The sequence below is a fragment of the Imperialibacter sp. genome, from assembly GCF_040222815.1.
Classification (GTDB): Bacteria; Bacteroidota; Bacteroidia; order Cytophagales; family Cyclobacteriaceae; genus Imperialibacter.
Genome location: NZ_JAVKCH010000018.1, coordinates 1 through 57,068 on the forward strand (window position 1 = coordinate 1; position 57,068 = coordinate 57,068).

General features: G+C 46.4%; 59 protein-coding genes (1 of these 59 running past the window's edge). 25 read left to right on the top strand and 34 right to left on the bottom strand.

All coding sequences use genetic code 11. The features are described 5' to 3' along the window. On the bottom strand, positions 1-188 hold a 188-nt coding region (locus RIF36_RS06990), incomplete at its 3' end, for a hypothetical protein (RefSeq protein ID WP_350121715.1). 60 nt (positions 189-248) lie between these two features. On the opposite strand from RIF36_RS06990, the gene RIF36_RS06995 reads away from it, so the two are divergent. The 6 genes from RIF36_RS06995 to RIF36_RS07020 all read left to right on the top strand — a co-directional run bounded on the left by RIF36_RS06995 (position 249) and on the right by RIF36_RS07020 (position 3,166). Then, positions 249-614: a DUF2200 domain-containing protein gene (locus RIF36_RS06995; protein ID WP_350069818.1), complete on the top strand. Its 366-nt coding sequence runs from the start codon at positions 249-251 to the stop codon at positions 612-614. A gap of 114 nt (positions 615-728) precedes the next feature. Further along, positions 729-1,049: a metalloregulator ArsR/SmtB family transcription factor gene (locus RIF36_RS07000; RefSeq protein WP_151998973.1), complete on the top strand. Its 321-nt coding sequence runs from the start codon at positions 729-731 to the stop codon at positions 1,047-1,049. A gap of 10 nt (positions 1,050-1,059) precedes the next feature. Continuing rightward, positions 1,060-1,521 carry an SRPBCC domain-containing protein gene (locus RIF36_RS07005; protein WP_350121713.1) on the top strand — a complete coding sequence of 154 codons (462 nt, stop codon included), beginning with the start codon at positions 1,060-1,062 and terminating at the stop codon, positions 1,519-1,521. A 49-nt stretch (positions 1,522-1,570) separates the two neighbouring features. Continuing rightward, positions 1,571-1,951, top strand: a complete 381-nt coding sequence (locus RIF36_RS07010; protein ID WP_350121711.1) for a DoxX family protein — start codon at positions 1,571-1,573, stop codon at positions 1,949-1,951. A gap of 62 nt (positions 1,952-2,013) precedes the next feature. Then, on the top strand, positions 2,014-2,601 hold the full coding sequence (locus RIF36_RS07015; protein ID WP_502880843.1) for a YdeI/OmpD-associated family protein: 588 nt from the start codon (positions 2,014-2,016) through the stop codon (positions 2,599-2,601). Positions 2,602-2,605: 4 nt separating this feature from the next. After that, positions 2,606-3,166, top strand: a complete 561-nt coding sequence (locus RIF36_RS07020) for a DUF4256 domain-containing protein (protein ID WP_350069809.1) — start codon at positions 2,606-2,608, stop codon at positions 3,164-3,166. A 217-nt stretch (positions 3,167-3,383) separates the two neighbouring features. On the opposite strand, the gene RIF36_RS07025 is transcribed toward RIF36_RS07020, so the two are convergent. Further along, complete coding sequence (locus RIF36_RS07025; protein WP_350069807.1) at positions 3,384-3,680, bottom strand: putative quinol monooxygenase; 297 nt, start codon at positions 3,678-3,680, stop codon at positions 3,384-3,386. 61 nt (positions 3,681-3,741) lie between these two features. Beyond that, positions 3,742-4,422: a DUF3667 domain-containing protein gene (locus RIF36_RS07030; RefSeq protein ID WP_350069804.1), complete on the bottom strand. Its 681-nt coding sequence runs from the start codon at positions 4,420-4,422 to the stop codon at positions 3,742-3,744. Positions 4,423-4,726: 304 nt separating this feature from the next. Between RIF36_RS07030 and RIF36_RS07035 the strand changes: the two genes are divergently transcribed. The 4 genes from RIF36_RS07035 (at position 4,727) to RIF36_RS07050 (ending at position 10,662) form a co-directional block, all read left to right on the top strand. Then, positions 4,727-7,765, top strand: a complete 3,039-nt coding sequence (locus RIF36_RS07035) for an amidohydrolase family protein (RefSeq protein ID WP_350121709.1) — start codon at positions 4,727-4,729, stop codon at positions 7,763-7,765. Between the two features lie 25 nt (positions 7,766-7,790). Continuing rightward, positions 7,791-9,092 (top strand): amidohydrolase family protein, encoded by a 1,302-nt coding sequence (locus RIF36_RS07040; RefSeq protein WP_350121707.1) that lies wholly within the window; start codon positions 7,791-7,793, stop codon positions 9,090-9,092. A 145-nt stretch (positions 9,093-9,237) separates the two neighbouring features. Then, positions 9,238-9,867, top strand: coding sequence for an SRPBCC family protein (locus tag RIF36_RS07045; protein ID WP_350069796.1), 630 nt, complete (start codon positions 9,238-9,240; stop codon positions 9,865-9,867). A 108-nt stretch (positions 9,868-9,975) separates the two neighbouring features. Beyond that, positions 9,976-10,662 (top strand): hypothetical protein, encoded by a 687-nt coding sequence (locus RIF36_RS07050; RefSeq protein WP_350121705.1) that lies wholly within the window; start codon positions 9,976-9,978, stop codon positions 10,660-10,662. 58 nt (positions 10,663-10,720) lie between these two features. Here RIF36_RS07050 and RIF36_RS07055 read toward each other — a convergent pair whose 3' ends face one another. The 15 genes from RIF36_RS07055 to RIF36_RS07125 form a co-directional block, all read right to left on the bottom strand. After that, positions 10,721-11,155, bottom strand: a complete 435-nt coding sequence (locus RIF36_RS07055) for a nuclear transport factor 2 family protein (RefSeq protein WP_350121703.1) — start codon at positions 11,153-11,155, stop codon at positions 10,721-10,723. Between the two features lie 20 nt (positions 11,156-11,175). Next, positions 11,176-11,688: a DOMON domain-containing protein gene (locus RIF36_RS07060; RefSeq protein WP_350121701.1), complete on the bottom strand. Its 513-nt coding sequence runs from the start codon at positions 11,686-11,688 to the stop codon at positions 11,176-11,178. Positions 11,689-11,730: 42 nt separating this feature from the next. Further along, the gene (locus RIF36_RS07065; RefSeq protein WP_350121699.1) at positions 11,731-12,162 is read right to left on the bottom strand and encodes a MarR family winged helix-turn-helix transcriptional regulator; all 432 of its coding nucleotides are present in this window, start codon (positions 12,160-12,162) and stop codon (positions 11,731-11,733) included. Positions 12,163-12,230: 68 nt separating this feature from the next. Then, positions 12,231-12,854 (bottom strand): GyrI-like domain-containing protein, encoded by a 624-nt coding sequence (locus RIF36_RS07070; RefSeq protein ID WP_350149326.1) that lies wholly within the window; start codon positions 12,852-12,854, stop codon positions 12,231-12,233. 56 nt (positions 12,855-12,910) lie between these two features. Beyond that, positions 12,911-13,474 (bottom strand): NADPH-dependent FMN reductase, encoded by a 564-nt coding sequence (locus RIF36_RS07075; protein ID WP_350121695.1) that lies wholly within the window; start codon positions 13,472-13,474, stop codon positions 12,911-12,913. An 80-nt stretch (positions 13,475-13,554) separates the two neighbouring features. Next, entirely contained in the window at positions 13,555-17,052 is a 3,498-nt protein-coding gene (locus RIF36_RS07080; RefSeq protein WP_350121693.1) for an ABC transporter permease, read from the bottom strand. Between the two features lie 67 nt (positions 17,053-17,119). Beyond that, a complete protein-coding gene (locus tag RIF36_RS07085) occupies positions 17,120-17,791 on the bottom strand; it encodes a DUF2461 domain-containing protein (protein WP_350121691.1) in 672 nt (223 codons plus the stop codon). 77 nt (positions 17,792-17,868) lie between these two features. Further along, positions 17,869-18,588 (bottom strand): energy transducer TonB, encoded by a 720-nt coding sequence (locus RIF36_RS07090; protein ID WP_350121689.1) that lies wholly within the window; start codon positions 18,586-18,588, stop codon positions 17,869-17,871. Between the two features lie 185 nt (positions 18,589-18,773). Beyond that, entirely contained in the window at positions 18,774-19,205 is a 432-nt protein-coding gene (locus RIF36_RS07095; RefSeq protein WP_350097096.1) for a DUF5655 domain-containing protein, read from the bottom strand. A gap of 12 nt (positions 19,206-19,217) precedes the next feature. Then, positions 19,218-19,793, bottom strand: coding sequence for a PhnA domain-containing protein (locus tag RIF36_RS07100; RefSeq protein ID WP_350121687.1), 576 nt, complete (start codon positions 19,791-19,793; stop codon positions 19,218-19,220). Between the two features lie 211 nt (positions 19,794-20,004). After that, entirely contained in the window at positions 20,005-20,484 is a 480-nt protein-coding gene (locus tag RIF36_RS07105) for an FKBP-type peptidyl-prolyl cis-trans isomerase (protein ID WP_350121685.1), read from the bottom strand. Between the two features lie 117 nt (positions 20,485-20,601). Then, a complete protein-coding gene (locus tag RIF36_RS07110; RefSeq protein WP_350121683.1) occupies positions 20,602-21,273 on the bottom strand; it encodes a hypothetical protein in 672 nt (223 codons plus the stop codon). Positions 21,274-21,388: 115 nt separating this feature from the next. Beyond that, complete coding sequence (locus RIF36_RS07115) at positions 21,389-21,739, bottom strand: DUF5615 family PIN-like protein (RefSeq protein ID WP_350121681.1); 351 nt, start codon at positions 21,737-21,739, stop codon at positions 21,389-21,391. 7 nt (positions 21,740-21,746) lie between these two features. Beyond that, entirely contained in the window at positions 21,747-21,977 is a 231-nt protein-coding gene (locus RIF36_RS07120; RefSeq protein WP_350121679.1) for a DUF433 domain-containing protein, read from the bottom strand. Positions 21,978-22,185: 208 nt separating this feature from the next. Further along, the gene (locus RIF36_RS07125) at positions 22,186-24,867 is read right to left on the bottom strand and encodes a valine--tRNA ligase (RefSeq protein WP_350121677.1); all 2,682 of its coding nucleotides are present in this window, start codon (positions 24,865-24,867) and stop codon (positions 22,186-22,188) included. Positions 24,868-25,013: 146 nt separating this feature from the next. Here RIF36_RS07125 and RIF36_RS07130 point away from each other — a divergent pair, with 146 nt between their 5' ends. The 5 genes from RIF36_RS07130 to RIF36_RS07150 all read left to right on the top strand — a co-directional run bounded on the left by RIF36_RS07130 (position 25,014) and on the right by RIF36_RS07150 (position 30,007). After that, positions 25,014-25,772: a YybH family protein gene (locus tag RIF36_RS07130; protein WP_350121675.1), complete on the top strand. Its 759-nt coding sequence runs from the start codon at positions 25,014-25,016 to the stop codon at positions 25,770-25,772. Positions 25,773-26,012: 240 nt separating this feature from the next. Continuing rightward, on the top strand, positions 26,013-27,134 hold the full coding sequence (locus RIF36_RS07135) for an MFS transporter (protein WP_350121674.1): 1,122 nt from the start codon (positions 26,013-26,015) through the stop codon (positions 27,132-27,134). A gap of 58 nt (positions 27,135-27,192) precedes the next feature. Continuing rightward, positions 27,193-28,467, top strand: a complete 1,275-nt coding sequence (gene fahA / locus RIF36_RS07140; RefSeq protein WP_350121672.1) for a fumarylacetoacetase — start codon at positions 27,193-27,195, stop codon at positions 28,465-28,467. A gap of 12 nt (positions 28,468-28,479) precedes the next feature. Next, positions 28,480-29,106 (top strand): GDSL-type esterase/lipase family protein, encoded by a 627-nt coding sequence (locus RIF36_RS07145; RefSeq protein WP_350121670.1) that lies wholly within the window; start codon positions 28,480-28,482, stop codon positions 29,104-29,106. Between the two features lies 1 nt (position 29,107). Further along, positions 29,108-30,007: a flavin reductase family protein gene (locus tag RIF36_RS07150; RefSeq protein ID WP_350121668.1), complete on the top strand. Its 900-nt coding sequence runs from the start codon at positions 29,108-29,110 to the stop codon at positions 30,005-30,007. 89 nt (positions 30,008-30,096) lie between these two features. On the opposite strand, the gene RIF36_RS07155 is transcribed toward RIF36_RS07150, so the two are convergent. From RIF36_RS07155 to RIF36_RS07225, 15 genes are all read right to left on the bottom strand, one after another. After that, positions 30,097-31,206: a nucleotidyl transferase AbiEii/AbiGii toxin family protein gene (locus tag RIF36_RS07155; protein WP_350121666.1), complete on the bottom strand. Its 1,110-nt coding sequence runs from the start codon at positions 31,204-31,206 to the stop codon at positions 30,097-30,099. Then, positions 31,203-31,967: a DUF6577 family protein gene (locus RIF36_RS07160; protein WP_350121664.1), complete on the bottom strand. Its 765-nt coding sequence runs from the start codon at positions 31,965-31,967 to the stop codon at positions 31,203-31,205. The genes RIF36_RS07155 and RIF36_RS07160 overlap by 4 nt, the downstream gene beginning before the upstream one ends. Positions 31,968-32,294: 327 nt before the next feature. After that, positions 32,295-33,713, bottom strand: coding sequence for an HmuY family protein (locus RIF36_RS07165; RefSeq protein WP_350121662.1), 1,419 nt, complete (start codon positions 33,711-33,713; stop codon positions 32,295-32,297). A gap of 54 nt (positions 33,714-33,767) precedes the next feature. Further along, positions 33,768-35,798: a TonB-dependent receptor plug domain-containing protein gene (locus RIF36_RS07170; RefSeq protein WP_350121660.1), complete on the bottom strand. Its 2,031-nt coding sequence runs from the start codon at positions 35,796-35,798 to the stop codon at positions 33,768-33,770. 2 nt (positions 35,799-35,800) lie between these two features. After that, positions 35,801-36,880: a hemin-degrading factor gene (locus RIF36_RS07175; RefSeq protein ID WP_350121658.1), complete on the bottom strand. Its 1,080-nt coding sequence runs from the start codon at positions 36,878-36,880 to the stop codon at positions 35,801-35,803. Further along, positions 36,880-37,707: a heme ABC transporter ATP-binding protein gene (locus RIF36_RS07180; RefSeq protein ID WP_350121656.1), complete on the bottom strand. Its 828-nt coding sequence runs from the start codon at positions 37,705-37,707 to the stop codon at positions 36,880-36,882. Before RIF36_RS07180 ends, RIF36_RS07175 begins: the two co-directional genes overlap by 1 nt. Positions 37,708-37,717: 10 nt before the next feature. Next, positions 37,718-38,779 (bottom strand): FecCD family ABC transporter permease, encoded by a 1,062-nt coding sequence (locus RIF36_RS07185; RefSeq protein WP_350121654.1) that lies wholly within the window; start codon positions 38,777-38,779, stop codon positions 37,718-37,720. A gap of 27 nt (positions 38,780-38,806) precedes the next feature. Beyond that, positions 38,807-39,724, bottom strand: coding sequence for a heme/hemin ABC transporter substrate-binding protein (locus tag RIF36_RS07190; protein ID WP_350121652.1), 918 nt, complete (start codon positions 39,722-39,724; stop codon positions 38,807-38,809). Positions 39,725-39,999: 275 nt separating this feature from the next. After that, on the bottom strand, positions 40,000-41,127 hold the full coding sequence (locus RIF36_RS07195) for a Fic family protein (RefSeq protein WP_350121650.1): 1,128 nt from the start codon (positions 41,125-41,127) through the stop codon (positions 40,000-40,002). Positions 41,128-41,241: 114 nt separating this feature from the next. Further along, positions 41,242-41,880 (bottom strand): helix-turn-helix transcriptional regulator, encoded by a 639-nt coding sequence (locus RIF36_RS07200; RefSeq protein ID WP_350091669.1) that lies wholly within the window; start codon positions 41,878-41,880, stop codon positions 41,242-41,244. 127 nt (positions 41,881-42,007) lie between these two features. Next, the gene (locus tag RIF36_RS07205; RefSeq protein ID WP_350121648.1) at positions 42,008-42,229 is read right to left on the bottom strand and encodes a (4Fe-4S)-binding protein; all 222 of its coding nucleotides are present in this window, start codon (positions 42,227-42,229) and stop codon (positions 42,008-42,010) included. Positions 42,230-42,235: 6 nt separating this feature from the next. After that, the gene (locus RIF36_RS07210) at positions 42,236-42,619 is read right to left on the bottom strand and encodes an OsmC family protein (RefSeq protein ID WP_350121646.1); all 384 of its coding nucleotides are present in this window, start codon (positions 42,617-42,619) and stop codon (positions 42,236-42,238) included. Positions 42,620-42,624: 5 nt separating this feature from the next. Beyond that, complete coding sequence (locus RIF36_RS07215) at positions 42,625-42,939, bottom strand: GNAT family N-acetyltransferase (protein WP_350121644.1); 315 nt, start codon at positions 42,937-42,939, stop codon at positions 42,625-42,627. Next, positions 42,936-43,217 (bottom strand): GNAT family N-acetyltransferase, encoded by a 282-nt coding sequence (locus RIF36_RS07220; protein WP_350121642.1) that lies wholly within the window; start codon positions 43,215-43,217, stop codon positions 42,936-42,938. The genes RIF36_RS07215 and RIF36_RS07220 overlap by 4 nt, the downstream gene beginning before the upstream one ends. 53 nt (positions 43,218-43,270) lie before the next feature. Further along, positions 43,271-43,981 (bottom strand): pirin family protein, encoded by a 711-nt coding sequence (locus tag RIF36_RS07225; RefSeq protein ID WP_350121640.1) that lies wholly within the window; start codon positions 43,979-43,981, stop codon positions 43,271-43,273. 245 nt (positions 43,982-44,226) lie between these two features. Here RIF36_RS07225 and RIF36_RS07230 point away from each other — a divergent pair, with 245 nt between their 5' ends. The 7 genes from RIF36_RS07230 to RIF36_RS07260 all read left to right on the top strand — a co-directional run bounded on the left by RIF36_RS07230 (position 44,227) and on the right by RIF36_RS07260 (position 50,996). Then, a complete protein-coding gene (locus tag RIF36_RS07230) occupies positions 44,227-44,904 on the top strand; it encodes a response regulator (protein ID WP_350121638.1) in 678 nt (225 codons plus the stop codon). Beyond that, positions 44,904-46,277 (top strand): sensor histidine kinase, encoded by a 1,374-nt coding sequence (locus RIF36_RS07235; protein ID WP_350121636.1) that lies wholly within the window; start codon positions 44,904-44,906, stop codon positions 46,275-46,277. The genes RIF36_RS07230 and RIF36_RS07235 overlap by 1 nt, the downstream gene beginning before the upstream one ends. 71 nt (positions 46,278-46,348) lie before the next feature. After that, entirely contained in the window at positions 46,349-47,242 is an 894-nt protein-coding gene (locus RIF36_RS07240) for a DUF8429 coiled-coil domain-containing protein (protein ID WP_350121634.1), read from the top strand. A 194-nt stretch (positions 47,243-47,436) separates the two neighbouring features. Beyond that, on the top strand, positions 47,437-48,117 hold the full coding sequence (locus tag RIF36_RS07245; protein ID WP_151999024.1) for a response regulator transcription factor: 681 nt from the start codon (positions 47,437-47,439) through the stop codon (positions 48,115-48,117). Next, positions 48,114-49,499, top strand: a complete 1,386-nt coding sequence (locus RIF36_RS07250) for a HAMP domain-containing sensor histidine kinase (protein ID WP_350121632.1) — start codon at positions 48,114-48,116, stop codon at positions 49,497-49,499. Before RIF36_RS07245 ends, RIF36_RS07250 begins: the two co-directional genes overlap by 4 nt. A 91-nt stretch (positions 49,500-49,590) precedes the next feature. Further along, on the top strand, positions 49,591-50,055 hold the full coding sequence (locus RIF36_RS07255; RefSeq protein ID WP_350121630.1) for a hypothetical protein: 465 nt from the start codon (positions 49,591-49,593) through the stop codon (positions 50,053-50,055). Between the two features lie 32 nt (positions 50,056-50,087). Further along, on the top strand, positions 50,088-50,996 hold the full coding sequence (locus RIF36_RS07260) for a bestrophin family protein (RefSeq protein ID WP_350117866.1): 909 nt from the start codon (positions 50,088-50,090) through the stop codon (positions 50,994-50,996). Positions 50,997-51,120: 124 nt separating this feature from the next. Here RIF36_RS07260 and RIF36_RS07265 read toward each other — a convergent pair whose 3' ends face one another. Further along, positions 51,121-52,083, bottom strand: coding sequence for a hypothetical protein (locus RIF36_RS07265; protein ID WP_350121628.1), 963 nt, complete (start codon positions 52,081-52,083; stop codon positions 51,121-51,123). Positions 52,084-52,334: 251 nt separating this feature from the next. Between RIF36_RS07265 and RIF36_RS07270 the strand changes: the two genes are divergently transcribed. From RIF36_RS07270 to RIF36_RS07280, 3 genes are all read left to right on the top strand, one after another. Beyond that, positions 52,335-53,564 (top strand): MFS transporter, encoded by a 1,230-nt coding sequence (locus RIF36_RS07270; RefSeq protein ID WP_350069666.1) that lies wholly within the window; start codon positions 52,335-52,337, stop codon positions 53,562-53,564. A gap of 146 nt (positions 53,565-53,710) precedes the next feature. Next, the gene (locus tag RIF36_RS07275; RefSeq protein WP_350069663.1) at positions 53,711-56,110 is read left to right on the top strand and encodes an ABC transporter permease; all 2,400 of its coding nucleotides are present in this window, start codon (positions 53,711-53,713) and stop codon (positions 56,108-56,110) included. 96 nt (positions 56,111-56,206) lie between these two features. Then, on the top strand, positions 56,207-57,068 hold the 5' portion of the coding sequence (locus tag RIF36_RS07280) for a DUF4097 family beta strand repeat-containing protein (protein WP_350121625.1). The gene runs 38 nt beyond the window's last position; 862 of the gene's 900 nt are visible here — the first part of the coding sequence; its start codon is at positions 56,207-56,209; its stop codon lies off the right edge, out of view.

The following is a 57,068-nucleotide window of genomic DNA, read 5'->3' on the forward strand; positions in this document are numbered from 1 at the left end:
ATTATTATCAAAGCTGTTTTTCTACCCCTGCCCTTAAGGGTGAAACAGCTTTGAAATTCTCCTTTCCCTTTAGGGTCAGGGTAAAAAGGAAGAATTTCAAAGCTAAATAGTTTTAAATGCATTTGCCCTGGGCTTCTAAATGCTTTCGAACGTAGTTCTCGCCACTTTGTGTATTTTTGTTTACCCAAACTAGTTAACAGGATCGTGCCAGCTGGCAGCATCGAAATTAGCTAGAACACAGATCGAATATGAAGGACACAAGTCACCATGATGAGCGTATTGCGAAAATGACATTCGCTTCGGTGTATCCGCATTATGTAACGAAAGTTGAAAAGAAGGGTAGAACCAAAGCTGAATTGCATCAGGTTATTGAGTGGTTAACTGGTTATGATGAAAAAAAGCTACACGAGCTCATTGAAAACAAGGCCACATTCGAACAATTTTTTGAGGGTGCCTCGCTCCATCCCAATGCTCACCTGATCACCGGCGTCATCTGCGGCTATCGGGTGGAAGAGATCGAAAATCGATTGACACAACAAACCCGATACCTGGATAAGCTGGTCGACGAGCTGGCAAAAGGCCGCAAGATGGAGAAGATTTTGCGGGTAGTGTAAGTTTGCCTGCGAGCCCCCGAAATGCCCTGACCCTGTCGGAAAGTGCTGATTATTCCATAAAATTATTGCGTAGCTAAATAACTACATATATATTTGTAGTCAAATAGCTACATAATGAATTTAAGACGTGACGTTTTCCAGGCCATAGCCGACCCCACAAGGAGGGCCATTCTTCTCCTGGTGGCTTCCCAGTCGATGACAGCAGGAGCCATCGCCTCCAACTTCGACACTGCCAGGCCGACGGTGTCAAAGCATCTGCAGATTCTCACTGAATGCGAATTGCTTGAGCAAGAGCAGAACGGAAGGGAGATTTCCTATCACCTCAATGCGAAAAAGATGAAAGAAGTAGCCGATTTCATTGAACCATTTCGCAAAATGTGGGACGACAGGTTCAATAAGTTGGAAGCTGTGATGAAACAGCACAAAACCCGGTAAAAAGGATTTTATGGAACGAAAAACAAAGATTCACGCCGAAGATGGCAAGCAGGAATTGCTGATCACGAGAGAATTTGATTTGCCATTGGAACTGCTGTTTAAGGCCTATGTAGAGCCAGGGATTGTGGAACAATGGATGGGCACGAAAGTGCTGAAGCTTGAAAGTAAAAAGCATGGCAGTTGGCAATTTGAAACCACCGATCCAAAAGGGAACAAGCATGGCTTCAATGGGACAATACATGAATTCGTTCCCAATGAAAAGATAACGAGGACTTTTGAAATGGACAATGCACCATTTGGCGTGCAGCTGGAGTTCCTTGAATTTGAAAAGCTGAGTGCCGATACCAGCAAACTCACCATGCACGTCGTTTACAGGTCGGTGGCCATCCGTGACCAAATATTACAGTTGCCTTTTGCGCAAGGCATCAATATGGCCCACAACCGCATCCAGGAAATATTAGGCCGTAGCTAATTCCTGAAAGATATTAAAACTTACACCCGAACACACAAAGCGACTAACCATGACAAAAACACAGAAAATCATTTACTGGATTGCCACCATTTGGCTGGCTCTGGGCATGACTTCAACTGGCATCGTGCAGCTGATAAAAATGCAGGAAGAGGTAGAGAAAATGACTCAATTGGGCTACCCCAGCTACATACTCACCATACTTGGCCCGCTGAAGCTTTTGGGAGTGGTGGCCGTGCTTGTCCCCAAATTCCCTCTGCTGAAGGAGTGGGCTTATGCTGGCTTTTTCTTCAATATGGTGGGCGCCATCTTTTCTCATGTAGCTGCCGACAGCGATCCCATGGAGCTCTTTGGGCCAACGTTGTTGCTGGTGCTGACTGTAGTGTCGTGGTATTTCAGGCCGTCGTCCCGCAAACTTGCTTCAGTTGCCTGAGCCGGTAGCGATATGTATGCCTCGGATTGTGTTTTTACTGCCTCTCACCTAAATTTAGCCACATGAGCCATATGAGCCCCAGTATCGATGCTTTTTTCAGTAAAACTTCCCGCTGGCAGGAGGCTTTCCATCAATTGAGGAGGATTATTCTCGACACCGAGCTGGAGGAGGAGTTGAAGTGGGGAAAGCCTTGCTACACGTTGCAGGGAAACAATGTGGCGTTGATCCATGGTTTTAAGGAATACTGCGCCGTGCTTTTTCATAAGGGTGTGCTGCTGGAGGACGAGCATGGCTTGCTCATTCAGCAAACTGAGAATGTTCAGGTGGCACGCCAACTCCGGTTTACCAGTGCTGAGCAGGTAGCAGAGATGGAGCCAGTTATCAAAGACTATCTCCTTGAGGCTATACAGGTAGAAAAATCTGGCGCTCAGGTAGTGCTCAAAAAAACATCAGAATTCAATATGCCGGATGAGTTTCGCCAGACGCTGGACGAAAACCCTGGTTTCAAAGCTGCTTTTGAGGCATTGACGCCAGGGAGGCAAAGGGGGTATCTGCTGCATTTTTCTCAACCCAAGCAATCCAAAACCCGGGAGGCAAGGATCGAAAAGTATATGCAGCATATTTTGGATGGAAAAGGACTAAACGATTAGCCAGATGTCAAAAAAAGAACTGTCACCAGCACAAAGCGAAGAGCTGCTCAATACCCTGAAGACCCGCTTTGAGAAGCACATGAATCGCCACAAAGGACTGGAGTGGGCCAAAGTGAAGGCAAGGTTGGAAGGTAACCCGGGCAAACTTTGGGCGCTTGATGACATGGAAACAACAGGCGGTGAGCCTGATGTCGTCGGCTTTGATGACAACACCAGGGAGTACATTTTTTATGACTGCTCGGCTGAAAGCCCGAAAGGCCGTAGAAGCCTTTGTTTCGACCATGAGGCGTTGGAGTCGAGGAAAGAACATAAGCCAGCCGACAGCGCTGCCAACATGGCCGCTAGCATGGGGATTGAGTTGCTGACCGAAGAAGAGTATCGCATTCTGCAAACCCTCGGAGAGTTCGACTTGAAAACCTCAAGCTGGGTGCAAACGCCTCCTGCCATACGAAAACTTGGCGGGGCACTCTTCTGCGACCGCCGCTTCAATCATGTTTTTCTGTACCACAACGGTGCTGAGTCTTACTATGGTGCCAGGGGATTCCGTGGCTCGTTGAGGGCATGAGATCATGCTCAAAATAGTCCCTATGTGGACGTGTCGCTGCTGGTGACTTATAGAGCAGATAATCCTCGCCTTTACCAGCTAGCTATTAAACTGAGGGTTGACGAATGCATGAGGCAAACTCTGGATCGGAAAGAATTTCACCGAAACGAAACTCGCAGAAATCAATATGAAAAGAAACCAGCTTGAGTTGGCAGTTCTTTCGTTTAGAGGCTCCATTTCATTTCTCCGCCACCAACCCCAGGTGATGAAACCTGGGTTCGCTCTCGCAGATAGGGTAGAGGGTGTCCACAAACTGCTTGATATAGGGGGAATCTTTGTGCTTTTCGTCAGCATCCTCACCCGTAAAGCACATTAGGTGCACAAACTCCTGGATGTCGTGATTGAATTGAAATGACTGATAGGCCAGCGTGCCAGGCTCGTTATTTCTGATGTTGTCGATAAAGTCACGTATCAGCTTTTCGGCTTCCTGCACATGGCCTTCTTTTACACGAAATTGAACCATTACGTAGAGCATCGCTGGTGGGTGTTTTAAGTTGAACTTGTATTCTAAAGATACAATTTTTTCCGCTGCCTTTTTACAACTCAAACTCCAGATAAGGCAGCAAGTTCAACATATCCAGTGCCAGGAAAGTCAAATGTGTCATAATGATGGTGCAGAGCTGGGCATAGGCTGTGGCCATGATCGACAGCGTAACACCCATCCAGTTTTTCATTCGAAAGAAAGTGGTGTAAACCCAAATATTATACAGAAGCACCATTGCTGTGTAAACGGTTATGATAGCCGCCTTGGCATCCGGGAATAGCTGAAGAAATGGGAACATGATGACGATGAGTGCCAGCTGCTGGGCGGTTACATAAATGTTCATCACCAGGTGCTCCGAAAAATTGTCGCCAATGGGTTTGAAAAAAAGCCAGGTGGAAAAAGTATAGATAGGAATGGCAATAATGTTGATGAGGGTAGAATACTCGTTGGCAAAGTCCCAGAAACCAACGAAATGCATTTTGTACCAATGCCAGTCTTCAAAAAAGTTGTTTTCCTGAGCCACTTTGAAGATGCCGTAGCGGATAGAAAGAATGGTGGTAACAGCGCCAACCAACAACAAGAATTTGGCTGGCACATAAAGACTGAGCCGCTTGCCATCGATATATCCCCTAATGGCTTGTCCCGGGCGTATCGCTAGTTCTCTGAGGGTGCCAAACAGGCCCGTTTCGATATCGAGCGACGATTCGAAAGACTCCCCCAACAATGTTTTCATATCAAAGCGATCCACTTTGGCGCTTTGTGCACAATTCGGGCAAAAATTCCCCTGAAACACCGTTCCGCAGTTTTTACATACCATCAGCCGTGAAATTAGCAAAACGGCCACTTTACTTCATATCAACGACATTTTATGTGAGGTAAATATCGGCGGCATGACTTTTCTCCGGAAGGGCTCTATTTCATAAATAGACTAATAATTCCGACATTTTATCAACATAGCCACCTGTATAAATCCAGCCGCTATTTGATCCTCTTCCTTGTATCTTCGCTCTCTTAGAAAACCAAAAAACATTGAGGACATGAAGAGATTAATACTCCTGTTTATGGGCGTAAGTATGGTCTTGACTCCGGCACTGGCTCAGGAAAACTTTCCTGTGAATGGTGCCCAGGATAAACGGCTAAATATTTATGCTTTTACGAACGCCACCGTGGTGGTGGATTATCAAACAACGTTAACGAATGCAACATTACTTGTGAAAGACGGCTTCGTGGAAGCGGTCGGAGCAGGTGTTGCCATCCCCAAAGGCGCCATCGTTACTGACCTTGGCGGAAAATTCATTTATCCTTCTATCGTAGACCCTTATACCAGTTATGGTATGCCTGAGGTGAAGCGGGGAAGGAGAAGCTTTATGGATCCTCCACAGCTTGATTCGGATCGCAAGGAAGCTTATGGTTGGAACGACGCCATCAAAGCCGACTTCGACGGAGCCAGCGAGTTTACCATCGATGCCAAAACAGCCGAGAAGTGGAGAAAGCAAGGCTTTGGCACTGTGCTGGCCTTCAGGCCCGACGGCATTGTGAGAGGAAGCGCCACCCTGGTGACGCTCAGCGATGGCCCGGTGAACGAAGTGATTGTGAAAGAAAGAGTAGCTGCCAACTATGCATTCGACAAAGGTAGCTCCACTCAAAACTACCCTAACTCGATCATGGGCTATGTGGCGTTGCTTCGCCAAACCTATTACGATGCTCAGTGGTACACATCACCACTCAACAAGGGGCAAACCAATGTGAGCCTTGAGGCATTCAATGCGCTTCAAAGCCTTCCACAAATTTTCGAAACTGATAACAAGCTGAGACTTCTGCTGGCCGACAAAGTGGGCGATGAGTTCGGCGTTCAGTACATCATCAAAGGCTCGGGCGATGAGTACCAGCGCATCAACGAGGTGAAGGCCACGAAGGCTTCTTTGATCATTCCGGTGAACTACCCCGCTGCCTACGATGTAGACGACCCTTACGACGCACTGAATGTGTCGCTTTCTCAGCTAAAGCACTGGGAGCTTGCACCTGCCAACGCAGCAGCAGTAGCCAAAAACGGCATCACCTTTGCCTTCACCGCCAGCGATCTGAAAGACCCGGCTGACTTTTTGCCAAACGTGAGAAAAGCCATTAAGTATGGCTTGAGCGAGCAGGAAGCCCTGAAGGCCATTACTTACACGCCAGCATCCCTTGTGAAGGCCGCTGACAAAGTAGGCAGTCTGAAGAAAGGCATGCTGGCCAACTTCCTGATTACTTCAGGCAACCTGTTTGACGAGAAAACAGCTATCTACGAAAACTGGGTTCAGGGCAACAAATATGAGGTGACCGACATGAGCGCTCCTGATTATGCCGGCAACTATCAGTTGAGCTACTCAGGCAGCAGCTATACACTGGAGATTTCAGGTAAAGCAGGCTCACAGAAGGCTAAAGTGAAAGTGAACGACTCAACTTCTGTAGATGCCAAAACGACTATTGATGGGCAGAACATCAGCCTGAGCTTTCAGCCTGAAAAGAAAAAAGATGGTAACATCCGACTGAGTGGCTGGTTAAATGGTAAGAACTTCAAAGGTGATGGTCAGCTGGAAAACGGCGACTGGATCAAGTGGACAGCTACTTACCAGAGCGCCATTGAAGAGAAAGAGAAGAAAGAGGACGGAGACAGCGACAAAGCGCTTGATCTTGGTAAGATCATGTATCCTTTTGTCGCTTTCGGTAACGAAGAGCTTCCAACAGCCAAAACATACCTGATCAAAGGTGCCACGGTTTGGACGAGCGAAGATGCCGGCAAGCTGGAAAGCACTGACGTGTTGGTACAAAACGGCAAGATTGCGCAGGTAGGCAAGGGGCTATCCGCTCCGTCTGGCGCTGTAACTATCGACGGTACTGGCAAACACCTGACCCCGGGCATCATCGACGAGCATACGCATATTGCACTTAGCGGCGTGAACGAAGGTTCTGAAGCTGTTACTTCTGAAGTACGCCAGGAAGATGCGATTGACTCTGAGGACTCCGATATCTACCGTCAGCTGGCTGGTGGTGTGGTAGCCGCTCAGCTACTGCATGGCTCGGCCAACCCTATTGGCGGCCAGTCGGCATTGATCAAGTTCCGCTGGGGAGCAGCGCCTCAGGACCTGCTGATCAAAGGTGCTGATAAGTACATCAAGTTTGCTTTGGGTGAAAACGTAAAGCAGTCCAACCGACCTCCCACCAGCAACATCCGTTTCCCTCAAACCCGGATGGGCGTGGAGCAGGTAATGGCTGATGCCTTCACCAGGGCCGGGGAATACGACAAGGAGTGGAAAGCCTACAATGGCCTTTCTGCCAAGGCGAAAGCAACAGCAGTGAAGCCAAGGAAGGATCTGGAGCTGGATGCACTGGCTGAGATATTGAACAAACAGCGTTTTGTGACCTGCCACTCTTATGTGCAACCTGAAATCAATATGATGATGAAGGTGGCTGAACGGTTCAACTTCCGTGTCAACACTTTTACTCACATTTTGGAAGGCTACAAAGTAGCGGATAAAATGGCCGAGCATGGCGTGGGTGGTGGTACCTTTGCGGACTGGTGGCAGTACAAATACGAAGTCCGTGAGGCGATTCCTTACAATGCTGCGCTGATGACCATGGCCGGTGTAACGGTGGCTATCAACTCCGACGATGCTGAAATGGCCCGCCGCCTGAACCAGGAAGCTGCCAAATCGATCAAGTATGCCGACATGGGTGAGTTGGAAGCCATAAAAATGGTGACCATCAACCCAGCCAAACTACTTCACCTCGACAGCAGAATGGGCAGCATTAAAGTAGGCAAAGATGCAGACCTTGTGTTATGGAACGATCATCCGCTATCTATTTATGCCAAACCAGAGAAGACTATGGTAGATGGCATTGTGTACTTCGATATTGAGAAAGATGCACAAATGAGAGACGCCATTCAGGATGAAAGAGCCAGGATTATTGCCAAAATGAAGTCAGCGAAGGCTTCTGGTGCTCCAACGCAAAGACCAAGCCGTCAGTACAAGCATAGATGGGATTGCGAAGACGAATACCTTGGCGACATGATCAAAGCTTCGCAGGAAGACTAATCGTCCACTTTAAAAGCTAAACGAGATGAAAAAATTGAAATATATAATTGCAACCTGCTTGTTGATAGCAGGACAAGCCAAAGCTCAGGTGCCTGAGCCGGTAGGGCCACAGGAGAAACCTATCCTGCTAATGAATGGCACGGCGCATATTGGCAATGGCCAGGTGATTGAAAATTCATTTGTGACTTTTGAGAACGGCAAAATCACCAACGTGGGTGATGCCACTGTTGTGCGGTTAGACATGACGAAATTCGACGTCATCAATATCGCAGGCAAGCATGTGTATCCGGGCCTGATCCTGCCTAATACTACCTTGGGCCTTGAGGATATCTCTGCAGTGCGAGCGTCTATTGACAGCGAGGAAGTGGGAGACCTGAATCCACACGTGAGAAGCCTCGTGGCCTATAATACAGATTCTGAAGTGATTGCTACGTTGCGCTACAACGGTATTCTGCTTGCTCAGAGCACCCCGCAGGGCGACCTGGTTACTGGCACGTCTTCTATCATGATGCTGGAAGGCTGGAACTGGGAAGATGCTCAGTACAAAGCTGATGATGCCATTCATCTGAACTGGCCTACCAAGACCTTTGGGCCACGTTGGTGGATGGGCGAGACAGAACCTCGCAAGAACCCCAATTACCAATCGTCGATTGATAAGCTGGAGAAGTTTTTTGCAGACGCAAAAGCCTATAGTGAAGGACAGCCTACGGTGACCAACCTAAGACTGGAAGCGATGAAAGGTTTGTTTACCGGCGCACAAAAGCTGTTTGTTCATGCCGATAGGAGAGTGGAGATCATGGAAGGCATTCAGTTTGCCAAGGCGAGCGGTGCTACCAGCATCGTTCTTGTTGGCGGAACTGACGCAGGCAACTGCATCGATTTTCTGAAAGACAACGACATTCCGGTGTTGCTGACAGACGTGCACAGAATCCCGGGCAGAGAGGATGAAGACTATGACCTGGCCTACAAACTGCCAGCCATTCTATCTAATGCAGGTATCAAAGTAGGTTTGACTTATGAAACCCTTCATGGCTCAAGGAACCTGCCTTTCACAGCAGGAACAGTAGCAGCCTATGGCGGTATCAGCAAAGAGGAGGCATTGAAGATGATTACTTCTAACACTGCGCAGATACTGGGCATCGATGGCACGACCGGCACACTGGAAAACGGCAAAGATGCCAATATCGTGGTGTCTGAAGGAGATATTCTCGATATGCGCACCAGCAAGGTGACCAGTGCCTTTATTATGGGCAAAGGCATCATACTGGATGGCAAGCAGCAAATGCTGTACGACCGCTTCAAGCGGAAGTATGAGTCTCAGAAATAGATCACATTGGTGATATAAGTGAAAGGCCTCAAGAATGCTTGAGGCCTTTTTTTGCGCCTTATTAAAAGAAATAAATTTTTTATTCACGAACAGCAACTATTTTTGCGCCCGCTCGTCATTGTGGTATTATTATCATTTTGTTAAGATGTTGAAGTTCGTTTCCGCTGTTATCCTTTTCACATCGTCCTGGTCTATTTCGCCGGACAAAACTGATGTTGCCAAAGAAGCCGGCTTCAGGCAGGTGTACGCCAGGGAAAACATTACCCTTCATGAGCGGCCCATTGTTAACAGATATGGTGTTGATGTTCGGGAGGTGAAAGCTGTCTTTACTGCCAGGAGTAGTTCTGCGGTGGTGGTAGAAATGCTGAGAAATGCTGATAAGGGAATGCAGTGGAATATCGGCGCCGGTGCCTACGATGTGCTCAACAACGAGAAACACACCTGGGTCACATATATTGAATACGACCTGCCCTGGCCACTGAACGACCACGATGCTGTGCTTCGCCACTCTCTGGTAGAGAAGGGTAATATTATTGAGGTGGCTATTGAAAGTGTAGAAGATGTCCTTCCTTTGAAGAAGGGCGCCGAAAGGATGGAACAGGTGCAGGGAAAATGGACGATCCGATCTTTGGGATTTGACGTAGTCGAAATCAGCTATCAGGTCAGCACCAAGCCAAGCGCCGTACCACGGCTTATCACAGACCCCATAGTTCACTATCAAATGACCAAGTCGATGAGCGCTCTCAGGGAGTTGCTTGAACAAACAACCATTTAATAGCTACATCCAGTATCCCGCACAACTCGTCATTGTAAATCGACGGTTCAGCATTTCTTTGTGGTATAGTCACTTTTTGCGGCGTTTCTTTGATCAAAAGGAAACGATATGGAAAAAGCGATACTTATTTCTCACGCCTCCGCAGGTGCATTGGTGCTACTCACTGGCCTGCTCAACTTCATTAGCAAGAAGGGCGGCAATCTCCACAAAAAGCTGGGGATAGCGTATGTGCTGGGAATGGCCTGGATATTTGTTTCTGCCATACTTATCATCGCTTTCTACCGGTTCAGTGCCTTCCTCATGGTCGTAGGGGTAGTGAGCTTCTACGCCACTTTCACTGGCTATAGGGTGACCAAACGCAAGAAGCTGGGGGAGCACACCTGGGCTGACCTGGGTGCTTCGGGACTTACTATGGCTTTTGGTGTCGGATTGGTGGGCTACGGATTCTATGTGGGAAGTGTCGATGGTTTTGGAGCGTCTTTGGCTATCCTCAGTTACATTTTCGGTTTTTTCACTGCTTTTGCTTCCTACAGAGATTTGGCTTTTTTACTAAAGCCGAAGGAAGAGACCTATAAACTGTGGTGGTTGCGTCAGCATATCAGTGCCATTGGTGGCAGCTATATTGCAGCCATTACAGCTTTCGCAGTGCAAAACGGTGACCGTATCATGGGAGGTTCGCAGTATCAATGGCTGCTTTGGCTTATCCCGACCGTAATTTTTACACCTGCGATCATTTTCTTTCAGCGCAAGTTTAAAACAAGGGAGGAACACATTACCGTATCTGCCGGGACGTAAATTGGAGGCCGCCTCAAGGCATTGGCTATAAGCCAACGGTAGAGACAGCCTCACATTGTTAAATCACGTTTGGCAGGTCAGCTACCAGCTTCCATTTACCTTCCCTGGTCAAAACCAGGAGCAGGGTAGAAACAAAAGTCATTTTATTGCTCTTAAAGCTTACCAGAGCGTTGGCAGTATTTCCATTGATAGTCACATTGGAAATAGTTACCTCCCTTTTGTCTCCACCAAATTCTTTGTTTTTGATTTTGGCCAGGTAAACTTCCCGGGGCATGATCGTCACACCATCTGAGCCAAAGAGGCGGTTCATCACCACCCTGAAGTTGGTGTCCAGTACTTCTTCAAGGATAATCGGATCCTGATAGTCGGCTGCTGTTGCGAATTGCATGACCGTCTTTTTTACCTCTTCCACGCCAGTTTCCTGCCCCTGAGCAATACTAAATACCATAGTGCCAAATACGGTCATCATAATGTTTGAAATGTTTGTGTTCATGTTTAGCAATTGTTTGAGTTTTATAATTGAATTGTTGTTTGTGTTCGCATGACCGAATGATGCTGGAAGTCATCTTCCAGGCTAAAGGCCATTAATAGGGAGTAGTGTGTGCCTGGCTCTAAACTCTTGCGGTAGGCGTCAATTGCCTCTATAGGCAATGAGAACCTGATTACTGTCCCCTCTTCATTTTCCAGGCCTTCTATAGCGTCGACCAATACGGGAGCTCCGAAAGTTTCAATGGACCGATAGTCTCCCGGCTCGACAATAAAGTGTTCTTTCACTTTCACCAAGTTGTTGACCACGCTACCCATGATGAGGTAGGTGTTCTTCAACTGATCCGCCTCGTTGAAGCCTATGGCCATCCAGCCCGTTGTCGGGGCTTTCATTTCGAATTGCACCCGGTTGTTCTCGTAGGCCCAGGTGACTTCCATTCCGTTTTTGCGAATGCTGTTGGTTTGATTAGAAGGGGTGGGGTTAAACAACATTGCCACAGCGCCGCAAAGGATTCCGATGGTTGTAATTATTATTTTCATTACTATCAATTATTGATATATCAATTGTATATAGAAATTTTTTTACATCATGTTTCCCTGGATTCTCAGCAACATGTCTTTCAGCTTGTTTACCTCTTTCTTAGAAAACCCTTCCAGGCTTTTGGCCCGGTGACTTTGTACCATGTCCATATGCTTATTGATGAATTTTTGTCCTTCTTTGGAAACTGTAATCATGTATTGCCTCCTGTTACCTTCTATAGCCTCCCTTTGAATAAGGCCTTTCTTTTCCAGTAAATCGAGCATTCTGGTGATGGAAGCCGGATCTTTAATTGACTTTTCAGCCAGGTCACGCTGAGAGAGACCAGGGTCGGATTCAATCACTTTTAGCAATACCCATTGGTCGACAGTGATGCCTGCACCTCTCTTATCCAGCTCCTTTTGGGAGTATTGCTTGGCCAGCTTGTTGGTTTGGTCGAGCATGAAGAGCACAACTTGCGACAAATCATCTTTCATTATTGATACATCAATTATTGATATTCAAATTTAGAGATGATCTGCTTAACGAGAAAGTTTTGAAAAGGTTATTTTACCGGCTCCCGCAAAATTGTCTTTAATTTTTCCGGGGCTGTTTTCCTGAAGTCCGACAGATAAATCTCATGGTGCAGGCCGTTCCGTTTCAAGCCATTGGCTTCAATAAACCCCTGTAGTTTACCCAGGCTTTCGGGCTCTTGATCAAACGGGCCAACATGGAGGATTTGCACAACATTACCTTCGTTCATTTCAAAGTGCTCTACCTGCCTGGCGAGTGCCAGTCCTTTTTTGCTAGCAACGTTGAATACGGCAGTGGCAATATTCTCCTTTTTTACAAATTCTGGCATCCTTATGAGCAAACGAAACATCCACTCTGACCTGGGGATTTTGGTGGGAGCGTCTGTCATGGATACCCCGCCATACTTGTCTTCATCAAACCACCATTGCCCTTCCAGCTTTGGCACCACGAAGTCCTTTTCCGCAGCTTTCCACTCAAATTTAATGGTGTAGGCGACCGAGTAGAGAGCTTCTATGCACTCAGCAAAACCTTTTGATGACGGATCGCCCTGGCCTGCAATAGCCAGGTATTGCATAGGTGCCAGTTTCAATAGCTCAGGCTTTTGTTTGGCTGTGTAATATGTTTTGTCGGTTTTGGAGAGGTCAATCTTCGTCATTACTGCGCTTCGTTGTTATTGGGTGCAAAAGAACGCAGGTCACTGACAACCTTGTGTCAGTGGGAATCAGTTTTTTTCTCACATTTGTTAGCGAGCGACTCAAGAACTTTGGTAAGGAGAGTAGAAAGGGTGGGGTCCGTAATTTCTCCTTCAAGTGAAAATCGTTGCCTGATGGCCGGAATGGTTGAGGTGGTGCTTTCATCAAAGTCTGCGTTTTGGGCTTTCAGTGTGAGGAGCAGCGTGGAGAGCGCATTTTCGCCTCCCATCATAGATGGAGAGTAGCTCAAAGCTGCCAATGGCTTGTGGTATACTTCGCCACTGCCTACCAGCCAGTCGAGGGCGTCTTTTAATACACCAGGCATTCCAAAAGCATACTCTGGTGTGCAGATGATGACGGCGCCGCCTTGCTTCCAGAGATTTCTCCAGGCCAGTACATGTTCGTTTGTCGTACTGTCGGATAGTTGAGGATTGAAGTGGGGGATGTTGCCCAGCCCTTCAAAAATAGTGAATTGAAAGCCAGGGCCGGCGAGCCTTTCAATAGCTTGTAGAAGCCTCCCTGCGGTTGCGCCAGGGTTGATACTACCTGAAATCGCCAATACTTTCACCGTCTTACTTTTCATAAACGCAAAAATGAATGTAGCCGACAAATTGATTTGTCGGCTAAAAATCATGTCAACGAAAACTCTTCTGCATAAGTTGACTATTCGTATCGCAAGGCATGACTTGGATTCACCGTTACCGTTTTTAGTACGGCGAGCGTCACACTCAAGCTGGCGATAGCAAGGATAATGGCGATGGTGATGGCATAGGGAAGTAGGCCGATGGGCACTCTGTAGGCTAAACCCGCCAGCCATTCGTTCATGGTGAAATAGGCAACTGGCAAACCGAGTACGAAGGCTATGGCAATCAGCTTCAGGAAGCTGAAATTTTCCTGCCAAAGTAGATTGCCAACAGAAGCTCCGAGGATCTTTCTTACGCCCATTTCCTTGGTGCGCTGCACCATCATCAAATAGGCCAGACCAACAAGTCCCATGGCGGCAAGTAACAAGGCAATGCCTGCAAAGAGATTAAATACCCTGAGTGCCTGTTTTTCTGCCGTGTAGAGTTGCTGGTTCTTCTGATCCATAAAATACGCTTCATAGCCAAATTTTTGGTCAAAGCCTGTGTAAATCTTGCCAATCTCGGCAACAGCCTGCTGGATATTTCCGCCATTTAGTTTTACAAGCAGAAAGTTGAGTTCGTCGTAATCGACAGTGATCAACAGGGGCTGAATGGGCACATGCAACGACTGAAAATGAAAGTCTTTTACGATGCCAACCACGATACCGTCAAGCACAGCATCCTCGTCATCCCAAAGGAGTCGGCTACCCAGAGGGTCGGCCAGACCAAGGCCTTTTGCTGCAGTTTCATTCAATATGTAAGACCTGCCAAGGGAGTCCATGCCGTTCGACTTATCAAACCACCTTCCTGATACCAGTTCCAGGCCAAGTGGAGCTTTAGCATCGAAATCCATCCCCATTTCTGACACATCCACATTGATGTCGGGTGCGCCAATTTGAAAGATGCCATTTTGATTGAATTGGGTGCCCGGAAGGTTGGATACCGCTCCCATGTCTATGACGCCGGGCACCTTGCTGATTTCATTTTTCATGGCCTCCAGGCTTTCCACCACATTTCTGCTCTTGAGTTCTACCACGAGCACCTGCTGATCGTCATATCCCAGGGGCACCTCCTCCATGTATTTTACCTGCGACACCAGAATGGTGCTGCCAAAAATGAGAATGGCCGAGACAGAAAATTGGATCACTACCAGCGTCTTCCTTACCAAACTGCTTTTGGTACCGGTCACAAATTTACCTTTTAATATTTCGCCGGCTTTGATTCGGGATACCGTGAGGGCCGGATACAGGCCGGCGATAGTTCCCACAATAACCACTACTAAAAGGCCAAGAAGTGTATTGAGCGTGGTGAACAGATCACTGTAAACGAATGGCTTTCCAGTTAAATTTTTGAAGCCGTCGAAAGCCAGAAGGGCCAGCAAATAGGCCAAGGTTAAGGCTAGCAAACAAGTGAAAATGCCTTCGGACAGAAACTGCCAGGAAATGCCCGTTCTGTTGGCTCCGAGTGTTCTTCGCACGCCTACCTCTTTGGCCCTTTCGAAAGCCCGGGCGGTAGACAAGTTGATGAAATTGATAGAAGCGATAGCCAGGATAAAGGCAATGGCTGCAAAAAGGATGTAAACGTAAACAACATTGCCATTGGCTTCAAGCTCCCAGCGGATATGCGACTTGAGATGGATGTCAGTGATGGGCTGCAGGTCGAACCTAACTTCACCACTTTCAAAGCCAGCGTACCACTGGTCGCTGATGTGACCATTGCGATGCATCCACTCTGGGATTTTCTGTTGCAGTGCCAGGGCATCAGCTCCAGGCTGCAGCTTTAAATAGTTGAAATGGCCGTAATCGTCCCACTGAAACCAGGAGTCTGTTGGGTCCATGTATTTCAAAGTGACATAGGAGATGATGAAATTAGGGTGAAAGTGTGAAGTAACCGGCGCATCTTCCATGATACCTGTGATCATAACTGGGTGGCCTTCGGCATCTACTTCAAGCACTTTTCCGAGGGGATTTTCGTCGCCAAAGTACTTTTTGGCCATCGAAGACGAGATGATCATGCCGCCTATTTCTTTCAGTGCAGCATCAGGGTTGCCCACCAGCAGCTTAAAGTCAAAAACCCTGAAGAAAGTGCTGTCGGCAGCATAGCCGTCAGGCTCCCGGAACATGACATCTTTCTCGGGGTTTCGGATATACATGGACTGCTTGGTGAGTCCAGGCCCATAAAGAGGGGTTAGGGAAACTGCCGCTTCCACTTCAGGAAACTCTTTCACCATCTCCAGTGCCATGGGGTGAGGCGTGCGGGTTTGCGGATTGCTCGACATGAAAGCGATCCGGTATATGTCCTCGGCCCTTTGATGAAATCTGTCGTACGACAGTTCATGCTGGATGTAAATGAAAATGAGCATGGCGCTGGCCATTCCTATGACCAGTCCTGACATGTTGATGAAGGTAAAGGCCTTCTTTCTTGTCAGGTTTCTAAAGTAAACTTTGATGAAGTTGTTGAGCATGATACCTGTGATTTGTAGTGAACCAAAAGTACCGTGCATAACGAGGTTTTGAGGTATGTTGGCCTCATGTCGGCGTTCGAGATCATCATGTCGAACGTCCCGATCCCTGTATTGTGATGGTGTAAGCCTGGTGAATTTCTTGAAAACAGTATTGAAGGAGGACTTGGACATGTAGCCCACCATTTCACCTATCTCCTCAATCTTCAGTGTCTTATTCTCTTCTTTGCGAAGCAACTTTTTAGCTTCCAGCACTCTGTGGTAGGCCATTAGGTCAAAGAAACTCATCCCCTTGGATTCGTTGATCACCTGAGAAAGCTGATGTGGTGATGCGAACACCTTTTTGGCCAGTCCGGCCAGGGAGGCATCGGGCTCCAGTGCATATTTTTTTTCTGTCAGCTGGTGATCCAGCGCATTCATGATCCTGTATTTTTCAGGCTGATCGAGAGATGAGCTGCCGTATTTCTGCTCGCTTTTCAGTGGTTCATGTGCACCTGGCCCCGAAAAGTACCAGGCCGATTGAGTGGAGAGCGCAAAAGCGCAGGTGATGAACAGTATCTGTGGCGATGCTAAGGGCCAGACTTCCCGCAGAACGACCGATACCATCATGGTGGTCACCATCAGGAAGAAGAACTTCAGCCAGATTACTTTTTTGCTGCCGGAGCCAGGGGTGTCGATGCCTTTAAGCCTGGAATAAAGTAGGTAGGTTTTGATAAGAGCGTAAGCTTCCCACATCAAATAGATAGCAGCTAGGGGCCCGGTGACTAATGGAACAAAGAAGATGATAATGCCTATGATCAAAGGAGGCAATAGCTGTAGGGTGTATGACTTGGGAATTGGCTTTTCGAAAAAGCTAAGCAGCAAGCCCCTTAAAAGAACTGGTGCTGGCAAAACCAGGTAAACACTGAGCGCTGGCCCAAAGTAGAAAATCAGGCTGAGGATCGTTAGCCAAGCCCAGGAGTAAGTGAGCCACTGTGCGTAGGGAATGGCTCCTTTTCGCAGGGCACCAAAAGCAAGCATCGTCATTTGCCCAATGGCGATTAGCAGAATAATTTCGGAGTATCCTAAGTTTGACATTTTCTGGTAATGAACAGCAGGCTTTCGTGCGAAGGAAAGTAAATTTAACCTCCATCCGCCATATTATCTATTCCTTACTTTTGTTAAGGAACTCATCAAAGGGCTGCAATACTCTGAAGACTTTCGCAGCATGATCTAAAAAGTCGCCCGCAATAACCTGGCTATCGCTAGGTTTATGGCTGGCCAGAAAGCTCTTTTGTTTCAGAAGTGCTATTTCAGGGTGATCCGCATCATAGCCTTTGGGGGTTGTTTTCAGGCTTTCGCCTTCTATCTGACCAAAAGTAGCTTTGAAGTCTTTGCTGTCGAGTATTTTATGCAGCTCAGCTCCGTTATAATCTATTTCCTGCCTGATGCTTTTTAGCCAGTCCTTCTCAGGGAGATAGGCACCGCCAGCAAGCATTGAGCCACCCGGCTCCAGATGGATGTAGTAACCAGCCCTGGTATGGATTTCAGACCTTTTAGCCGCAGCGGTCACATGTGCACCAAAATGGGTTTTGTACGGTGATTTGTCCTTCGAAAAGCGCACATCCCGATAAATGCGGAAGACACAGTCTTTGGCTTTGTGGTGGCCGATGGCGGGGTCAAACTCAACGATTTTTGCAATAAGGGCATCGATGAAAGCTTCGAATTCGGCTTTTGCGGCTTCATACCTTTTCTTATTTTCTGTGAACCACTCCCGGTTATTGTTCTCTTTGAGTTCTTTAAGGAATTGAAAAGTGGATTTGGATATCCCTGGCATAGCGATCAGCTTAGTTAGATTGAATAGATAAATCTACTTAATGCTTCTGAAAGAGAGAACTCACAGGCGGCTTAATTCTAATTGGTGTTCTTTACCTTTAGTGCCCGGTAGTAGTCTCTGATGTTGAAGGAAACTGGCAACACCATTCTCACAAACACTGGTTGTCCGTTTTGCTTGCCAGGAGTCCATTTAGGGCCCTCTTTGATAAGCCTGATTGCCTCCTCGTTGCAGGTCTTGCACAATCCACGTTGCACCTTGATCCCATCAACGCTCCCGTCTTTGTTGACCACAAACTGCAGGAATACTTTCCCCTCTTTCTTCTGTTGAAGTGCATCGGGCGGGTAGTTCATGTTTTGCTCCAGGTAGGTAGTGTAGTTTTTCATGCCACCTACTGGCTCCGGATTTTTGTCAGCGATTGAATAGACCTTCAAGTCCACGCCGCCCTCCATGACCTGCTCGCCCCATTCGTCCAAACTAGCCTCATACACCTTTTTTGAGGCTTGCATCAGCGAATCCTTTTTTGTGGGTTCTGGCGTTTCCCGGGAAAGACTTTCCAGGCTTTTGCTCACTGCATAGTAGAGCTGGTTGTTAGTAAAGTAGTTGTTGGAGACAATGGAATCGAACATGGCGACTACCTGCTGCCACTTGCCTTGCTTGAAGGACGTTACAGCAGAATCGATATGTCCGCCGGTCAGGCTTGGGTTCTTGGCGTCATCGGGGTAGGGATTCCCCGGTTTTTGTGCCGAAGCGAACAATGGGATGGCAGTAACAGCCAGGAAATATAAAACTTTCAACATGAGTTTTCGAAGGTAAAAAAAGAGAATGACTCTACCATCTTCGGAAGAGACGGCTGGTGATGTTCACCTGTCAGGAGGTGATATTTGAATTTGCCCGATCATGATAAAAAATTGAGATGAAAGCTTTTACGTAGTGATTCTGAGAAGGTTTGAAAATGGCTGCGATAAATCAGGGTGTTGATTGGTTACCAATCGTTAAACTCCTTATTACCATAGTCCAGCGCTAGTTTCATATACTTTTTTACTTCATCATTGATGTCATCTTTGTGCATCAGCCGCAAGTAGTGCTGATAAATCTCGATTCCCGGCACCTCGCCAATGCGATGGAAGCACAGGTTGTCTGCATATTTTCTGGGCAGGGTGAGGGCCACATCAATGAACTCTTTACCTACCCTTGGTATGTAGCCAAACCTGATTTTGGCTCCCAAACCAATCTGGGTTTTGGCGGGATGCACCTCGAAGTCGCCAATTTGCTTATACTGATCAATGAAGTAGTAAAACAGCTCCACTATGTCTGGCTTTCGCCTTTCCAGAAAACTCTCCAGCGTACGGTCGTTGCAGGAGTGATATTGATTTTCCCGGGAGAAGCTATGGTTACATAGGGGGCAGATCCACATGGCTAGCAACAGCTAAGACTTCTTCAAGAACTTTGTAAGCAGCACCAACTGCTGGCCATTCACTTTGCCTTCAATTTGCTCTGCATTGTCGGCAACCAGCGAAATGTTGCGCACTGCTGTGCCACGCTTGGCTGTAAAGCCGCCTCCTTTTACATCCAGGTCTTTTACAAGCACCACTGTATCGCCATTGGCCAGGGTCACTCCGTTGCTGTCTTTATGGACGACGGCCACTTCTCCGTCTTGCATCAGAGTAGCCTGGGCCCATTTCAGCTCCGATTCTGCCATGTACATCATATCGAGCAGGTTCTGGGGCCAACCTTCGGCTCTTAAACCATGAAGGATTCGATAGGCTTGTACCTTTACGGCTGATACTTCGCTCCAGACGGTGTCGTTAAGGCAGCGCCAGTGGTTGGGGTCGGCTGGCTCAGTTTCGCTGAGTTGGGCCTGACATTTACCACAAACCAGGATGCTGTTGTCGATCGTTTCGTTCTCGCCAGGTGATAAGAGAAAGACGGAGAGGCTTTCTGTGGCTTGGCAAAGCTCACACTTTGATTCACTTCTTGCTTCGAGTTCAGAGGCTACGCTCATGGTATTGGGTTAAGAGAGCGCAAAAATAAGGATTTTAAATGGAGGAAGGTTGCCATCGAGACAAATGCAATTTCGATAACGTCACCTCGATCCGACGCAGGAGGGAGAGGTCTCCTCAACCTGACTCTGCGCTCCTACAGGAAGACCTCATCCACTTCGGCTCCCTTCGGTATTACCGAGGTGACGTTGCTTAATATTAGATTATTGTTCGTTAATGATGATGTCCACCGGGGCCATGCACATGGCCGTGGGCAAGTTCGTCTTTGCTCGCATCACGCACGTCGAGCACCTCTACCGAAAAGTTGAGATCAACACCTGCCAGGGCGTGGTTACCGTCAATGGTAATGCCGTCCATTTCTACTTTGGTAACGGTCACCACCTGCTGCCCGTTTTTTGTGCCTGCATTGAACTGCATGCCCACTTCCACTTTTTGGTCGCCGAAAGCTGAGCGTGGCATCTTCTGAATCATTCGCTCGTCACGAACGCCATAGCCTTTCTCAGGGCTCACTTTAATTTCTACTTTGTCGCCCTTCGTTTTTCCGTCCAGGCCTTCTTCCATACCTGGTATAAGGTTGCCAATGCCATGAATGTATAGTAAGGGCTGGTCGCCAACGCTTGAGTCAAGCGTGGTTCCTTCGTTGTCTTTCAGGGTATAGTGGATGGAAACCACTTTTTCTTTGCCGATTTTCATTCGTTAACTTCAATTTGTGAATTAATAAAAGGTGAAAGGTAGGAAAAAAGTTTACATAGGGGCTTTTTTGATGAGATACTAGTTGGTTACAACTGACGCTTGGTAAGCAAGAGCTGTCTAGTATTTATTCAGCGAATCGTAATAGCTAACGAGGGAGACCAGCCCCTCCCGGTTCTTTTTGAGCTTATATTTTTTTGAGTAGCGAAGAAGCTCCTCATGATGACCCGGGAGCAGATTGATAAACTTCTTAAGTTTTCTGATTTCACTCATGCCAGCATTTTCAGTTGTAAAGTAAAAGCGCTGTTCAAAATCCTCTGCAAGAAATTTGAACCCCGCCGGAGTGTTTTCAGCTGCACTCAGATAGCTGCGTCCAACAGGGACATAAATTGGTGTCTTCTGATTTGAGCTTGCTGCATCCTGCATGATGCCAGGGTCTGATTTGTAGATTTCTTTTGAGAGGAGTTCGCTCCGACCCGATGTAAGCAATTCAAAAAAACCAAATCGAGTCACTCCCTGGAACTCAAATGCTTCCGAAACGAATACCAACTTTCCAATATGCACTTCACTCGCTCCACTGGTGGGACGGATATCAAACACTTCATCCTTATTCTTTATTTCAATAGCATCATTGAGCTTATGGTACCTCATCATCAATGTGTCAGAGACAAGGTCGTCACCAATGAGGATCACACCCTTTTTAAACTCATCATCAGGGTAGTACAAACCAGGCACGTGTTGGTCAATTTTCCCTATTTCTTTGTAGTAGGTCAGGTAACTTCTGTAGTCCACCGTTTCCCGTTTTGGCACATCTGAGGATTGTGCAAGAACGGTGTAACTAACGCAGAAAAAAATTCCAATCAAATGGGCCTTCATGACAAGATTATTGCAGTTTTCTTGGTGACTATTAATATATTCTCTCTCGTATTAAACTAGCATCTATCACAGTGAGACGGTTTTCAAAATCGTGATTCGCCTCAATTAACTTAAGCAATGTTTTGGCGGGGTCCTCTGGCATGAATTCACCTAGCCTAAAATAGACTACGCCGTCTTTTGGCTTATAACCATGCTTAAAAATTAGCTCGCCGTAGTCGCTATCGTGAGTAAGAATAGTTCTTTGCTCTACTATCGCCAATGTCATTACGCTATGGTCGTCGATTCCTGGAGAGGACTTGGCGATCCATTCGATGTCAATGCCCTTCGAGCGAAGGAGTTTTACGCTTGGGCCCGGGAAATTTTCATTGGCTAAGAATTTCACTATAGGCCTAGGATCTGATTTCTACCAGTAATCCATCTTTCACGCAATCATTCAAGTAGCCGAACACAGCCTGTAAATCTTCTTTAGTTAAGTGCGGATAGTTTTCCAATAGCATGTGCTCAGTCCACCCGTTTGCCAGCCGATCAAGAACGAACTCCACAGAAATGCGGGTACCTTTGATGGTGGGTTTACCAAGTAAGATATTCTTATCAGAAACTATTCGATCTTGCCAGTTCATAGTTAAAGATACAGAAAAGTTGGAGTATTGGTTTCAAGAGTGGAAACAAGATTCTTTGTTGAAAGTAGATTGCAATAATTCGTTCGAGCAAAAGAGAGACTTTTGCAGCACTTCTGGCCCCCTCATCAGAAAAAAAACCGGGCGTCTCCACCCGGTTTCCATTATCATCTAAAGCCTCGAAGCCTCATCTCAATTAGCCATCTCAAATTTACAATCCCTTCAACGCCTCCTCCAAACTCTTGATCTTCCCTTCGGCATCTGCCATCTTCTGCTTTTCCATGGCCACTACCTGCTCAGGTGCACCGGCCACAAAGCGTTCGTTGCTTAGCTTCTTCATTACAGAAGCCAGGAAGCCTTTGGTGTACGCCAACTCTTCTTCCATTTTCTTGCGTTCGGCCTCCACGTCAATCTTCTCGCTCATAGGGATATAGAACTCATCACCTTTGATCACAAACTGAGTGGCGTTGTCAACTTTGTCGGAGGTGAAGGTTACCGAGCTTAGGTTGCCCAGCTTCTGCATGATGGGCATAAAGGATTCATACAATCCTTTCTTTTCTGTATTAATCAGCAGATCAAGCGCTTCTTTTGGAGAAAGGCCTTTAGCGTTTCTCGTGTTACGGCACTGGCCAACTGCCTCAAAAGCCCAGCTAGCCTGTTCCAAAAGCTCCGCATCGAATGGCTTCTTCTCGGGCCATTCAGCAACGATGATGCAGTCTTTGTCGCTTCTTTCTTTCATCGCATGCCATAGCTCTTCGGTAAGGAAAGGCATGAACGGATGCAACACTTTCATCAGGTCTTCAAACAGCCTGATGGTGGCATCATAAGTGGCTCTGTCAATCGGTGCCTGATAGGCCGGCTTGATCATTTCCAGGTACCAGCTACAGTAGTCATCCCAAATGAGCTTGTATACCGTCATCAGTGCATCGCTCATGCGGAACTTCTCGAAATGGTCTTCCAGTTCGGCAAGGGCCTGGTTGAAACGACTCTCGAACCAGCGAATGGCCATTTCGTTGTCTTTGCCCGAAAGGTTGTCATCTATTTCCCACCCGCTTACCAGTCGGTAAGCATTCCAAATCTTATTGGAGAAGTTACGGCCCTGCTCTACCAGCTTCTCGTCAAACAGCAGGTCGTTACCAGCCGGCGAACTGAAAAGCATGCCAGTACGCACTCCATCGGCACCAAAGTCACGAATGAGGTCGAGTGGGTCGGGCGAGTTGCCCAGCGACTTCGACATCTTGCGGCGCAATTTATCCCGCACAATGCCGGTGAGGTACACGTCTTTGAACGGCCGCTGCCCTGTGTACTCATAGCCAGCAATGATCATTCTGGCTACCCAGAAGAAAAGTATTTCCGGAGCAGTTACCAGCGTGTCGGTGGGGTAGAAGTAGCCAAGGTCTTTCGCTTTAGTCAGGTCGATTTTGCCGGTTGCTTTGTCGAAGCTTTCGTCGGCAAAGCCGCCAAAGGTCTCCGTTGGCCACAGCCAGCTCGATGCCCAGGTGTCCAGCACATCGGAGTCTTGGCTCAGATCTTCAGCCTTCAGTTCAGCATTGCCACTGGCCTTTCTGGCCATTTCCAAAGCTTCTTTTTCCGTTTCAGCCACCACAAAGTCGTTTTCGCCTTCTCCATAGTAGTAAGCAGGAATCCTGTGCCCCCACCATAGCTGCCGACTGATACACCAGTCACGCACGTTTTCCATCCAGTAGGCGTAGGTGTTCTTGAACTTGTTTGGGTGCAATTTCACCTCATCGTCCATCACGGCCTTGTAGGCACGGGCGGAAATGTCTTTCATTTTGATGAACCACTGTAGCGAAAGCTTGGGCTCTACTACAGTGTTTGTTCTTTCGGAACGACCAATGCGTGTAACAAACTCTTCTGAGCCAACAAGTATCCCGGCAGCATCAAGGTCTTTCACCACCATTTTTCTAACGATAAATCGATCTCTGCCCACATAAGCAGGCACTTCACACTTTTCGTTCAATGTGCCGTCCAGATCAATAGTATCAATTACCTGCAGGTTGTGACGCTGACCAATTTCGTAGTCATTTGGGTCGTGGGCTGGTGTTACTTTCAGGCAGCCTGTACCGAATTCCTTGTCAACGTAGTCGTCGGCAATGATCGGAATTTCACGGTTGATGAATGGCACCAAAGCAAACTTGCCAATTAGGTGTTTGTAACGTTCATCTGTTGGGTTAACAGCAATAGCCGTGTCACCCATGATGGTTTCTGGTCGCTGCGTAGCAATGACCACAAACTCATTTGGGCTGCCTTTGATGGCATATTTTACAGAGTAAAGCAGCGACTTCTCGCCGTCCTCCTTGTAGATCACTTCTTCGTTGGAAAGGGCTGTTTTGGCCTCACAGTCCCAGTTGATCATGCGCAGGCCACGGTAGATATAGCCTTTGTTGTAAAGGTCAACGAATACCCGGATTACCGCTTTATAGTAGTCGGGATCCATGGTAAACGACGTACGATCCCAGTCGCAGCTGGCACCCAGCTTTTTAAGCTGCTCCAGGATGATGCCGCCATATTTTTCTTTCCACTCCCAGGCATACTTCATAAACTCATCCCGGCCGATCTCCGATTTCTTGATGCCCTTCTCACGCAGCATGGCCACTACCTTGGCTTCCGTAGCAATAGACGCATGGTCGGTGCCAGGCACCCAGCAAGCTTCAAAGCCCTGCATTCTTGCCTTGCGGATGAGGATGTCCTGAATCGTATTGTTGAGCATATGGCCCATGTGCAATACGCCTGTGACATTCGGCGGAGGAATGACGATGGTGTAAGGTTTTTTGTCTGGATTGGGTGTGGCTTTAAAAAAGCCTTGCTCCATCCAGTGCTTGTACCATTTGTCCTCTACCTGAGTTGGGTCGTATTTGGTAGCCAGTGCCATAAAGTGTCTGTATCTTCTTGAGTTGAAATTCGAGGGGCAAAAGTAATGAAAATCTGCTTGAATGAGGGCGAGACTGCCCTTGCTTTGTTAAACTTTAGAAGTTTATGGAAATTAGGAAGATCGATACACCTTATTTTTAGCTTACGATGGCAAAATTAAAGAGGAACATCCTGGCAATCGCCTTTGTGGTTGGGCACATTTCCGCAGATGCACAAATGACAAGTCATGACGCTGAACAAGCGGCCTGGATACAGGCTGTGACTTCGTCGATGGTTTATACCGAGAAACTATACACGACTAAGGCCGTCGTTATAGACGCTGATAAAAATGGACTAAGGGCCATAGATGTAAATGGGCTTTCTGATTTTTATAGAAACAAAGGATGGAAGAAGGTGGAGTCGCTGCAATCAATCGGGGCTACTGATGCCAATGTACATATTGGTTATGAGATTGTCACTTTTAAGGCAGGTGATGAAAGCTATACGCAGTTGATTATCTGGAATCAGAAAAACGGTGGGCCATTGCGAGAGCTTGAGGTAATTGGACGGTCTGTAAACCAAGGCAACGTAACTGCTGAAGTGCTTGATGCGCCCAGAGCCAAATGGATACGGCTATGTAATGAACATGATCCACTGAAGCTGGTTGCTGAGTTGTACACCGCAGATGCGATGTACTACAACCATAAACCGATGATAGTCGGTACGGAAGCTATAGCAAAAGAGTACTGGTACATGGGTAACTCCAGCTATCAATTGAGTTTGACTCCTATCGTGATTGAAATGGTCAACCCGGACTTGGCTTTTGAGATTGGCCAGTGTTCGGGCAGCTACAACGGGAAATATGTGTTGGTGTGGAAAAAAAGCGCTGACAAAGGCTGGCAAGTGGCGCTAGACTCTAATATTTGAGACCTGGCAATTAATAGGTTAACTTAGGTTGATATTTTTTTAATAGAAGCGAGCCGACTCATGAACGAATAAAATTTCCAGGGGTAAGAAGTAACAGAATAACGAGTTAACGGTGTGCTTTGACTATTCTGTAAAAAATCTTTTGAACAAGAAATCCAATTGGAGGTTTCGTCACGTAAGTAGCTTCGAAATGTTCCAGAAACATGAGTAACCTTAGAAAAAGTAATCTTTAAAAACAAAATGGAATTAACAGCAACTGCACCGTCAAACTCGGGAGAAATTCAATGGAAGCAATTATGGAGCCTTGTGGCGCTTTATGCTTCGGTTATCATAGGATGGATTGCCTATTACAACTACCAGCCCATACTCCTTCATAAGTATAACTTCACAGACCTAACGCTCTTTCTTTTTATAGCCCAGGGTATCATCATGGTGGTGACACCGCCTATTGCCGGACTTTTGGGCGACAGGTTCAGAAAATCAAAAGGCAACAGACTCCCGATCATCAGTGCGGGCATCAGCGCCGCTGCCATGGTGTTTATGTCTGTAGCGTTTACGCTTATCATGGATCCGGGAGAAACTTTCAAGTGGATACTACCTATTCTTATAGTGTTTTGGCTGGCTTCCATGAGTATTTTCACAAGTCCCGCCATTTCAACCATTGACCTGTTTGCTCCTGCAAATAAATTGCCACGGGCGATGGCCATTATCACTATTGTGTATGGCGCACTGTATGCCCTTGAACCAGTAATCGTTGATCTGGTTGATTTTCTGGGTGCTCCCCTAACCTTCGTTGTTGGTGGTGTTATCACCGCAGGTTCAGGTTTGCTAATGAAAAAGAACATGGGAAAAACGCTTGATGGCATTGTAACAGATGTGAAGAAAGAGGATAAAAAGAAATCAGATTACACATACGCATTCATTGTGGGCCTTGCTTTTGGTATTTCTACCACCATTCTGTTCAATTTGTTTCCTGGTTGGTTGGAGCCAAAAATTGGTCACGTCTTCGATATAAACAGCAGTGTGATCATCTCGGTCGTCCTCTTTCTGTCTGCTGTTTTCTCGCTGCCGATCAGCCGAATTGTTGAAAAAAGGCCACTTTACATATCATTGCTTGTAAGCGTAGTGGCGATTTTCGCTATCATTTTCGCTATCTACTTTGTGGAAAACTCCTACCTGACACTTATTCTTCTGCTGCTCTTCTCGTTTTTCTACAGCATGGTGTCGGTTTGCGGACTTCCTTTGGCTCTGAGTGTTATCAATGATAAGAACAAAGTGTTTGGTGTTGGTATTTTCTTCGCTGGGTTCGAATTGCCCAACGGAATTCTCGAAGCGATATTGGTTGCTCAAGGGCTTTACTGATTAAGATTCCTTGATCATTCTTTTAACTTTGCTGTAGTTGAAAGAACAAGACCCAAAGATGATTATAACAGCAAACGATCCATCATTAAAATCATGGGTAGAAGTCAGGCCGGGGTCTGACTTCCCCATTCAAAACCTTCCCTTCGGCATTTTTCAAACGGCAAACACCCAGCCCAGAGTGGGCGTGGCCATCGGCGACTACGTGCTTGACCTCAAAATGCTGGCCCATGAAGGCTTTTTGGATGCACTTCATATTCCAGAATCGGTGTTTGCACAGCCTTACCTGAACGACCTAATGGCCTACGGAAAGGAGAAGACACGTGCCCTGCGAAACAGAATAGCTGAGCTGCTCAATGATGAAAATGAAGACCTCAGATATGAGGAAGATCTGCTTCCCGACTTGCTGGTACCTATGAAAGAGGCAAAACTGCTCATGCCCGTGCTGGTGCGGGACTACACTGATTTCTATTCCAGCAAAGAGCACGCTACCAATGTGGGCACCATGTTTCGGGATCCTGAAAATGCTTTGCTGCCCAATTGGAAACACTTGCCAGTGGGCTATCATGGACGGGCTTCCTCAATTATTGTGAGCGGTGAGCCCATTCGTCGGCCGAAAGGGCAACGAAAGGATGGCGATAAAGACCAGCCGGTGTTTGGCCCCAGCGGCCGCCTCGACTTCGAGCTGGAAATGGCGTTTGTCACCTGCAAGGAAAATAAGCTGGGCGACAGCATTCGTGCGTCAGAAGCTGACGACTATATTTTCGGTTTTGTGCTTTTCAACGACTGGTCGGCCAGGGACATGCAAGCCTGGGAGTATGTGCCGCTGGGGCCGTTTCTTGCCAAAAATTTTGCGTCGTCTGTGTCGCCCTGGGTGGTGACCCTCGATGCACTAGAGCCATTCAGAGTGGCGGGCCCAAAGCAGGAGCCGGAAGTTTTGCCTTACCTGAAAGCCGAAGGTCTCAACAACTTTGATATTAACCTCGAAGTGGGGATTCAGCCAAAAGGGGGTGCCGAGAAAGTGGTGTGCCAATCCAACTTTAAATACATGTATTGGAACATCCGTCAGCAGTTGGCCCACCACACCGTCAACGGGTGCAATATCAATGTGGGGGACATGTACGCCTCCGGCACCATCAGCGGCCCTACGCCAGATAGTTATGGCTCGATGCTGGAGCTGGCCTGGAAAGGCACCAAACCAATACCTATGCCCGATGGCACCACCCGGAGTTTTTTGCAGGATGGCGATACGGTGACGATGAGGGGATATGCAGAAAAAGATGGGATAAGAATTGGTTTTGGTGAAGTAAAGGCTGAAATTTTACCAGCTTCTTAAACGCTCCATCCTATGAAATCCATTCTCCTTACATTTATGCTTGCAGGTTTTTTTATGGTTAAGGCCCAACCAATCAAAGTGGCTTGTGTTGGTGACAGTATCACCGAAGGTCATGGCATTGACGAGGAAGACAAACGATACCCGCAGGTACTGGGGCAGCTGCTGGGCAATGGCTATGAGGTCAGGAATTACGGCATCAGCGGCCGGACGCTTTTAAAACAGGGCGACTTTCCTTATTGGAACGAACCGAAGTACAAAGAGGTGTTGGCCTGGCAGCCCGACATCGTAGTGATCAAGCTAGGGACCAACGACAGCAAGCCGCAAAACTGGAAATACAAAGGCGATTTTATCGACGAATACCTCGAGTTTATTCAGTCATTTGCCTCTTTGCCCAGCAAGCCAAAAATCTACATTTGCCTGCCGGTGCCAGTTTACAAAGACGCTTTTAACATTACCGAGGAAGTGGTAAAAGGAGGGGTGATTCCCAGAGTGGAGCAAACAGCGAAAGAGGCGAAGCTGAAGACCATCGACCTTTACAAGGCATTGTCAGGCCATCCTGAAATGTTCCCTGATGGTGTGCACCCAGATGCGGCCGGGGCAAACCTGATAGCCGAAGCTGTTTATAAAAAAATCAAATAGCATGGATCAGCTGATGACCATTGACCCGAAGGATATAAGCGTGCCAGCTTTGCATGGGCTCATGCAGGGTGTGGTGGCTCCGAGGCCTATCGCTTTTGCCAGCACAGTTGATAAAGATGGAAAGGTCAATCTCAGCCCTTTCAGCTTTTTCAACATGTTCAGCTCCAATCCCCCCATTCTTATTTTTTCTCCTTCCAGAAGGGTACGTGACAATTCTACCAAGCACACACTAGACAATGTGCACGAACATGGGGAGGTGGTGATCAATATAGTCAACTACGCCATGGTGCAGCAAATGTCGCTATCCAGTACGGAATATGAGAAAGGCGTCAATGAGTTTATCAAGGCTGGGTTTACGGAAGTTCCTTCAGGAAAAGTGAAACCGCCCAGGGTAGGGGAGTCACCGGCTGCGTTTGAATGCAAGGTCAAGCAGATCATCCCCCTGGGCGATCAGGGTGGTGCCGGCAACCTGGTGATTTGCAAGGTATTGCTCATGCATTTCAAAAAAGAGATATTGGACGAGCAGGGGAGGGTGGATACAGAAAAGGCGGATATAGTCGCCCGCATGGGAGGCAACTGGTATTGCAGAGCCCACGGCGAGGCTTTGTTTGAAGTACCGAAGCCTTTAGAGAAAAAGGGAATGGGCGTGGATAAGCTGCCAGAGCGTATCAGACTCAGCAGTGTGCTAACAGGCAACGACCTTGGTATGCTGGGTAACGTGGAGCACCTACCCAGCGATGCAGAGGTAAGGGAGTACCATAAGCACGAGAAAGTACAACTGCTAGTTGAGGAATACGAAAATGACCCTACTGGTTTCGAGGAGGCCCTGCATCAGCTCGCCCAGCAATACCTGCATGAGGGATATGTGGAGATAGCGTGGAAGATTTTATTGCAGATATAGGGAGCCTTTTGGTGACCCATCAGAACTTCTCAGACTTTTAGTGGAAACGCTTGGTTGATAGTTTTTCCCCTGCTGGTTCGATTGACTGATTATAGTGCTTTTTCGGCTGTTAAAAGTTGTACCGCCTGGTACCAATAATAGAATGCCGATTTATCTGGTTGTTTTTTCAGTCGCATCAAGAAGTTCCAATCTTGATCCTCTATGATTAAGTCTTTAATGTCTTGACCTTTATAATAGGTGATCGGTGAAAGATCATTCACAATGATTTTTGCTGTCAAGTAAGCAATTCGAGCAGATGCAGGTACCGCATCATCGATTCTAAAGGTACCAGCCATTAAAAAGCCGGTACCAAAAGCGATGATCCCTTTTTGCAATTCTTTGAATTTTGCTTTTTCATCATCATTGCCACGATCTCTCTTTGCGAGGATCATGCAGGTATCAATTGTGTCTCGCAAAACAATTTCCGGGGTGAGTTTAGTTTCAGGATTTCCTTTTTCCCGATAAGCGATTTCATGCTCGGCAAATTTCTGAAAACTGGCAGCCACTATTTCCATACTTTGTATATTCTCGAAGAGTTTACTCAAATCGAACAACTGCTTACATATTTCCATGGAGAACGGCTGTTTGTCTGTACCCTTGAAATAAGGGATTCCGATCGTATTTGGGGCAAATGCTGTCAATTTATCTCCTGTGATTGAATCAATGGTTGGCATGGTGACCATGGCCTCCATATCAGTTTCAATCCAGTTGGTAATTACAGGTTTTTCGATCACTTCCGGATAGATTGAATCCTCGATGAGAACATCTAACAGAATAGTACCGGAACCTTGCCTGCCAGAATCAAATTTAAACTTGTAATGTGCTTTGGGTACTCCGGGCTTGTAGCTGCGATGTTCGTCCAGTTCAACATTAGTGAAATTGGAAGAATCAACAACCTTTTGCAAAATGCGCTCCAGTTCCTTTCGGTCAGTTTTGCTGATAATGTCGATATCAATGGAGAATCGGTTACCCTCTTCCAATAAAAGCACCAAACTGGTACCACCCTTGAAAACGAAATTAAGTCCATTACTTTTCAAACGTTCTAGCAAATGCAAAGCATAAATCATCTTTTCCAAAATGATTTTGTCAATTCGTCTGTGGTCTTTTTGTTTCTTAAAGCCCTCTAGCCACTCATCTGTAAAGCAATGTTCCTTAATCATTCGATAATGCCTTTTACTAAGTTGTACATGTGGTTCGTCATGAACTGTTTTATTTCCTGTTCCCTTTCTCTTCGTTTTGCATAACTAAAGAGCTTAGTGAAATTGATTGCGTATTTGCTTATTGCGTTTTCATAAATGCGCATCAACTCTGAACCTTGCAAATAGTAAAATAGCTTTTCCTCTGCGAACAAGTCCACCAATATTTTCTCAAGTAATGGTGTATAAAATTTAACTTTATTTTCCGTTCTTTTAGCAATAGGGGAGCGTGTTATCAACTTCTTTATGACTACTGGATAATTACTTTCTGCGATGTAAAAATCAATAGCTTTATCATCTGGATTTAGATAAAGCTCATTTCTTGATGAGTCTTTCAGCTCATAGTATAATGATTCAATGAAATCCTTTTCGATCTCAATGAGTATGATTCGTTTACTTGCCTGGTGTTGTGAAAATTCATTGAGCCATTCCGTTTCCCAAATGCAGTGCTTGGCTTCCTCAAATTTGTCTGTGGTCTGTTTTGCGAACTTAATAAGCTCAGGAGATAATTCCGGCTGGTACTTGGGTTTGTATGAAATAACATAGAGACCTCTCTTTAGTGGTCTAATGATGTTTTTGTCTTTAAGGTCATAGATTCTCCATCCGAACGTTCCTTCTTTAAGATCTGGTTCAAAGTATCGATAGAATTCAAAGAGATCCTCTCGGGTGAAATACTCCCGTTCCTTAAATTCTTCAATCAATCTGTTCTCTATGATCTTTGGCATTTAAAATCCAATTTTTACCAAAAATACAAAATTCTGGCGAATATTGGAAATCAAAAAAACGCCAGTAAATTAGATTACTGGCAAATATTGGAATTACGAAAGAGGTGTTTACCTCCGGTGCAAAGATGTTGCCTTAGGGAAGCTAACGCATCTTCTCGCCCAGCAATACCTGCATGAGGGATATGTGGAGATAGCCTGGAAGATATTGCTACAGATGTAGAAAGAGTAGAAAAAGGAAAGCCATCCCTTTCAGGGACGGCCTTGCCTATCTACTACATCCTATTTAAACTACTTGTTATTCAGTAAACTCTTAGCAGCCCGGATGCCTCAGTCAAGCAATTCGTAGGCAATCTGTGGTTTCCCACGCTCGCCTCCCTGCATCAGTGCAGTAAATTTCAGTTTGTAGTAGTTGCCACTTGCGTCTTTAATGATGTAAAACCTGTCTTCATGTACAGCCGGTTGACTTCCACCCGGCCCGCCGGTCACTCTCCAGGTTGAACCAATCGCCGCCTGACTTTCGCTGAATTCCAGGCTGGCGATGTCGCTACTGCCAAAGCTCTCGTAGCTTTTAGTTGCTGTCAGCACCATGGCTGTTTCCACTCCGGCTGTATTCTGCAATACTATGTCCTGGAAATAGTAAGGGATAAGGCCACTTCCAAAATTGGTGGAATTCATGAAGCCGGTCCAGGCAATGTCCCACTTGTCTTTGGCTGGTTCTACATCCACAACGCCATCCTCAAAGTGTGCGTAAACGAATTGCTGGGCTTCCACTTTATCAATTTCCAATTCGGAAAAAGTAGTAGCATCTATGTCGGCATACTGAAGTTGGTAGCCGTCTGCTGTTTGGTTTATTTTGATTTTCTTCCATCCTCTTGATTCGCCTGCAGCACCCGCAGCAGCTGCCGGTGCTTCACCCCGGTTGATGATGTACACAACGTTTTCGTCAGCCGTTGCTGAAATTTCTGCTATGGCCGTTTTGCTCAGGTCACCGCTGGGGTCATCGATCCAGCCAAAAGCATCGGTAGAAAAGGCATTGATGCTCATGGCTGCTGCGAACCCAACTGTGTCCGCAGCAGTTACTTCAGCCAGATCAGTCTTTTCCAGTGCCTGGGCAAACATGGTAACCGACGAGTTAAGAATTACTTTGAAATCGGATCCTGAGTAAAACCCAAGATCCCATCCGTTGCGGTTCACTGCTGTTTGGCGGTTGGCACTCAAGTCAATGAACACCTTGTTGGGATAGGTAGCACCTCCACCGTCAATCACCAGTTGGCCCTGCTCAGCTAGTATTTCGGCAAAGCGAAGTTCCAGGGTGGTCGTGTTTCCAGGGATGAGCCCATCACCGGATGAAGTCAGAGTGAAGGTGATCACCTCGTCGCCGTCAAATAGTACTCCGTCTGCTTTTGACACAGTGAAGGAGGTTTGCTCGTCTCCCTCAGCGGCTGTCAGCGTAATTACATTGCTGGTCGCCGCAGGACTTGTGGTGTATTCTGATCCATAATCTATGTTTTCGCCTGTTAATTCAACGCTGACTATAGCTGACGCCACATCCAATGCCCTGGAAAATGCGATCACAACTTCCAGATCAGCTTCTTGTTCGGCGATACTTTGCTGAGGCGATTGAAAGTTGATGGTATTGTCGGGAAGCGCCGGTTCATCGTCGCCACAAGCTGTTAAAATGGCTACTGAGCATATTGACAAGGCAAAATATTTGGCCCTTATCCATTGAGTAATTGTTCGTTTCATTATTAATTTTAATTAGACTTATTATAAATAGATTTCTAAATTTTTTACTCTTGTTTACTTGTTCAGGTTAAAATTCAGCCCCAAAAAGTAAGATCTTCCGTAGCCAATTGGCCTCGCTCCGCCCGTGCTGTGGGTTCCGCTTGTGTCGGTGGATGTGTTGTTTACATTCGTCACGTTGAGGAGGTTTCTCACTCCAAGTGTGGCATTCAGGTAGCCGAACAATTCCTTTCTGGCGGTGATGTCCATCATGTGGTATCCATCAATTTTGGCTAACTGAATAGTTTCGTTACCAGCGTCGTTAGTGCCAACTTCATAGTTAGGCAACGAGCCAGTATACTTATAGAACAGATTGAAGGTCAGCCCGGCAGGCTCCAGTTGATAGGTGGTTACCAGGTTTGCTTCAGGCGTCCATGTGAATTCGGGAAGCTCGCTGTCGTCTTCTATTAGTTGGTTGTATCGCCCGGTATAGGAAACCCCCACTTTTACTTCAAGAGACTTGTCCGTATAGGCGGTGTTCCACATAAGTCCCTTCGTTTTAAATCTATCAATATTGATGTAGGTAGTTATCAGACTGTTGCTGGGTTTCTGTCCGTAGCTAATCATGTTATCGACTGCGTTATAGAAGCTATTCAGTGTCATGTCGATCCTCGATTTGGCTGTGCTTATCACCTTCCAGCTAAGTCCACCATTCACACTGTTAGATAGTTCGGCCTCCAGGTCGGGGTTTCCTTCGATGGAATGGCTGGCGTCGTAGAAGTTGAAGTACAGTTCTCTCAATGATGGTGCCCTGAAGCCTCTAGCGTAGGCAGCCCTTAGTACCAGGTTGTCGGTTAACTGAAACTTAGTGTTGATGGAAGGAACTGCGGGTGGCGCCTGATACACTGAGTTTTTGATCACCCTAAATCCAGGTCTGATGCTTATTCTGTCAGTTGGGGTGTATTCAGTGGAAAAGAAGAAGGCGTAGTCGTTCAACCAGGGAGCGTCGGCACTGATGCGGCCACCTTCTCCCTGTTCCAGGTTAATATCGTAGCCTGGCTGAAACGACCATTGAGGTGAAAGCTGGTACTGAAACGTTCCTCTCAGGCTAACACCGTCGTACGAAGATAAGTCTTGCAAACCTGTTCCAATAGCCAGTCTTACATCGCCAGTCTCCTGGTTCACTGTGGTTGTGAGCGTGCGCCTGCTAAAATTGATAAGAGAAACAGCACCATTATAGCTCAATTTGTCAAATAACCTGGTTTGCCCTTGCAACTGGTGGTTGAACCTTTTGGTGATATACTCCTGATCAAGCGCCTCGCCACCGTTGAAAACGCCCGGATTTTGAATAGACTCGTCCAAATAGTCGAGCTTGTAGAAAATGTTTGATTTATCATTTCTGAAGCCGACTAGACCGCTGGTTAGCCATTGGTTTTTTGGGTGCCACTGTTTGTCCCGACCCGTCGCATTTCCCTGCCAGCCATAAAACTGGTTGTGGCTCAGCCTTGCCTGGGTATACACTTTCCCCAAGGTGTAACCCGCACCAACGCTTTGGTTGTGAACACCCTTGTCAAGCCCGTATTCCGACCCGGCAGACTCTTCCTGTATCCGGGCGTCCAGTGAGAGCTTGCCGTTCTCTGGCTTTTTGGTAATAATATTGATCACTCCTGCCAGCGCATCAGCACCATACACTACCGACATAGGCCCTTCCACGATCTCTATCTTCTCAATGTTGTTGACATCTACCTGATTAAGGGCACCCGAATTGGAGGTGCCCTCCCTTGTAATCAAAGGCATGCCGTCTATCAAGACTTTGATATTCTGGCCGCCAAGTCCTTGTAGCGTCATACTCGACTCACCAAGAGCCATGTCCTGAGAAAACCTCACATTTAGTTCCGTCTGCAGCACGTCCTGCAAACGATTAGCTCCTTGTGACTGGATTCTTTCCATAGCAATAGTTCTTACCTGATACACCGATCTACTGGCCGATTGAGGTTCAAACTGGCCTGTGATAACGATGTCGTCCATTACATAGCTTTTCAGGCTATCCTGCGCTACGAGGCCAGAATGAAGAACCAAAAGACAGGTGAAGAGAAAAACTATTCGCATCTCTATAGCTTTGGTAGTGAGTCGACCAATTGTTTCCATGCCTCCAATTCAGGAATGCCTGGTTTTCTAAGGCCAAAAAACTGGGCAATCATATTTTTCCCGGCGTCAAACACTTCTATGCTGGTGACATTGCCTTCTGGCGTGGGTTTGCGCACTACCCAGGCAGTTTGGCTGGCCTCCAGCTTCAGGTGCATGTTGAATTCCGGGTCAAGGACATTGAGCCATTTTTCCTGAGCTTCGAGAAGGCGGATCGTTTTTACTTTTCCTTGCTGTATTTGCAGGTTGCCCCGGTTGCCAGCAAAAATCATGATGGGAAGTTTGGTGCTTGCGGCAGTTTCGAGCACCTGCTGCAGGTTGTCGGTGCTTATGGGGTAACTGAAAGTGCCATTGGCAATCTCAAGCGCCTTGTAGCGATGCACGTTGTGCCTTTTCAGCATGCCAAAGAAGTCGTGGGTATCTTTTAATTCACTCCATTCTTGAAGAAAGGCGGGTTTGTCGATGGAGTCTCCAAAGGTGAGTTGGCTGTATGGCTCCACGGTTTGTCCTGGCTCCTGGTTGTCGGACCGGTAGTCTTCAACAATTTTCAGAAAGGCGTCGTTGTTGCTTTTTTCTTGTAGGTAAATTTTTGTGATCGCCTCTCCGGCCTTATCGAAAATCTGCAAGCTGGTGAGGGTTCTGTCGCCTTTGGTCATTTGGTGGGCAAACCCAACATGCCAGGCGCTAAAGAAAACACGGGTTTCGATAGGGCCAATCACCGTTCCCATAGCTCTTTCACCCTGGCCAAAAGTTTCCACTTTCTGGAATTTACCCTTGTGCTCCAGCACACATGCATCGTTTCTGGTTAAGGACATCACGTAGCCAAGCTCTGGTAGCCGCTTCAAAAAATCGGGCCAGCTTCGTTCCGGGGTGGCGTCCAGTCTTACGCAGGTCGGGCCTACTTCCGTTGCCAAAAGTTCTGCTTCACTTACTCCCAGCTCCTGGGCAGCATTTCTGATTCTTACATTTGGTTGTGCGGCTTGAATCTCCTCCCAGGCTTTTTTTAGAGCCTGAACATCAGTTTTATCAATCGTTAAGTTTTCCATTATCTGCTATTTATAGTTTCGTTCAAAAGGGATGTAGTTTCAAAAGGGACGGAACCCTTTGTGTATATCATAGGTATGTCGCTATTCTCACCGTAAATCAGCTCAACAGGGTAGGAAAATGTATGCTCGATCATTTCCTTTCTGAGCATAAGTTGACTAGGGCCCTGCCCCACTTCTTTCCCGTTTTTCATAAACAGAAAATAGTCGGCATACTGAGCGGCAAGGTTGAGGTCATGTATCACAGCGGCCACTCCATATCCACGTTCCACACACCTTTGCCGAACTATGTCGAGCAAGCCATGCTGTTGCGCTATGTCGAGGCTTGAGGTCGGTTCATCTAACAGCAGGTAAGTCGGATGCTCCTGCTGGTCGTGCAATTGAGCAAGTACCCTGGCCAGGTTCACTCTTTGCTGCTCGCCACCCGATAGTGTTTGGTAGACTCTGTGCTTGAGGTGATAAACATCTGCCTCCCTCATCACTTCCTTTGCAATCTCTTTGTTTTGGCTGTTGGTAGTGTTATGAGGAGTTCTTCCGAGCATCACCACCTCTTCAGCGGTAAAGGCCAGGCTCAGGTGTGTTTTTTGCGGCAGCACTGCCCTTGTCAATGCCAGCTCCTTTGAAGTGTAGGCAGGCATTGCCTGACCGTTGATGCTGATTTCTCCGTCGTCAGGGAGTATGTCCCGGCATAGCGCTTTCAAAAGTGTTGACTTGCCGGCACCATTGGGGCCTACAATGGCCGTAAACTTGCCCGGGAAAACGGCAACCGACACCTGGTCGAGTATTTTCTTAGGGCCTACCGAATAACTTATATTTTTTCCCTGATACATGAGTGACCGATTAAATCTGAATTCTTTTTTTTCTGGCTGAGGCGAGCATCCAGATGAAAAATGGCGTTCCCATTAGTGCTGTGATAATCCCGATAGGGAGCTCTGTAGGAGCAACAATTGTTCTGGCAATCATATCAGCTACTGTGAGCAAAATGGCACCGCCTATAGCTGAAGCTGGAAGTATCAGCTTATGATCCGGGCCAAACGCCATGCGCAGAATGTGTGGAACAACCAACCCAATGAACCCGATGGCTCCGGCCATGGCCACCGATGCACCCACTGCCAGAGCGCTGAGTAAAATGATCCTGTGTTTGATTTTCTCTACTTCCACTCCCAAATGCCGGGCTTCCGATTCCCCCAGCGCCATAGCGTTGAGTGCCTGGCTTTGCCCGATAAGGGCCACAGCAGGCAGCACGATAAGCCAGATGGCGAAGCCAATCTTATCCCATGAGGCACCACTTAAATCGCCCATGCTCCAGAAAGTGAAGGAGCGCAACGCCGTTTCGTTAGAATGGAAGATGACAATGCCCATGAGGGCTGCGCAAAGCGCCGTAATGGCTACACCTGCAAGGATGAGGATGGTGACGTCGGTTTGATATGCACCTTTGCTGAACTGGTAGGCGATGTAGGTGGCAGCAAGGCTACCTGAAAAGGCTGCTATTGGCAGTAGCCATGTTGTAAGGTTCGGACTTAAAAACAAAGCGATGCCAGGGCCGAAAACCAAGACAACGACAGCCATCAAAGCGGCGCCATTGGAAATGCCGATGATGCCGGGCTCCACAAGCGGATTTCTGAATAACCCTTGCAATGCAGCACCTGAAATACCCAGTGCACCACCAACTGCCACGCCAAGCACCAGTCTTGGAAGACGGATCGACAGCAATACTGCTGAGTCTCTTGAACTGACTTCTGCCACGTCAATCCCCAGGTTGTGAAGGAGAATATTAACGATTTGGCCAACACTGATGCCCAGGGCACCTACACGAAGCGAAATGAACATAGTGCACACAAGCAAGGCCACCAGACTGCCTAATATCGCAGTATTGGTAGTGAGGTTGCTTTTAGCTTTCATTGCCGGTAGGGTAGCCACTTGCATAGGTTAATTGCTTTGGGCCACGTTGTGTGCTGCCAGCTCTGGATGAATGCTAGTCGCCAGCTGAATAGCTGCTTTGCCCACCCCCGACCCAAAGCCTGAAAGCCAAAGCCCGTCCATGGCAAGGATCTGTTTTTTTTCTCCTGCCGTGGTTTGCATCATGCCTTGTATTTGAAGTGCTCCTTCCACGCCGCCCAGGCTTTCAAGCCCACTGTCAAAAAACAAGATGTAGTCAGGGTTGGCTACTACCAGGGCCTCTGGCGTTAGTGGTTTGTAGTCGAATATTTCGTCAACAGCAAACTGCGCACCGGCCATTTTGATGAGCTCCTCGGCAAATGTGTTTTTGCCGCAGATACTCAATGAGCCAAGCCCACGTGCATACACGAATAGCACCCTCGGTTTCGTGCTGGTTTTGCCAATCATCGAATCCAATAGATTGAGGTCTTGCTCCAGCGTGACAACCAGTTGCTCTGCCTCCTGCTCTTTGTTAATGATTTTGCCTATGTCAGTAATGACCTTTTTAGTGGAGGCGACGTTAAGCTCATGTTTGAACGTATGAACTGGCAAGGCTGTCGCTTGCAACTGGGTAACAACCTCGGCATTGATATGGTCTTCCTCAGCTAATACAATGTCAGCATCCAGCGACAGCACGCCTTCGGCTTTGATGCCAGTGCGATAGCCTACCGAAGGAAGGTCTTGCAGGCTTTTAGGCCGGGTGCTTGTTTTGTCAACTGCAATAATCTGATCATAACTTCCCAGCGCACAAACGACCTCTGACAAAGTGCCTCCAATACTCACTATTTTTAGTGATGCTTTTTCGGGAGTTGAGTTTGTTGTACTCTTCGATGTTGTATTTGAGGGGCCGCATTGGCTGAATACGAGCAGGCACACAGCAGAAATGCCAAATAGATTGATATGCTTCATTTATTTAGAATCATTTTAAATAATAGCAAATGTAGGCCGGGGAGATTGGGCTGTCAATCGCTTGATTGAGCTTAAATAACTGCTTCTTTAAGCACAGGAAGTGCTTGTAGCGGGGATTTGTAATAGCTAGTTTAAGCTATTGGTGCTTTCGCAGCAGAAAGAAATCACATATCACTGCGAACGAGCCAGTTGTGTGTGGTGCTTTTCGAAAATGTGTCGTGAAGGCACCAGCCGGTTGAAGGATCTAAAATTGCTAAAAGCAGGACGTCGACAAGCTAATAGACTGCCGTGCTTTCGTGGTCGATGTTTAGATAATACCTTGTTCCTTTTCTTACGCCCGTTCTTTTGAGTGCCCCTTGCTCAGCGAGGTTTTGCAAGTCTCTGGTGGCGGTAGAGGCGGTGGTTTGAGTAATACGAATATAATTTTCAGCACTAAGGCCGCCTTTAAAGCCGTTTATACCTTCTTTAAATATTCGCTCTATTACTTTGGCCTGACGTGGGTTTAATGCGTTTGAAAACCGATTGAAAAATTTGCCCTTTTCAATCAGGAAATCAATTGTGCTTTGTGTGTGACTCTGCGCTTGTATAACCAGATGGCAAAAATATTCCAGCCATTGATCGATAGCTAAACTAGTGCTATTATTTTGGAGAGCCTCATAGTATTCCTTTTTGTTGCTTTCGATAACATGAGAAATGGCAATGAGTGTAGGTTTTCCAAGCGCCTGAGAAAGTGCTTTTTCGGATATAGCCCTTCCTATTCTCCCGTTTCCATCCTCAAAGGGGTGAATGCTTTCGAAGTACAGGTGGGCTATCCCAGCCCTTACAAGTGGTGAGAGCGGGTTTGAAGAGGGCTGGTTTGTCGCATTGAACCATGCGATGAAGGTGTCCATTTCTTTTTTCACTCTTGAAGAGGGAGGGGCTTCATAGTGCACCTTGGGATTGCTGAGCGCACCTGACACCACTTGCATGGGGTCTTCATGTGTTCTGTAGGTGCCTATATCCAAAAGATCTCTTCTCCCGGAAGTCAGCATTTCATGCCAGGAAAAGAGTTGACTTTCATCTAAGGGAGCATTATATGTTCTATACAAGTCGATCATTAACTCAGCTATTCCCTCTTCAGCGGGAGTAATTCTCCGTTGACTATCAGTTTTGAGGCCAAATTGTCGTCGAATAGAAGACTGTAGAGATTCTCTATTCAAAAACTCACCCTCAATTTCTGATGTTTTAAAAGCTTCATTGCTCATTAAATCAACCTTCAAAACATCCTGGTCGGCTACACCGATATGCTTCATGCTTCCAAACATAATCCCCGCTCTGTGGAGGAAGTCTCGTTCGTAGCCTTCGTAAATGTCAATCCGGTATTTGAATTGGGGCCACTCTTTGTGCTGCCAGTTCCAAGTCATGAGCTATATTTTTCTATTTATAGCTCAATATATACCTATTTTATGAGCTATAAAAATTCTCTTATTGCTCATACAGATATAACGAGTAAGTCTAGGTTTGACTGATTGAGGAAACTAAACAGTAATAAGCTTCTCCCGGATAGCCTTTACGACGAGTTCCACTGGTGTCTTCACGTTCATCTTCTTCAGGATATTTTTTCGATGGGCGTGAATGGTATGAGGGCTTAGGTGCAGTTCCTCTCCAATTTCCTCTGTCGACATGCCTTTTGCTATAAATCGGATAACCCCGATTTCTCTTTCAGAAAGCTGGTTTCCGGAAAGCTGGTCGTCGGGCGCATTTACTGGCAGGAAAGCTTCCATCACTTTGTTACAAACGAATTTCTCCTGATGAACTGCAGCTTCAAGGGCCGCCAAAACCTCCCGCAGGCTACAGTTTTTGGTGATGATGCCAATGGAGCCCAATTTGATCAGTGGCTTTAAGTCTCCCTGATCGATGCGAGGAACAAGTAGGAGAGGGTATACTTGAGGGTTGTCGGTAAGCACTTTTAAGAGACTCGCTGGATCCAGGTCTTTCACCCCATATGGGTTGACTATAAGGATGCCGGATCGAAAATTTTTCAGGACGTTGCTCAATGCAACACGGCTCTTGGCCGTTTCTACCTGTACGGTTTCAAAAGCTTGATGCACCAGGTATAACAAGCCGGCGACGGACAACTCATGTGTATCAGCTACGATTATGTTAGGTGCAGACATCAGGCATTTTATCCTCAGTCTGCAAATAACAGCAAGTCCCTTGAGAAATTAAAGTTTATTTAGACTAAATATAAATAATTGATTTAACAGGCCGATTTTCAGGATGAAGTTACAGCACCAATCCAGTCTATTTGCTCGTCATTCTGTAGGTAAGGGCGCCCGAAGGACATTTTTTCACCTGCTCAATAATTTCTTCAGTTGTTCCGCCATCAGGCTTTATCCAGGGACGCTCCTTGTAATTAAACACTCCAGGCAAACCTCTCCAGCATTTTTCCGAGTGCTGGCACTTTTCAGCCTGCCAAATGATGGCTACCTCTCCGTTATTGTACTCTTTTATGTTGTCGGCCATATCAGTTTAGTTAATTTCTGTGTCTATTGGGTTAGCTTTTGAGAGCATTTTGTGAATGGGGCAGCTATTGGCCACGGCAGTAAGCCGGGGTAGCTGCTCCTGGGTGTAGCCAGCCAGCACTACCTTTCTCCTGAAGGTGCCCACGCCATCAACCGTTTCATACACTACGTTCACTGATTCAACAGACGCCTCCCACCCTTTGTGCTGAATATACATCTGCAACGTGATAGTGGTGCAGGCAGCAAGGCTTGCACAAACAAACTCTGAGGGCGTAGGGGCGGTATCTCCTCCTCCTTTGTCTTCGGGTTCATCGAGCAATACTTCGTGCTGGCGGATTTTTGCGCTCACCTGAAAATTTGCGCCGTTTGGGGTTGCTGTTGCTTCTGCCATGGGTGTTATTTGAATCTTGCTTTGTTTGTTTCATTCATCAGATCATGATACTCGTGGTGCTTTTTCAAAAACGCCACCACGAACGGACAAAGTGGCACCAGCTCCTGGCCCTCCGTTCTGATCATGTCCAGTGCTTCTTTTACAATCTTGCTGGCCACTCCTTTTCCTCTCAATGACGGATCTACCTCCGTATGAATAAGGAACATTTGATTGGTTGATTTCTTGAATGTGTATTCTATCACAGACAGAACACCATCAATCTCTAACTCAAACCTCTTTTTGTCGGGGTTATTGATAGTCCTACAAGCGTCCATGTTCATAACACGTCTCTTAATTCGGGGTTCTTATCAAATACGGACCTGGCAAAAGGGCAAAGAGGGATGATGCTTATCTTCTTTGCTCTGGCATAAGCTACGGCGCTCTCTACCATTAGCCTACCTGCACCCTCGCCACGCAATTCGCCACCCACTTCGGTGTGGTCAATAATGATACGATCTGTGCCAGCTTTGCTGTAGGTCATCTCGGCCACCTTGCGACCTTCCGATTCTATGTAGAATGATCCTTTTGAGTCTTCTTTCCGTTGTTTTACCTCTAGCATGGTTGTAAGATATTAAAAAGGCTGACAGATCAATCTGCCAGCCATCACTTCGTTTAATTCATAGGTACTTCCATTAACAGCACTTCAGCATTGGTGGAGGCGGTTAGCTTGCTGTGGTCAGCTTCCCATACGCCGAAGCCATCTCTTCTGCCCAGTTTCTGTCCGTCCACTTCTACGTCGCCTTCCAGAATAAAGTAGTAAAGGCCATTGCCTTTTCCTTTCACCTCATAGTCGAGCGACTTGCCGGCGTCAAGCTTGGTCATGCTAAACCAGGCATTTTGGTGTACCCACACACCCTCATCATCCGCATTGGGCGACAACACCTGCTGCCATGCATTGTGTTTTTTGTCAGCGTCCAGGGTGATCTGGTCATAGCGGGGTGTCACATCCTTTTTGTTGGGGAACATCCATATTTGAAGGAATTTCACCTCTTTGTCTTTGTGGAAGTTCTTCTCACTATGATAGATGCCTGTGCCGGCACTCAGTACCTGCACATCTCCCTGCCTGATCACCTGTTTGTTGCCCATGCTGTCCTGATGCTCAAGGTCTCCTGACAATGGAATGGAGATGATTTCCATATTGTCGTGAGGGTGAGTGCCAAAGCCCATGCTGCCGCTTACTGTATCATCATTCAATACCCTCAGCACGCCAAAATGTACCCTTTCAGGGTTGTAGTATTGGGCAAAACTGAACGTATGATAAGAGTTTAACCAACCGTGGTTGGCGTGGCCTCTGGTGTTTGCCTGATGCAAAACGGTTTTCATTTTCTGTTCTCCTTTCTGAGCTGAAGTTAGAGAAAAATCCTCTGTTACATCAACTCAAGATTAGTTTATATGTATGTACATGTAAATACGAGCTTCACCAAAAAATGTTGTTTTTAATATCGTTTTAATTTGAGGCTTAATCCTTTTTCATATCTCTGTATTATCATGAGTTTTTGTGGAATAATGGCGTTAGTACGTGTACTTTAGATTCACTAAGGTGTAATACCGAACAAAAGACGAATAGTGTGAACATACTACTGGTAGAAGACGAAGCAAAGGTGGCATCATTTATCAAGCAGGGGCTTGAAGAGCAGGGCTATGTGGTTGACCTGGCTACTGACGGGCAAATGGGGCTAACCTTATTTCTAAAGGGGTCTTACGACGTCGCAGTTCTGGATGTGATAGTCCCCTTTATCAGTGGGGTAGAACTTTGTCGGGCGATAAAGAACAATAAACCTTCACTGCCGGTAATCATGCTCACTGCGCTGGGTACCACCGAAGACAAAGTCAATGGTTTTGAGGCTGGTGCCGACGACTACCTGGTCAAGCCCTTTGAATTCAAGGAATTGCTGCTGCGGCTCAAAGCACTTACCCGCAGAAGTCAGAGAGAGGAAGTAGTCTCACATGTGTTGACAGTGGCCGACTTGACCCTTGATCTTGATAAAAAAGTGGCTCATCGGGGAAATAGACAAATAGACCTGACGGCGAAGGAATTTGGATTACTCGAATACCTGATGAGGAATAAAGGCAGAGTAGTGTCGAAGATCGATATTTCGGAGAAAGTGTGGGACATTGATTTTGACACCGGCACCAACGTAGTGGAAGTATATATCAATATCCTGAGGAAAAAGATAGACAGGGACTTTGAGGACAAGCTCATCCATACCCGGATAGGGATGGGGTATATTTTTGAAAAAGCCTAATGCAAATCAGGGACAAGCTCACCTTCCTTTTTTTGTTGATAGTGGCGCTGATCATGGGCGCTTCTTCCCTGGCGATCTATTACTTATCGGCTCAGTATCGCAAGCAAGAGTTTTATGAAAGGATAGAGAACAAAGCCAGAAATGTGGCCAAACTGCTTATTGAAGTAGAGGAGGTGGACGCAGAGCTGCTGCGGAAGATTGAGGAAAACAACCCGGTGAGTCTGCCAAATGAAGAAATAACTATTTTCGACTACCAAAACCAGGTGCTTTATAGCTCTGAGGGAGAGCAAACGGTAGCCGTAAATGAGCCACTGCTTAACCGGATAAGGCTGGAAGGAGAGGTAAGGTTTGTGTTCGGAAACCAGGAGGTGCTCGGCGTACTTTTTACTGATCAGTACGATAGAGTGGTAGTGGTTGCTTCGGCCACCGATATTTTTGGTTACCGAAAATTGGACAACCTGCGGAATGTGCTTTTCATTGTTTTTGGAGCAGGCTTACTCTTTACTTTCATATCAGGACGGATTTTTGCCCAACGTACGCTAAGTCCCATTTCCCGGGTAATTGCTCAGGTCGATGCCATTGGTATAAGTAATCTGAGCAGCCGGGTGGACGAGGGAAACCAAACGGATGAACTGGCTCACCTGGCTGGCACATTCAATGAAATGCTCGACAGGCTGGAAGAGGCCTTCAAACTTCAGAAGAACTTCATTGCGAATGCCTCGCATGAGTTGCGAACGCCGCTTACGGCCATCACAGGCCAGCTTGAAGTGACCTTACTAAGCGATAGAACTGCCGAAGATTATAAACGCACTGTAAATTCTGTTCTTGATGACATTAAGAGCCTGAATTATCTGTCTAACAGGCTGCTGCTGCTGGCACAGGCGAGCTCTGAGAGTGTTGAAAGCTCCTTTGGTTCTATAAGGGTGGATGAGCTTCTCTGGCAAAGCGCTGGTGAGCTGCAGAAAAGAAACCCTTCGTACAAGGTGGCAATATCGTTTAACGAAGATTTGGAAGATGATCAGCTGACCATCGTAGGCAATGAACAATTGATAAAGACTGCCTTGCTCAACCTGATGGACAATGGGTGCAAATACTCTGACCCTCATGAAGTGCAAGTTAGTGTTGAACCAGACAAGGGACAGCTAGTGCTGACTTTCCGGGATTTTGGCATCGGAATAGACGAAGAAGAACAGGAGCTGATTTTCGAGCCTTTCCACCGGGGAAGCAATGCCCAAAACATCAAAGGCCACGGCATAGGACTGTCGCTGGTGCAAAGAATAGTGAAACTGCACGAGGGTACCCTGACACTTATGTCAAAAAAGGGCAAGGGCAGCACTTTTACCCTAACGCTTCCGGTTAAGAAAAAAATTTAATGCCATTTTAATCTCGCACTAATAGGGCCTTTAGGTGACCGTCGTACAATTGTATCATAAACATCAAAAGTATGAGCGAGTCATCATCAACATCGAGAATTAAAGTCACAGCTTATGTAATAGCCGGGCTTTTGTTTGTAAGCCTTTTTATTGGCGCCCACTATATCACCCTGAATAAGGAGGCGGTCGCCAGTCTTAACGAGGAGAAGCTTAAATCTGAAGCATTGCTTTCAGAGAAACTTCAACTTCAGAAAGAGATTGATAAGTTTAAAAAAGAGATAGCCTCTCTGACAGGCAAAAACACCAATCTTGATCATCTCCTGGCTCAGGCGAACGATAACCTGGCTGAGAAGGAAGCCCAACTAAGCCAGATTAAACGGAGCAATGGTTCTATAGCAGAGCTGAACAGGCAAATAGCTGAGTTGAAAGCTTTGAAATCAGGTCTCGATTCGCAAATTGCCAGCCTTAACGGAGAAATTAACAAGCTTCGGGATGAAAACGGCAACCTGAGAAAAGAGAACGCCAATGCCAATGCCATGATTGCTCAGTTGGAAATGGACAACAAAGTCCTTACTGAAAACATGGGTCTCCTTACCGCTTTGACCGAGGATAACCTTGTGCTTGTTACCAAAAAGAATGAAAAATTAACGGTAAGAGCTAAGAAAGCCAAGAAAATTAACTTTGTGTTCGACGTGCCACAGAGTGCGCTTGGTGGCCTTGAGTTCAAAGTAGTGTCTCCTGGTTCAAAAGTTTATTCCAAAGCTGATGGCACTGTTTCACATCACCTCTTGCAGGGAGATGGAAATCCTGTCGCAAGCCTTGGAGTTTATCCGGGCCAGTTTGAGATGGTTCAAAGGGTAGAGATGGTTTTTACTCCTAAGGAAAAATTGACAACCGGAATTTACAAGATCGAGGTGTATAACAAAGGTACTAAGCTGGGTCGTATGCAGGTGAAGCTGGATTGACCCGAGAAAGATAATATAGGTTGATTAGGTTAGGTTCCTGATTGAAAAGCGCCGGGTTTCCCAGCGCTTTCTTTTTTTTAACAGTGTCTTGAGTTGCCAGTGAAATTGTTGAGGGCGAAGGTTGTTCAAACTTTTTTGGCTATTTGACAGTTTTTATATCTTGTTTGAAGTTCCTGTATTGATTATACCATCAAATGAATATTCTATTAATAGAAGACGAGCCAAGTGTGATTTCGCTTATTCAGAGAAGCTTTTCTTCCTCCGGCTATAACACGAGCGTAGCTATGGATGGAAAAACCGGTCTCCAAATGGCGTTGAATAATGATTTTGACTTGATTATATTGGATTTGATGATACCTGTTTTGAGTGGCATGGAAGTTTGTAAAAATTTCAGAAAAAAGAATTCGCATACGCCACTGTTGATGCTTACGGCACTCAGTACCACCGAAAATATTGTGGCTGGACTTGATGGAGGAGCCGACGACTACATGACTAAACCCTTTAAACTTGCCGAACTGAATGCCCGTGTGCGGACGCTAACACGTCGACCTGGTGCTCGGCCTGACGAAGGAGACAAGTTGATATTTTCTGACATTGAGCTGGACAGGGCTACAAAAATAGTGACCCGGGCAGGAAAAAAAATATCCCTGACGGCCACCGAATTTCGGCTACTCGAATTCCTTCTCGCTAATAGGAATAGGGTACTGTCCCGAATGGAAATTCTTGAAAACGTGTGGGATATTAATTTCAATTTGGGCACCAATGTAGTCGACGTATATATCAACTATTTACGAAAAAAAATTGATGCAAATAGTGACAATAAGATCATCCATACGGTGTTCGGAATGGGTTATGTCATGAGGAGCGAAGAATGAGCATTCATAATAAGATATCACTGATAGTTACGGGTATTACCGGAGCGATAATTCTTTTACTGAGCATCTTCATTTATATTTTTTCGGAGAGGAGCACCTTCGAGATGTTTTTTCACCGACTGGAAGTAAGGGCGGCCATCATTGGACACGCCTACCTGGAAGATGATGAGAGCAATGCCGCAATCTATCATACAGTCAAGGAAAGGCATCTTAAAAACCTGCCCGACGAAGATCACTACATTATTGAGTTTGCAGACGATGGTTCGGGGATGAAACTGGCACAAAAGCCAAACCTGCCGTTGGACGACCTTTTTTACCAGGAGCTTTTACGAGAAGGCAGAGTGCGTCATTTTTCTAATAACGTCTTTTACGTTGGAGAGCTCATCAATGAGGGGGGGAAAGACATTGTGGTGGTTTCCGAAGCGGTGGACACGCTTGGAATGGAAGAACTTGCTTACCTGAAAAAGCTATTACTGTTCGGCTTCTTCGGAAGTATCATCGTTGCCTATTCTTTGGGTAGAGTTTTCTCAAATCAAATATTTAAGCCAGTAAGGGAGATTATTGATAAGGTGAAGGGGATCAGTGTTTACAATTTAAATGAACGCCTTGAGGACACCAAAAGTGATGATGTTGTAGCAGACCTTACGCATACATTTAACGACATGCTTATTCGTCTGCAAATGACATTCGAGATGCAAAACAATTTTATCAGTAACGCTTCGCACGAATTCAAAACACCGCTGACCATCATTGCTGGAGAAGCGGAACTTGGTCAGGATGAGGGCGAGCTTTCTGATAGCATGAGGCAGTCTCTTGAGGTCATTACCTATGAAGCAGAAAAACTTAAGGAGTTGATAGATGGGATGCTGGCCATTGCTCAAACGGGCTTTGACGGCGTAAAACAACATTGGGGTGAAGTTCGGCTTGACGAAATCATCCTTTCGGTGAAGAATACGATTAACAAAATTCATTTTAATAATAAAGTAGAGGTAGACTTTGGAGGTCTGCCTGCCGACAATAGCAAATTGTGTTTGGAAGGTAATGGTACCTTGCTGAGGGTTGCGTTGAGCAATATCGTTATGAACGCATGTAAGTATTCTGATAATAACAAGGTGAGAATTAGGGTGACTACGGACGACAGGCGGATATATGTTCAGGTGAGTGATCAGGGTATTGGGATTCCCGAGCATGACTTACCACAGGTATTTGTGCCGTTTTTCAGGGCATCAAATACACATAAATATCAGGGACATGGTGTTGGTCTTCCGCTCGCCAACAACATTATAAGGATGCACAAAGGCCATGTAAATGTAAAAAGCAAAGAAGGGCAGGGCACCACTGTCATAGCCTATTTCCCCCATTTAATGGAAGCAGCACTCTAATCACATTCTAATAGTGTTCTTAGCAGATTGTAATCTGAATCTTAGCACATCTTAATTCTTCAATCGCAGTTTTAGAAAAACAAAATGCGATATGAAAACTATATTTGTTCCTGCAGATTTTACTTCCAATACGATTAAAGTGGCTCAAGAGGCCGTTCAAGCTTTCGAATGCGATATCCGCTTACTGTTTGTTCACGCTTTTAATATGCCAGATAGCGAACAGGATTTGCTTTTTGGGAGTTATAGAAATGAAAGCAGAAAATACGTTTCCCCTGAATTTTTGAAGGAGCTTGAAGACTTGAAAGATGTATTTTCCTACAAGGTAAAGAACGTAATAGTTGATTTTTTTTACGGTACCACCCCAATGCTTTTTTCAAGTTATCTAGACTATTACGACGTGTCTTTGATTGTTTATTCTTCTGAGCAAAGTTTTGGAGACTTGTCCGCCAATAGCGTCGACATGAGGACTTTGATCAGGCAATCGGAGTGTAAGTCGGTGGATATCGATTCTTCGGCTATTTTCCAATCCCTTTCAACTCCATTTGCCCGGATTTAGTTGGCTTAGATCTCAACCGTTAAACGAAGCATATGTTACTAAAGGGAAGTATTCCTGTTAAATACATCGTTGGGAAAATCAAGTATGAGATTTTGGTTGTTATGGGCTATGGCATCGCCATCGAAATAGTTTACCAGAATTATCATATTTCAGAAATTTCCATACCGATGACGGTTCCAACGGTGTTGGGAACTATCATTTCATTACTACTTGCTTTTCGGTCCAACCAAGCCTACGACAGGTGGTGGGAGGCCAGGATAATCTGGGGAGCTATTGTAAACGACAGCCGGACACTTGCCAGGCAGGTGTTGTCGTTGGTAAATGAAGACATTGATCCGGACTCATCCCGGAGATTTCAGGAGAGGTTTATTCATAGGCAAGTGGCTTGGTGCTACGCATTGGGTAAGGGGTTGAGGAAAGACAATCCCTTCCCATTTGTGGAAGGCCATGTAAATGATGATGAGCTTGAGTCTCTGGCGAGCTACGACAATGTGCATGTAGGGCTTACCCTTCTCCAGTCTATTGATTTGCGAAACGCCTATCAAAAAGGATGGTTGAACGATTTTCAGCAGGTTGAAATCGATAAAACTCTTACCAGGCTGTGCGACTCTATGGGAAAATGTGAACGCATAAAGAACACTGTTTTTCCTTCTACTTACAGCTTGTACATACATCTTGCTCTGCACTTCTTCATATTACTATTGCCCTTTGCTATGCTCGACCTGTTTGGTTTTTTCATGGTTCCAATTCTTGTAGTGATTGCTGCATGTTTTTTTCTCATAGAAAAAATGGCTATCCATCTTCAGGATCCTTTTGAGAATAAGCCGACTGATACCCCAGTGCTGGCAATTTCGAGAAATATTGAGCGTGACTTGAAACAAATGTTACGTGAAAAGCATATTCCAGAGTCGATGCAGCCCAGGGCGTTCTACATCTTATAGCACAATCATCAGAAGTATTTAATAGAAGCTTGCAGGAAAATCAAGCGATTCGGTTGGTAGAGTACAACGGCGGAATTTTTTTTGCCGTTGTTTTTTTTCGCCAATCGGTAGCAATCTTCGAACGCTACTTTTCGACTACCGGCATCCTTATCCAATAAATGTCTCCTCTTCCATTGCCCGGAGAGTTGAGTTGCCTGACAAATCCTTCGTAACTTAGAGAGCCTTCGATCTGATCGGAAGACTTGACAATCTCGCTAGTAAAAAAAAGCCACTGTCCGTCTGGCGAAACGAAAGGACAATAGTCGAGTCGTGGGCTGTTGATGGTCGCTCCCATATTAACGGCTGGCAGCCACTTGCCCGTGGCATCTTTTCTGCTGATGTATAAGTCGCCACCTCCCTGGCTGCCTTCCCTTTGCCAGGAGCCGAAAATGATAAATCGTTCGTCCGGGTCAACGAAGGCATTGTATTCGTCGGTGGATGAATTGACCGCAGAGTCCAATGGTTCAGGTGCCATGAACCTGCCGTTTTCAAATTTGGAAAAAACGATGTCTTCTCCGCCCATGCCACCTTCTTCCAGCCTGAGTGTGAAATAAAGGTTGCCACTTTTGACTACAGATGGGTAATACTCATGGCCATCGGAATTCACAGGCGCACCCATATTTTTGGCTTCCGTCCAGCTTCCGTCCTGTTGCTTTTCGACATACCAAATATCAAAGTCTTTCTCTGGGCCACCATTTGTTAGCGACCGCCTTGAAGCAAAATAAAGCTTCGATCCATCGGGTGAAAAGGCAGGTTCAATATCATAGCTATCGCCAGAAAATGAAGCAATCACAGGGGCTTCCCATTGCTCTCCACTATACTTGCGCATCACTATCACGCTCTTTTGGACGCCCACCAGAGAATAGTAGATTTCAGTTCCATCGGGGGAAATCGCAAAATCTCTTTCATTGTTGCCAGTTGAGACATTCGCAGGGGCAAACATTTCAGGAGTGGTGCCTGGCTTTGCCTGGCCAAGGTATTCCCACGGCTTTTCGGGCTGTGATTTACAACCGACAATCAGTGCAAACAGAAGCAAATAGCGATTCATAGTAATAGATTTAGTGACGTTAGGTTGAATCCTGCTGCGTTTCTTTCCGGCAGCTTTTCTTAGAACAACCCACTGGCAATCGGGCCGTATTTGGGTAAAGGTTCCTTTCATGTGCACTCAGGCTATCGTACACACCGGAGTGCCATTATTCATTTCAATACTTTTGAGAATTTTATTTCTGACAACTGCGTTAATTTGCAATGCATATGGTCGGCAGTAAGAGTTTTGCGTGACATAATAGAAGAAGATTGATGAATAACGGAGCAGTTGCGGCCACCATGGCCAACGAAACCACCAACAAAGCCACATTTTCTATTCTGGTGGCCCTTAGTATTTCACACCTGCTGAACGACACCATGCAGTCGCTGATCCCCTCCATTTACCCTATGGTGAAGGAGAACTATCAACTCACTTTCGGCCAGATTGGCTTGATTACACTTACGTTCCAGCTTACGGCCTCCCTGCTACAGCCTGTTGTTGGGGCATTTACCGATAAGCGACCGCAGCCGTTCTCGCTGGCCATAGGAATGGGCTTCACGCTACTAGGGCTTCTGGGGATGTCAATGGCGGGAAGTTTTTCCATGATTCTTGTGGCGGCAGCTTTTATTGGCCTTGGTTCATCGGTTTTTCACCCCGAGGCATCCCGTATGGCTCATATGGCCTCCGGCGGACGTCATGGAATGGCCCAATCACTTTTTCAGGTAGGCGGTAATGCGGGAAGCTCTTTGGGGCCGTTGTTAGCAGCGTTGATCATTGTTCCGCTTGGGCAATTTCACGTTATATGGTTTTCGCTGCTGGCTTTGCTAGCGATGATTATATTGGCCAATGTAGGCAAATGGTACAAGTTTCAGTTGGTCGTCAAGAGTAGGAAAGCCAAACGGACGGTTGCTGAACCCGAAAGGATATTTGCCCTACCTCTTAAGAAAGTAATCTGGTCGTTGACTATTTTGCTTTTGCTGATTTTTTCCAAGTATATCTATATGACCAGCATGAGCAGCTACTTTACTTTTTACCTGATTGAAAAATTTGACGTAACGGTAAAGTCGTCTCAATTGTACTTGTTTATGTTCCTGTTCGCAGTTGCCGCTGGTACATTTTTGGGTGGCCCAATGGGGGACAGGTTTGGCCGCAAGTATGTGATCTGGTTCTCGATACTTGGTGCGGCGCCTTTTACACTGATGCTGCCTTACGCCAGCCTGTTCTGGACGGGGGTGTTAAGCGTAGTTATTGGCCTCATATTGTCGTCAGCTTTCTCGGCCATCCTCGTTTATGCCCAGGAGTTGGTGCCTGGCAAAGTAGGTATGATCGCTGGCTTGTTCTTCGGCCTGGCTTTCGGTACCGCCGGCATCGGCTCGGCGTTCTTGGGAGAATTAGCTGATCGGACGAGCATTGAATATGTCTTTGCCATTTGTTCTTTCCTCCCCCTGTTGGGTATCATAGCTGTGTTCTTACCAGGCAGAAAAGAGCTCCAGGCTGGTTAATGTTTGGCAGTGACCGCTACCGTCCGCCAGCGGGCAAATCAGGTTTGTAGCTGGAAGTGATATGTTTGCAATTAATTGACTGTCAGTTAAATAATTTATGGAACGATGATTGCAAAAGCGCCAGCAAAAGTAAAACTGCTATCACTATGTTGAAGAACTTCTTGAAATCAGCACTCCGCAACAGCCTGCGGCACAGAGGCTACACACTGATCAATGTCCTGGGCTTGTCGGTAGGTCTGGGAGTGTTTTTGATCCTCATGTTTTATATCAGGTATGAGCAAAGCTTCAATTTGTATCACTCGAAAGCTGATAAGATTTATAGAATTGTAGAAAGTGGGACTACTCCTGAAGCGGGAGAAGTGAAAACTATTTTCACGAACTGGGCCATGGGAGGGGCGTTGAAAGCTGAGTTTCCTGAGGTGGAGGACGTTGCCAGGGTGTTTATTTTTGGGGGTGCTATGCACACAATTGGTGAGAAAAAATTTCTGGAGCGAAATTATTATGTGGTTGAGAAATCATATTTTGACGTGTTCGACCACCGATTTACAGCAGGAAACATCTCCCAGGACGTTGGAAACAATGGGGTGGATCTCATCTTGACTCATTCGGCTGCCAAAAAGTATTTTGGCACGGAGAACCCTGTTGGCAAAATGATTGACTCTGACCGCTTTGGCTCCTGCAAGGTGGTAGCTGTAGTGGAGGATGTGCCAAAAAACTCGAGCTTTCAGCCTGATTTTTTTTATCTCGCCGATATAAAAATGTGGAGCGAAAATTACCAAAGATATTTCGCCAGTTGGGAGCCTCGAAATTGCGGCACATTTCTGGTGCTGAACGATCAGTCGGCTGTTGCTTCTATCATGCAAAAGAAGGAGGCGTTTCTAAAAGACAACCTGGGAGAGCAGTGGGAGACAAGGGATTTTGAATTGCAGCCGTTTACAGATGTGCATCTTAGGTCTGTAGACATTGATACTCCCACACAGCATGCCAAGGGTAATCAGCAATATATCATTATTTTCGGGCTCATAGCCGTTTTTGTGCTTGTCATCGCTGTCATCAATTACATCAACCTTGCGACTGCAAGAGCTATTTTCAGACGCAAGGAAGTGGGTATTCGCAAAGTAGTTGGTGCATCAAAGGGGCAGCTGATAAGCCAATTTTTAGTGGAGTCAATGTTGGTTTCAACCGTCGCTTTAATTGCTGCATTAGGGCTTATAGAACTGGCACTTCCATGGTTCAATAGCCTTACTGAAAGAACTATCGAAATCCCTTATCTTCAACAGCCCTCCATCCTTGTGGCAATCTTCGGTGTGAGCGCTATAACCGGCATCTTTTCTGGCTTGGTACCTGCTTTCATTATTTCAGCGTATCAACCGGGCCAGGTGCTGGGCGGGCATTTTCAAAAGGTGGGGAATTTGATATCCCGAAAAGTATTGGTGGTCTTCCAATTCTCCTTGTCCATTGTTCTGATCATAGCTACCGCTGTGGTGTACAATCAAATGGACTATGTACAAAACCGGGATATGGGATTCGACAAAGAACGAAAAATGGTGATTGATATTAACTCAGGAAATGTTCGGAGAAGCTTCAGAGCGATGAAGAGTGAGTTTGCATCGCACCCTGATGTGCTGAATGTGGCGGCAGTCAGTCGGGTGCCTGGTGAGTGGAAATCACTCCCTGCTGTTTCTGTTACAAAGACGGCAGGCGAAGACCCCCAACTGATGCGTTTTATGGGTTTTGACCCTGATGCACTTGAAACATTTGACATCAAATTGAAGGCGGGGAGTAATTTTACAGGCAACGACCAGGTAGATTCTCTCCATGTTCTGCTCAACGAAAAAGCAGCAGCCGTGCTTGGGGTCGAAACCATAGTAGGTGAGAGGATTCAATTTCACGACGGGGAAGAATCCATTACTTTTCAGGTAGTTGGGATTGTGGAAAACTTCAATTTCGAATCACTTTATCAAGAGATTGGCCCGATGGTGATCGGCCCGTGGAACAATGTGATAATGTCCATCGACTACTTCGTGCTCAATACGAAGGGCGACCCATCTAACGTGCTGGAACATGCAAGTGCTGTGCATGATAAGTTTGCCCCAGAAGGTTCTATTGAATACAATTTTCTTGACCAACAGTGGGAGCGGTATTATCGGGATGATGTGAAGAGAGGAACCGTCTTTGCCCTGGCGGCAGGGTTGGCAATTTTTATTGCTTGTCTCGGCCTGCTTGGTCTGGCTAGTTTCGCAACCTCACTGCGGCTGAAGGAGTTTGGCATCAGGAAAGTGCTGGGAGCCTCCAACCAGCAGCTAGTTTACCTGATCTCAAAAGAGTTTCTGTTGCTGGTGCTGATTGGCTTCGCACTGGGCAGCCCACTGGCCTATTGGCTGATGGACAAATGGCTGAGTACCTTCGCCTACACGGAAGGGCTTTCAGTTTCCACCTTTGCAGTAACCGGACTTGTGGTTGCCTTGGTAGCGTTGCTTACCGTTGGCTATAAGTCCCTGCAGGCAGCTCGCCGCAATCCGACCGCCTCTTTGCGGAATGAGTAAATAGGTATTGAGAGGTCGATTTAAGGATGCATGCAACCCTTGTGATCGACTTATGTCTTTTCCCGTAAATAGGTTAATCACTCTAAGTCAAAAACTATGAAATTACTCAACAAACCAGGATTAACTGTAGCCTTACTGTTTATGGTGGCGGGAATGGCAACAGCACAGCAGAAGGTAGACAGAACGTTCAGTGGTATCAATAAAGTAACTATGAGCATTTCATCCGGCGATGCCTTTTTTGAGAAATCTGCTGATGGCAAAGTATATGTGGCGATGGAGCACGACATTGACGACTATGAGCCCACTATAGAGCAAAAGGGTTCGACGCTTGTTATCAATGAAGAAAAGATGAAGAACCGTAGAAGCTGGAGTGGAGACTCGAAATGGACAATCAAGGTGCCGGATGAAGTTATCATCAGCTTCAATACAGGTAGCGGCGATGTACAGATCAGCGGACTGATGGCCGACCTGAGCACTAATTCGGGCTCTGGAAATACCCGAATTGAAAATTCGAATGGAAAAATCAGGGTGAATACCGGGTCTGGTAATATCAGAGCCAGAGAGTCTAAAGGCGACCTTAGCTTCAACGCTGGTTCTGGCAACATCGACTTGTACTCCGTAGACGCTGAAGTGAGTGCCAATGTGGGAAGCGGTAATGTGAGTGCTGAAAAGCTAACACTTGCGGGAGGAAGCTCATTTAATTCTGGCTCAGGAGACGTGGAGGTGTCTTTAGCCGCCACACCGGCTTATGATATATCGGTTAACAGTGGCTCAGGCGATTCAACGCTTGACTTTGAAGGGAATAAGATTGAGGGTGTGATAGTAATGGAGGCCAACAAAAACAATGGTGATATTGATGCTCCCTTTGATTTTGACAGCACTGAGGAAATAGGGAATGGCCGCAATACCACAGTGAAGAAAACAAAGAAGATGGGGTCTTCTGATGTGAGAATTAAAG

What these genes read in the sequence shown, in the direction of transcription:
- RIF36_RS07270 (WP_350069666.1), top strand. Translation starts at nt 52,335, where the DNA reads ATGAATAACGGAGCAGTTGCGGCCACCATGGCCAACGAAACCACCAAC.
- RIF36_RS07190 (WP_350121652.1), bottom strand. Translation starts at nt 39,724, where the DNA reads ATGAAGCATATCAATCTATTTGGCATTTCTGCTGTGTGCCTGCTCGTA.
- RIF36_RS07155 (WP_350121666.1), bottom strand. Translation starts at nt 31,206, where the DNA reads ATGATTAAGGAACATTGCTTTACAGATGAGTGGCTAGAGGGCTTTAAG.
- RIF36_RS07065 (WP_350121699.1), bottom strand. Translation starts at nt 12,162, where the DNA reads ATGAAAGATGATTTGTCGCAAGTTGTGCTCTTCATGCTCGACCAAACC.
- RIF36_RS07075 (WP_350121695.1), bottom strand. Translation starts at nt 13,474, where the DNA reads ATGAAAAGTAAGACGGTGAAAGTATTGGCGATTTCAGGTAGTATCAAC.
- RIF36_RS07050 (WP_350121705.1), top strand. Translation starts at nt 9,976, where the DNA reads ATGGAAAAAGCGATACTTATTTCTCACGCCTCCGCAGGTGCATTGGTG.
- RIF36_RS07045 (WP_350069796.1), top strand. Translation starts at nt 9,238, where the DNA reads ATGTTGAAGTTCGTTTCCGCTGTTATCCTTTTCACATCGTCCTGGTCT.
- RIF36_RS07100 (WP_350121687.1), bottom strand. Translation starts at nt 19,793, where the DNA reads ATGAGCGTAGCCTCTGAACTCGAAGCAAGAAGTGAATCAAAGTGTGAG.
- RIF36_RS07170 (WP_350121660.1), bottom strand. Translation starts at nt 35,798, where the DNA reads ATGCGAATAGTTTTTCTCTTCACCTGTCTTTTGGTTCTTCATTCTGGC.
- RIF36_RS07220 (WP_350121642.1), bottom strand. Translation starts at nt 43,217, where the DNA reads ATGCTAGAGGTAAAACAACGGAAAGAAGACTCAAAAGGATCATTCTAC.
- RIF36_RS07225 (WP_350121640.1), bottom strand. Translation starts at nt 43,981, where the DNA reads ATGAAAACCGTTTTGCATCAGGCAAACACCAGAGGCCACGCCAACCAC.
- RIF36_RS07080 (WP_350121693.1), bottom strand. Translation starts at nt 17,052, where the DNA reads ATGTCAAACTTAGGATACTCCGAAATTATTCTGCTAATCGCCATTGGG.
- RIF36_RS07040 (WP_350121707.1), top strand. Translation starts at nt 7,791, where the DNA reads ATGAAAAAATTGAAATATATAATTGCAACCTGCTTGTTGATAGCAGGA.
- RIF36_RS07030 (WP_350069804.1), bottom strand. Translation starts at nt 4,422, where the DNA reads ATGAAAACATTGTTGGGGGAGTCTTTCGAATCGTCGCTCGATATCGAA.
- RIF36_RS07025 (WP_350069807.1), bottom strand. Translation starts at nt 3,680, where the DNA reads ATGCTCTACGTAATGGTTCAATTTCGTGTAAAAGAAGGCCATGTGCAG.
- RIF36_RS07055 (WP_350121703.1), bottom strand. Translation starts at nt 11,155, where the DNA reads ATGAACACAAACATTTCAAACATTATGATGACCGTATTTGGCACTATG.
- RIF36_RS07250 (WP_350121632.1), top strand. Translation starts at nt 48,114, where the DNA reads ATGAGCATTCATAATAAGATATCACTGATAGTTACGGGTATTACCGGA.
- RIF36_RS07210 (WP_350121646.1), bottom strand. Translation starts at nt 42,619, where the DNA reads ATGGCAGAAGCAACAGCAACCCCAAACGGCGCAAATTTTCAGGTGAGC.
- RIF36_RS07095 (WP_350097096.1), bottom strand. Translation starts at nt 19,205, where the DNA reads ATGTGGATCTGCCCCCTATGTAACCATAGCTTCTCCCGGGAAAATCAA.
- RIF36_RS07200 (WP_350091669.1), bottom strand. Translation starts at nt 41,880, where the DNA reads ATGTCTGCACCTAACATAATCGTAGCTGATACACATGAGTTGTCCGTC.
- RIF36_RS07265 (WP_350121628.1), bottom strand. Translation starts at nt 52,083, where the DNA reads ATGAATCGCTATTTGCTTCTGTTTGCACTGATTGTCGGTTGTAAATCA.
- RIF36_RS07105 (WP_350121685.1), bottom strand. Translation starts at nt 20,484, where the DNA reads ATGAAAATCGGCAAAGAAAAAGTGGTTTCCATCCACTATACCCTGAAA.
- RIF36_RS07275 (WP_350069663.1), top strand. Translation starts at nt 53,711, where the DNA reads ATGTTGAAGAACTTCTTGAAATCAGCACTCCGCAACAGCCTGCGGCAC.
- RIF36_RS07175 (WP_350121658.1), bottom strand. Translation starts at nt 36,880, where the DNA reads ATGGAAAACTTAACGATTGATAAAACTGATGTTCAGGCTCTAAAAAAA.
- fahA (WP_350121672.1), top strand. Translation starts at nt 27,193, where the DNA reads ATGATTATAACAGCAAACGATCCATCATTAAAATCATGGGTAGAAGTC.
- RIF36_RS07035 (WP_350121709.1), top strand. Translation starts at nt 4,727, where the DNA reads ATGAAGAGATTAATACTCCTGTTTATGGGCGTAAGTATGGTCTTGACT.
- RIF36_RS07255 (WP_350121630.1), top strand. Translation starts at nt 49,591, where the DNA reads ATGAAAACTATATTTGTTCCTGCAGATTTTACTTCCAATACGATTAAA.
- RIF36_RS07020 (WP_350069809.1), top strand. Translation starts at nt 2,606, where the DNA reads ATGTCAAAAAAAGAACTGTCACCAGCACAAAGCGAAGAGCTGCTCAAT.
- RIF36_RS07185 (WP_350121654.1), bottom strand. Translation starts at nt 38,779, where the DNA reads ATGAAAGCTAAAAGCAACCTCACTACCAATACTGCGATATTAGGCAGT.
- RIF36_RS07060 (WP_350121701.1), bottom strand. Translation starts at nt 11,688, where the DNA reads ATGAAAATAATAATTACAACCATCGGAATCCTTTGCGGCGCTGTGGCA.
- RIF36_RS07240 (WP_350121634.1), top strand. Translation starts at nt 46,349, where the DNA reads ATGAGCGAGTCATCATCAACATCGAGAATTAAAGTCACAGCTTATGTA.
- RIF36_RS07245 (WP_151999024.1), top strand. Translation starts at nt 47,437, where the DNA reads ATGAATATTCTATTAATAGAAGACGAGCCAAGTGTGATTTCGCTTATT.
- RIF36_RS07150 (WP_350121668.1), top strand. Translation starts at nt 29,108, where the DNA reads ATGGATCAGCTGATGACCATTGACCCGAAGGATATAAGCGTGCCAGCT.
- RIF36_RS07120 (WP_350121679.1), bottom strand. Translation starts at nt 21,977, where the DNA reads ATGAACTGGCAAGATCGAATAGTTTCTGATAAGAATATCTTACTTGGT.
- RIF36_RS07195 (WP_350121650.1), bottom strand. Translation starts at nt 41,127, where the DNA reads ATGACTTGGAACTGGCAGCACAAAGAGTGGCCCCAATTCAAATACCGG.
- RIF36_RS07085 (WP_350121691.1), bottom strand. Translation starts at nt 17,791, where the DNA reads ATGCCAGGGATATCCAAATCCACTTTTCAATTCCTTAAAGAACTCAAA.
- RIF36_RS07015 (WP_502880843.1), top strand. Translation starts at nt 2,014, where the DNA reads ATGAGCCATATGAGCCCCAGTATCGATGCTTTTTTCAGTAAAACTTCC.
- RIF36_RS07180 (WP_350121656.1), bottom strand. Translation starts at nt 37,707, where the DNA reads ATGTATCAGGGAAAAAATATAAGTTATTCGGTAGGCCCTAAGAAAATA.
- RIF36_RS07000 (WP_151998973.1), top strand. Translation starts at nt 729, where the DNA reads ATGAATTTAAGACGTGACGTTTTCCAGGCCATAGCCGACCCCACAAGG.
- RIF36_RS07160 (WP_350121664.1), bottom strand. Translation starts at nt 31,967, where the DNA reads ATGCCAAAGATCATAGAGAACAGATTGATTGAAGAATTTAAGGAACGG.
- RIF36_RS07070 (WP_350149326.1), bottom strand. Translation starts at nt 12,854, where the DNA reads ATGACGAAGATTGACCTCTCCAAAACCGACAAAACATATTACACAGCC.
- RIF36_RS07260 (WP_350117866.1), top strand. Translation starts at nt 50,088, where the DNA reads ATGTTACTAAAGGGAAGTATTCCTGTTAAATACATCGTTGGGAAAATC.
- RIF36_RS06995 (WP_350069818.1), top strand. Translation starts at nt 249, where the DNA reads ATGAAGGACACAAGTCACCATGATGAGCGTATTGCGAAAATGACATTC.
- RIF36_RS07090 (WP_350121689.1), bottom strand. Translation starts at nt 18,588, where the DNA reads ATGTTGAAAGTTTTATATTTCCTGGCTGTTACTGCCATCCCATTGTTC.
- RIF36_RS07205 (WP_350121648.1), bottom strand. Translation starts at nt 42,229, where the DNA reads ATGGCCGACAACATAAAAGAGTACAATAACGGAGAGGTAGCCATCATT.
- RIF36_RS07165 (WP_350121662.1), bottom strand. Translation starts at nt 33,713, where the DNA reads ATGAAACGAACAATTACTCAATGGATAAGGGCCAAATATTTTGCCTTG.
- RIF36_RS07010 (WP_350121711.1), top strand. Translation starts at nt 1,571, where the DNA reads ATGACAAAAACACAGAAAATCATTTACTGGATTGCCACCATTTGGCTG.
- RIF36_RS07215 (WP_350121644.1), bottom strand. Translation starts at nt 42,939, where the DNA reads ATGAACATGGACGCTTGTAGGACTATCAATAACCCCGACAAAAAGAGG.
- RIF36_RS07005 (WP_350121713.1), top strand. Translation starts at nt 1,060, where the DNA reads ATGGAACGAAAAACAAAGATTCACGCCGAAGATGGCAAGCAGGAATTG.
- RIF36_RS07135 (WP_350121674.1), top strand. Translation starts at nt 26,013, where the DNA reads ATGGAATTAACAGCAACTGCACCGTCAAACTCGGGAGAAATTCAATGG.
- RIF36_RS07125 (WP_350121677.1), bottom strand. Translation starts at nt 24,867, where the DNA reads ATGGCACTGGCTACCAAATACGACCCAACTCAGGTAGAGGACAAATGG.
- RIF36_RS07145 (WP_350121670.1), top strand. Translation starts at nt 28,480, where the DNA reads ATGAAATCCATTCTCCTTACATTTATGCTTGCAGGTTTTTTTATGGTT.
- RIF36_RS07235 (WP_350121636.1), top strand. Translation starts at nt 44,904, where the DNA reads ATGCAAATCAGGGACAAGCTCACCTTCCTTTTTTTGTTGATAGTGGCG.
- RIF36_RS07130 (WP_350121675.1), top strand. Translation starts at nt 25,014, where the DNA reads ATGGCAAAATTAAAGAGGAACATCCTGGCAATCGCCTTTGTGGTTGGG.